Source organism: Polaribacter sp. (genome assembly GCF_036480315.1).
Lineage (GTDB): Bacteria > Bacteroidota > Bacteroidia > Flavobacteriales > Flavobacteriaceae > Polaribacter.
This window is the reverse complement of the sequence record NZ_JAZGGG010000050.1, coordinates 57,672-115,342: the sequence shown is the minus strand read 5'-3', so window position 1 is coordinate 115,342 and position 57,671 is coordinate 57,672. Positions and strand designations below refer to the sequence as shown.

General features: G+C 28.4%; 37 protein-coding genes, 1 tRNA gene and 1 pseudogene (2 of these 39 cut by a window edge). 20 read left to right on the top strand and 19 right to left on the bottom strand.

What is annotated here, in order from left to right; genetic code table 11:
• Both V3V28_RS10300 and cphA read right to left on the bottom strand, forming a co-directional pair.
• A protein-coding gene (locus V3V28_RS10300; protein ID WP_331364931.1) for a metallophosphoesterase crosses the window boundary here: on the bottom strand, positions 1-671 show its 5' portion. 553 nt of this gene lie to the left of the window's left edge; 671 of the gene's 1,224 nt are visible here — the first part of the coding sequence; its start codon is at positions 669-671; its stop codon lies beyond the left edge, outside the window.
• Positions 672-772: 101 nt separating this feature from the next.
• On the bottom strand, positions 773-3,433 hold the full coding sequence (cphA, locus tag V3V28_RS10295; protein ID WP_331364930.1) for a cyanophycin synthetase: 2,661 nt from the start codon (positions 3,431-3,433) through the stop codon (positions 773-775).
• Positions 3,434-3,534: 101 nt separating this feature from the next.
• Between cphA and V3V28_RS10290 the strand changes: the two genes are divergently transcribed.
• On the top strand, positions 3,535-4,398 hold the full coding sequence (locus V3V28_RS10290; RefSeq protein ID WP_331364929.1) for a cyanophycinase: 864 nt from the start codon (positions 3,535-3,537) through the stop codon (positions 4,396-4,398).
• Between the two features lie 60 nt (positions 4,399-4,458).
• Here V3V28_RS10290 and V3V28_RS10285 read toward each other — a convergent pair whose 3' ends face one another.
• Positions 4,459-5,388, bottom strand: coding sequence for an isoaspartyl peptidase/L-asparaginase family protein (locus V3V28_RS10285; RefSeq protein WP_331364957.1), 930 nt, complete (start codon positions 5,386-5,388; stop codon positions 4,459-4,461).
• Between the two features lie 98 nt (positions 5,389-5,486).
• On the opposite strand from V3V28_RS10285, the gene polA reads away from it, so the two are divergent.
• From polA to V3V28_RS10270, 3 genes are all read left to right on the top strand, one after another.
• Positions 5,487-8,336: a DNA polymerase I gene (gene polA, locus V3V28_RS10280; protein ID WP_331364928.1), complete on the top strand. Its 2,850-nt coding sequence runs from the start codon at positions 5,487-5,489 to the stop codon at positions 8,334-8,336.
• A 122-nt stretch (positions 8,337-8,458) separates the two neighbouring features.
• Positions 8,459-10,312, top strand: a complete 1,854-nt coding sequence (locus V3V28_RS10275; RefSeq protein WP_331364927.1) for an LTA synthase family protein — start codon at positions 8,459-8,461, stop codon at positions 10,310-10,312.
• A 2-nt stretch (positions 10,313-10,314) separates the two neighbouring features.
• The gene (locus tag V3V28_RS10270; RefSeq protein WP_331364926.1) at positions 10,315-10,704 is read left to right on the top strand and encodes a hypothetical protein; all 390 of its coding nucleotides are present in this window, start codon (positions 10,315-10,317) and stop codon (positions 10,702-10,704) included.
• 320 nt (positions 10,705-11,024) lie between these two features.
• Here V3V28_RS10270 and V3V28_RS10265 read toward each other — a convergent pair whose 3' ends face one another.
• Both V3V28_RS10265 and V3V28_RS10260 read right to left on the bottom strand, forming a co-directional pair.
• On the bottom strand, positions 11,025-11,564 hold the full coding sequence (locus V3V28_RS10265) for a hypothetical protein (protein ID WP_331364925.1): 540 nt from the start codon (positions 11,562-11,564) through the stop codon (positions 11,025-11,027).
• A 99-nt stretch (positions 11,565-11,663) separates the two neighbouring features.
• Positions 11,664-14,345, bottom strand: a complete 2,682-nt coding sequence (locus tag V3V28_RS10260; RefSeq protein ID WP_331364924.1) for a DUF5916 domain-containing protein — start codon at positions 14,343-14,345, stop codon at positions 11,664-11,666.
• Between the two features lie 238 nt (positions 14,346-14,583).
• On the opposite strand from V3V28_RS10260, the gene rplM reads away from it, so the two are divergent.
• From rplM to V3V28_RS10235, 5 genes and pseudogenes are all read left to right on the top strand, one after another.
• Positions 14,584-15,039, top strand: coding sequence for a 50S ribosomal protein L13 (gene rplM, locus V3V28_RS10255; protein WP_331364923.1), 456 nt, complete (start codon positions 14,584-14,586; stop codon positions 15,037-15,039).
• Positions 15,039-15,425: a 30S ribosomal protein S9 gene (gene rpsI / locus V3V28_RS10250; RefSeq protein WP_331364922.1), complete on the top strand. Its 387-nt coding sequence runs from the start codon at positions 15,039-15,041 to the stop codon at positions 15,423-15,425. The genes rplM and rpsI overlap by 1 nt, the downstream gene beginning before the upstream one ends.
• 148 nt (positions 15,426-15,573) lie before the next feature.
• A complete protein-coding gene (gene rpsB / locus V3V28_RS10245) occupies positions 15,574-16,410 on the top strand; it encodes a 30S ribosomal protein S2 (RefSeq protein WP_331364921.1) in 837 nt (278 codons plus the stop codon).
• Positions 16,411-16,458: 48 nt separating this feature from the next.
• Positions 16,459-17,424, top strand: coding sequence for a translation elongation factor Ts (gene tsf, locus V3V28_RS10240; protein ID WP_331364920.1), 966 nt, complete (start codon positions 16,459-16,461; stop codon positions 17,422-17,424).
• A 115-nt stretch (positions 17,425-17,539) separates the two neighbouring features.
• A pseudogene (locus V3V28_RS10235) lies at positions 17,540-18,469 on the top strand (ABC transporter ATP-binding protein).
• A gap of 21 nt (positions 18,470-18,490) precedes the next feature.
• Here V3V28_RS10235 and V3V28_RS10230 read toward each other — a convergent pair.
• The gene (locus V3V28_RS10230) at positions 18,491-19,531 is read right to left on the bottom strand and encodes an aldo/keto reductase (protein WP_331364919.1); all 1,041 of its coding nucleotides are present in this window, start codon (positions 19,529-19,531) and stop codon (positions 18,491-18,493) included.
• A gap of 153 nt (positions 19,532-19,684) precedes the next feature.
• Positions 19,685-20,872: a phosphoglycerate kinase gene (locus V3V28_RS10225; protein ID WP_331364918.1), complete on the bottom strand. Its 1,188-nt coding sequence runs from the start codon at positions 20,870-20,872 to the stop codon at positions 19,685-19,687.
• A gap of 144 nt (positions 20,873-21,016) precedes the next feature.
• Here V3V28_RS10225 and V3V28_RS10220 point away from each other — a divergent pair, with 144 nt between their 5' ends.
• Positions 21,017-22,168: a DNA polymerase III subunit gene (locus tag V3V28_RS10220; RefSeq protein ID WP_331364917.1), complete on the top strand. Its 1,152-nt coding sequence runs from the start codon at positions 21,017-21,019 to the stop codon at positions 22,166-22,168.
• Between the two features lie 114 nt (positions 22,169-22,282).
• On the opposite strand, the gene V3V28_RS10215 is transcribed toward V3V28_RS10220, so the two are convergent.
• Positions 22,283-22,753: a regulatory protein RecX gene (locus V3V28_RS10215; RefSeq protein ID WP_331364916.1), complete on the bottom strand. Its 471-nt coding sequence runs from the start codon at positions 22,751-22,753 to the stop codon at positions 22,283-22,285.
• 126 nt (positions 22,754-22,879) lie between these two features.
• Between V3V28_RS10215 and V3V28_RS10210 the strand changes: the two genes are divergently transcribed.
• From V3V28_RS10210 to V3V28_RS10200, 3 genes are read left to right on the top strand one after another with little or no spacing between them, the layout of a single operon-like run.
• The gene (locus V3V28_RS10210) at positions 22,880-24,292 is read left to right on the top strand and encodes a hypothetical protein (protein ID WP_331364915.1); all 1,413 of its coding nucleotides are present in this window, start codon (positions 22,880-22,882) and stop codon (positions 24,290-24,292) included.
• A gap of 20 nt (positions 24,293-24,312) precedes the next feature.
• Positions 24,313-26,292 (top strand): caspase family protein, encoded by a 1,980-nt coding sequence (locus tag V3V28_RS10205; RefSeq protein WP_331364914.1) that lies wholly within the window; start codon positions 24,313-24,315, stop codon positions 26,290-26,292.
• 26 nt (positions 26,293-26,318) lie between these two features.
• The gene (locus tag V3V28_RS10200) at positions 26,319-29,993 is read left to right on the top strand and encodes a caspase family protein (protein ID WP_331364913.1); all 3,675 of its coding nucleotides are present in this window, start codon (positions 26,319-26,321) and stop codon (positions 29,991-29,993) included.
• Positions 29,994-30,060: 67 nt separating this feature from the next.
• Here the strand turns inward: V3V28_RS10200 and V3V28_RS10195 are convergent, their stop codons facing one another.
• A complete protein-coding gene (locus V3V28_RS10195) occupies positions 30,061-30,990 on the bottom strand; it encodes a hypothetical protein (RefSeq protein WP_331364912.1) in 930 nt (309 codons plus the stop codon).
• Positions 30,991-31,130: 140 nt separating this feature from the next.
• Between V3V28_RS10195 and V3V28_RS10190 the strand changes: the two genes are divergently transcribed.
• The 3 genes from V3V28_RS10190 to V3V28_RS10180 are packed head-to-tail and all read left to right on the top strand — an operon-like array spanning position 31,131 to position 37,003.
• Positions 31,131-32,243, top strand: a complete 1,113-nt coding sequence (locus V3V28_RS10190) for a CHASE2 domain-containing protein (RefSeq protein ID WP_331364911.1) — start codon at positions 31,131-31,133, stop codon at positions 32,241-32,243.
• The gene (locus V3V28_RS10185; RefSeq protein WP_331364910.1) at positions 32,219-32,941 is read left to right on the top strand and encodes a hypothetical protein; all 723 of its coding nucleotides are present in this window, start codon (positions 32,219-32,221) and stop codon (positions 32,939-32,941) included. The genes V3V28_RS10190 and V3V28_RS10185 overlap by 25 nt, the downstream gene beginning before the upstream one ends.
• A gap of 12 nt (positions 32,942-32,953) precedes the next feature.
• Positions 32,954-37,003 (top strand): caspase family protein, encoded by a 4,050-nt coding sequence (locus V3V28_RS10180; RefSeq protein WP_331364909.1) that lies wholly within the window; start codon positions 32,954-32,956, stop codon positions 37,001-37,003.
• A 723-nt stretch (positions 37,004-37,726) separates the two neighbouring features.
• On the opposite strand, the gene V3V28_RS10175 is transcribed toward V3V28_RS10180, so the two are convergent.
• The 5 genes from V3V28_RS10175 to V3V28_RS10155 form a co-directional block, all read right to left on the bottom strand.
• Positions 37,727-39,436: a DUF6531 domain-containing protein gene (locus V3V28_RS10175; RefSeq protein ID WP_331364908.1), complete on the bottom strand. Its 1,710-nt coding sequence runs from the start codon at positions 39,434-39,436 to the stop codon at positions 37,727-37,729.
• Positions 39,437-39,438: 2 nt separating this feature from the next.
• Complete coding sequence (locus V3V28_RS10170; protein WP_331364907.1) at positions 39,439-41,148, bottom strand: DUF6531 domain-containing protein; 1,710 nt, start codon at positions 41,146-41,148, stop codon at positions 39,439-39,441.
• The gene (locus V3V28_RS10165) at positions 41,145-44,177 is read right to left on the bottom strand and encodes a tetratricopeptide repeat protein (RefSeq protein ID WP_331364906.1); all 3,033 of its coding nucleotides are present in this window, start codon (positions 44,175-44,177) and stop codon (positions 41,145-41,147) included. The genes V3V28_RS10170 and V3V28_RS10165 overlap by 4 nt, the downstream gene beginning before the upstream one ends.
• A gap of 18 nt (positions 44,178-44,195) precedes the next feature.
• Positions 44,196-45,053, bottom strand: a complete 858-nt coding sequence (locus V3V28_RS10160) for a caspase family protein (RefSeq protein WP_331364905.1) — start codon at positions 45,051-45,053, stop codon at positions 44,196-44,198.
• A 271-nt stretch (positions 45,054-45,324) separates the two neighbouring features.
• The gene (locus V3V28_RS10155; RefSeq protein WP_331364904.1) at positions 45,325-46,929 is read right to left on the bottom strand and encodes a hypothetical protein; all 1,605 of its coding nucleotides are present in this window, start codon (positions 46,927-46,929) and stop codon (positions 45,325-45,327) included.
• A gap of 126 nt (positions 46,930-47,055) precedes the next feature.
• On the opposite strand from V3V28_RS10155, the gene V3V28_RS10150 reads away from it, so the two are divergent.
• On the top strand, positions 47,056-47,547 hold the full coding sequence (locus V3V28_RS10150; protein WP_331364903.1) for a hypothetical protein: 492 nt from the start codon (positions 47,056-47,058) through the stop codon (positions 47,545-47,547).
• Positions 47,548-47,614: 67 nt separating this feature from the next.
• Here the strand turns inward: V3V28_RS10150 and V3V28_RS10145 are convergent, their stop codons facing one another.
• Genes V3V28_RS10145 through V3V28_RS10130 form a run of 4 tightly spaced genes read right to left on the bottom strand, consistent with a single transcriptional unit; the run spans position 47,615 to position 54,277 of the window.
• The gene (locus V3V28_RS10145; RefSeq protein WP_331364902.1) at positions 47,615-51,148 is read right to left on the bottom strand and encodes an efflux RND transporter permease subunit; all 3,534 of its coding nucleotides are present in this window, start codon (positions 51,146-51,148) and stop codon (positions 47,615-47,617) included.
• A gap of 7 nt (positions 51,149-51,155) precedes the next feature.
• Positions 51,156-52,328 (bottom strand): efflux RND transporter periplasmic adaptor subunit, encoded by a 1,173-nt coding sequence (locus tag V3V28_RS10140; protein WP_331364901.1) that lies wholly within the window; start codon positions 52,326-52,328, stop codon positions 51,156-51,158.
• 2 nt (positions 52,329-52,330) lie between these two features.
• Positions 52,331-53,680, bottom strand: a complete 1,350-nt coding sequence (locus tag V3V28_RS10135) for a TolC family protein (RefSeq protein ID WP_331364900.1) — start codon at positions 53,678-53,680, stop codon at positions 52,331-52,333.
• Entirely contained in the window at positions 53,681-54,277 is a 597-nt protein-coding gene (locus V3V28_RS10130; RefSeq protein WP_331364899.1) for a TetR/AcrR family transcriptional regulator, read from the bottom strand. It lies immediately after the preceding gene.
• Between the two features lie 126 nt (positions 54,278-54,403).
• Here V3V28_RS10130 and V3V28_RS10125 point away from each other — a divergent pair, with 126 nt between their 5' ends.
• Positions 54,404-55,375 (top strand): polyprenyl synthetase family protein, encoded by a 972-nt coding sequence (locus V3V28_RS10125; RefSeq protein WP_331364898.1) that lies wholly within the window; start codon positions 54,404-54,406, stop codon positions 55,373-55,375.
• On the opposite strand, the gene V3V28_RS10120 is transcribed toward V3V28_RS10125, so the two are convergent.
• A complete protein-coding gene (locus tag V3V28_RS10120) occupies positions 55,376-57,232 on the bottom strand; it encodes an FG-GAP-like repeat-containing protein (RefSeq protein ID WP_331364897.1) in 1,857 nt (618 codons plus the stop codon).
• A 99-nt stretch (positions 57,233-57,331) separates the two neighbouring features.
• On the opposite strand from V3V28_RS10120, the gene V3V28_RS10115 reads away from it, so the two are divergent.
• Positions 57,332-57,405 (top strand) — tRNA-Ile (locus V3V28_RS10115).
• An 87-nt stretch (positions 57,406-57,492) separates the two neighbouring features.
• Positions 57,493-57,671 carry the 5' portion of a PID-CTERM protein-sorting domain-containing protein gene (locus tag V3V28_RS10110; protein WP_331364896.1) on the top strand. Its footprint extends 1 nt past the window's final position, so the window shows 179 of its 180 coding nt (coding positions 1-179); it begins with the start codon at positions 57,493-57,495; the stop codon is cut by the window's right edge — 2 of its three bases fall inside, at positions 57,670-57,671.

Here is a 57,671-nt window from a genome sequence, read left to right as displayed (position 1 = left end):
GCTTCTAGTTTATCGAAAACATCAATCCAATTATCCATTTCATCTGCTTTGTTATTTACAATATCGCCTGTAAATAACATAATATCAGATTTTTGTTGATTTATTAAATCAACACCATATTTTATTTTTTCTTTGTTAGTGAAACTTCCTGAATGGATATCTGAAATTTGTGTAATCGTAAAACCATCGAAAGCTTCTGGTAGATCTTTAAAGGTTAGTTGGTATTTTAAAACCTTGTAATTGTATTTTCCTTGAATAATTCCGTAAATAAAAGCTGCAAAAGGAATTGATGCCAAGCCTAAAGCTATTTGAGAAATAAATTTTCTTCTACTTGGTAGTGGTTTTGTATCTCCTTGCGATATTGCGGAAATTAACTTCAAAATCCACCTATAAATATCTTCACCAAACAACACAAAAATTATAACTAATTTAGGTATTGAAACTGTTAGTAACAAACCCATTGCCATTTGAAATTCTGGCGTTTGACCGTTACTTCTATCATAACTAAAGATAGTAATAAAAGAGTACAAGTACACACTAATACTAATTGCTAAAAATAGAAAGCGAACTAATTTACTTTTAGAAATGGTTTTAAATGCTTGAAATGTATAAACTTCTACCGTAATTATTAAAACGGTTAAAATTATAAGAGGAATTACCCAACGTGGCATAAAAATATATTTTTTTGCGAATTTACCTTTTTAAAAACCTAATGATTTGGTTTTTAGAAGACTTTAACAAAAAAGCTCCCAAATTTGGAAGCTTTTTATTTTTAATGTTGATTAGGTATATTATCTGTTGTAAACTCATAGAGTTCATTTGCTTCTTTTTCTTTGAGTTCTTTAACCAAGTTTAAAGCATCTGGAATTACATCGCTACATAATACAATTAATGCATCTTTAGGAGCATGTTTTACTGCGTGTAAAATTGCATCTCTTTCAGAAGGAATTATAGTTGTCTTTTTATTTGGATCTCGTTTTTTAATTCCATCATCAAGCATTTTAATCAACTCTTCTTCTGTTTTGCCACGTAACCTTTTGTCTTGACGAATAATTACTTCATCAAACATATCTGCAGCAATACTTCCCATTTCGTTGTTATCTTCTAAACGACGATCTCCAATCCCAGCAATAATTCCTATTTTAACAGACGCTTCTAAATTATCTGTAAACGACTTTAAAGCTCTCATTCCTGCAGGATTATGTGCGTAATCTACCAAAATTTGAAAGTTTTTAAATTTAAATAAATTCATTCTTCCTGGAGTTTGTGTAGCAGACGGAATAAAGGTTTCTAAAGACATTTTCATGTCCTCAATAGAAAACCCTTTTAAGTACGCGGTTAAAACTGCGGGCAACACATTTTGTATCATAAATGTTGCTTTTCCACCAAAAGTTAATGGAACGTTTACTGCTTTAATAATTCTCATCTTCCATTCACCTCTACAAATTGTGATGTATCCGTTTTCGTAAATTGCAGATAAACCTCCTCGTTTTTGCATCGCTTTTATTCGAGGATTCTCTTCATCTAAAGAGAACAATGCAACGTTACATTCAATATTTTTACGCATTGCGTATACCAAATCATCATCTGCATTTAAAATTGCTGTTCCTTCAGGTGAAACTGTCTCCGGAATTACTCCTTTTACTTTTGCTAATTGCTCAACTGTATGGATTCCTTTTAAACCTAAATGATCTGCAGCAACATTAGTTACAATACCAATATCGCAATGTTTAAATCCTAAACCAGCTCTTAATAAACCACCTCGTGCAGATTCTAAAACTGCAAAATCTACTGTTGGATCTCGTAATACAAATTCTGCACTTGCAGGACCTGTACAATCTCCAGTCATTAATAATCTATTTTGAATATAAACACCATCACTTGTTGTATAACCAACATTGTAACCTTTCATTTTTGCCATATGCGCAATTAAACGCGTGGTGGTGGTTTTTCCGTTTGTACCAGAAATGGCAATAATTGGAATTCTTGATGTTGCTCCTGGTGGAAATAATTTATCAATTACTGGTGCTGCAACGTTTCTTGGTAAACCTTCTGTTGGTGCTAAATGCATTCTAAACCCTGGACCAGCATTTACTTCTAATACTGCTCCTCCAGTTTCTGATAATGGTTTAGAAATGTCAGTTGTCATTATGTCAATTCCGCAAATATCTAAATCGATAATTTTTGAAATTCGCTCCACCATAAATACATTTGCAGGGTGAACTATATCTGTAACATCTTTCGCAGTTCCACCAGTACTTAAATTAGCAGTGTCTTTTAAAATAAGTCTTTCTCCTTTTTTAATTACTGCATCTATGGTGTAACCTGCATCTTTTATAATGGTTTCTGTTAATTCGTTAACTGTAATTTGTGTTAATACTTTTTCATGACCATAACCTCTACGTGGGTCTTTATTTACTTCATCAATTAATTCTTGCACTGTAGATTTACCATCACCAATAACGTGTGCTGGAGTTCTAATTGCAGCAGCTACCAATTTATTGTTGATTACCAACAACCTATAATCTTCTCCTGTTATAAATTTCTCTACGATAATCGCTCCACTTTTAGAGCTATTCTTCGCGTGCTTAAAACCTTCTAATGCATCTTCATAGTTTTGAATATTTACTGTAATTCCACGCCCATGATTACCATCAATCGGTTTTATAACCAAAGGATAACCAACGTAATCGCAAGCGTCTTGTAAACTTCTTTCTCTTCGTATAATATCTCCTTTTGGTACTTCCACCTCTGCTTGTTCTAGCAAATATTTTGTATCTTCTTTATCACATGCAAGTTCAACACCAATACTACTTGTTTCACTAGTAACGGTTGCTTGAATACGCTTTTGATTGGCTCCATAACCAAGTTGAACCAATGAATATTGATTCAAACGAATCCAAGGAATTCCTCTTTCTTCTGCTTCTGCAACAATAGAACCTGTACTTGGCCCTAAACGAGAGCTTTCTCGTAGTTTTCGCATTTCTTGAATATCTTCATCTAAGTCATACGTTTCACCATTAATTAAAGCTTCACAAATTCTAACAGCTGCTTTTGCTGCATATCTACCAACATTTTCTTCAATATAAGAAAACACTACGCTATAAACACCTTCCTCACCATAACCTCTAGTTCGCCCAAAGCCTGTGTCCATATCTGCTAAAGTCTGTATTTCTAAAGCAATATGTTCTATAATATGGCCCATCCAAGTTCCTTCATCAACTCGCATAAAGAAACCTCCCTCACAACCTTCTGAACAACGGTGCGAGTACATGCTAGGAAACATTGCTTTTAATCGTTCTGAAAAACCATCTACTTTATTTGACGGATACTCCTCCATTTTCTCTAAATCGAGAACCATTACAATTAGTTTATGTCTTCTAACCGACCAGTAATTTGGTCCTCTCATTGCATTAATACTTACTATTTTCATATTCGATTAGTTTTTATTCATTAGAAAAGATTATAAATATATGTAATTTTTCCTTAAAAATTAACTTAATTTTGCAACCTATATTTTTAATCAAAAAAAAAATGCAATTAGTTAAAGGAACATTAATTCCTATTGGAGGAAACGAGGATAAAGGAATTGAAGAAAGCGAACAATATACTCAAGAGTTTATTAGCGAAGGTATTTTATTTCATGTTGTAAGAGAAGCTGGTGGTATTGATGCTAATATTGTGGTAATTCCTACTGCATCTAGTATTCCTGTTGAAGTTGGAGAAAACTATATGGAAGCGTTTACAACTTTGGGTTGTAAAAATGTAACAGTTTTAGACATTAGAAGTAAAGAAGATTCTGAAAAACAAGCATCTATTGATTTAATAAAAGCAGCAGATTGCATTATGTTTTCTGGTGGAGATCAATCTAAAATTACTGATAAAATTGGCGGAACAACAATTCATAAAATTTTAGCGGATAGATATAAAAACGAAGAAAGCTTTGTAATTGCAGGAACAAGTGCTGGTGCAATGGTAATGGCAAATGAAATGATTGCTGGAGGAAGTGCCTCTGAAGCTTTTATAAAAGGTGCAGTTACTATGTATCATGGATTAAATTTAATTCCTGAATTAATTATTGATACACATTTTATAAGACGTGGTCGTTTTGGAAGACAATCTGAAGCGGTAGCAAAACACCCTAATTTAATAGGAATTGGCTTAGCTGAAGATACTGGAATGATTATTAAAAACGGGAGCGATTGTACAGTAATTGGTTCTGGGATGGTAATCGTTTTTGACGGAAGCAAATTAACGCACAATAACGAAAAAATACTAGATGAAGGTACACCAATGACTATGGCAAACCTTACAGTTCATGTACTTTCTAATAGCGATATGTACTCAATTAAAAATAGAAAAGTTAGCGTTTTAGCTATTGACGCTCCTTTTATTTAAACTTAATTAGGCACAAATTATCACTAAAAAATAGTGTCAATTTGTGCCTAACATTTTTATTTATAAATAAATAGAAACCTCCTCTTCACCGTTTGAAGATTTACAAGCTCTATACATCCCTTCAGTATTAAAAGGCATTGCAATATTTCCTCTTACATCAACAGCAATTAAACCGCCGTCGCCACCAATTTCTAAAATTCTTTTATTAATTACTTCATTAGAAGCTGCGTCTAAAGACATTTCTTTATGTTCCATTAAACACGCAACATCATACGCTACGACTCCGCGGATAAAAAACTCACCACTTCCTGTACAAGAAATTGCGCACGTTTTATTGTTTGCATAATTTCCTGCGCCAATCATAGGAGAATCTCCTACTCTACCAAATTTTTTGTTTGTCATTCCTCCGGTTGAAGTTGCTGCTGCAATGTTTCCATCTTTGTCACAAGCAACCGCACCAACAGTTCCGAATTTTGAATCTTTTTTCTTTGCGTGATCTAATTGAAAACTATCAGTATCTTTTATTTCTAACCATTGGTTATGACGAAGTTTGTCATAAAAATAAGTTTCATCTTCAATAGTATAATTATTTATTTTTGCGAATTGCATTGCGCCTTCTCCTGCTAAAAAAACATGCTCGCTTTTTTCCATTACATCTTTAGACAACGAAACAGGGTTTTTAATTCCAGTAATTAATGAAACAGCTCCTGCATTTAATGTTTTTCCGTCCATAATAGACGCATCCATTTCATGTGTTTCGTCAGCAGTAAAAACAGCACCTTTACCTGCATTAAACAAATGAGAATCTTCTAAAACAATTACTGCTTTTTCTACCGCATTAACTGCTGTTCCTCCGTTTTCTAGAATAGCATAACCTGCATCTAAAGCTAGTTTTAAAGCCAATTTATATTTAGCTTCTAATTCAGAAGTCATCATTCCTTTTACTAAAGTTCCTGCTCCGCCATGAATGGCTATTGAAAAATTATTCATCATTTTAATTTTAGAGGCGAAAATTACAAATTGCATTTCAAATAATTAGAATTAAACGCATAAGTTTTTGTAGTTTTATGACTTCAATAAATTTTACAATGTCAGATCAAAAAAGAGTTTTTTTAGTGGATGCTTTTGCATTAATTTTTCGCGGATATTATGCGTTTATTAAAAATCCAAGAATTAATTCGAAAGGGCTAGATACATCTGCAATAATGGGTTTTATGAACTCACTTTTAGATGTAATAAAACGAGAAAGACCCGATCATTTAGCTGTCTGTTTTGACAAAGGCGGAAGTGTAGACAGAGTAGAAATGTTTGAAGCTTACAAAGCAAACAGAGATGAAACTCCTGAAGCCATAAAAATTGCGGTTCCTTATATACAAGAAATTTTAAAAGCCATGCACATACCAATTATGGTAAAAGCTGGTTTTGAAGCAGATGATGTTATTGGAACACTTTCTAAACAAGCAGAAAAGGAAGGTTACAAAACCTTTATGGTAACGCCAGACAAGGATTTTGCTCAATTAGTTTCTGAAAATATTTTTATGTATAAACCTCGTTTTGGCGGTGGTTATGATATTTGGGGAGTTCCAGAAATACAAGAAAAGTTTGGAGTTGAAAGACCAGAACAAGTCATTGATTTTTTAGGAATGATGGGCGATTCCGCTGATAATATTCCTGGTTTACCAGGAGTAGGAGAAAAAACTGCAAAGAAATTTTTAGCACAATATGGTTCAATGGAAAATCTGTTAGCAAATACAGCAGATTTAAAAGGGAAAATGAAAGAAAAAGTGGAAGGCGCAAAAGAATTAGGCTTGCTTTCTAAAAAACTGGCTACTATTATGCTAGATGTTCCTGTAACATTTAATGCGAAAGATTTTGAATTAGATCAACCAGATATACCAAAAGTAACGGAGCTTTTTAATGAGTTAGAATTTAGAAACTTATTAACTAATTTTACTAGAACTTTTGCAGTTGAAAATGCTCCAAAAGCAAATGCTGTAGAAAAGACAACTGAAGAGAAAACAAAAGTTACTCCCAAAAAAGCAACTCCAAATCCAGAAGGGCAGTTTGATTTATTTGCTACACCAGGAACCGGAACTACTTCTGAAGCAGTTATTGCATCAGGATTTAAAACAATAGCTAATACAAATCATTTTTATCAACATATAGATTCGTCTTTATCAAGAAAACTATTATTAAAAAAGTTAATGCAACAAACTTCTGTTTGTTTTGACACAGAAACTACAGGTTTAAAAGCCTTGGAAGTTGAATTAATTGGAATTGCTTTTTCTTTTGAAGTTGGAAAAGGATATTATGTTTCATTTCCAGAAGATCAAGAAGAGACTAAAACTATTTTAGAGGAGTTTCGCACGTTTTTCACTTCCGAAGGAATCGAAAAAATTGGACATAACTTAAAGTATGACATCAAAGTTTTATCGAATTACAAAATGCCTGTAAAAGGGAAATTGTTCGATACGATGATTGCGCATTATTTAATTAACCCAGATATGCGACATAATATGGATATGTTAGCGGAAACATATTTAAACTATCAGCCAGTTTCTATTACAGAATTGATTGGTAAAAAGGGTAAAAATCAACTTTCTATGCGCACTGTTGATTTAGAGAAACAAACAGAATACGCTGTGGAAGATGCAGACATTACCTTGCAATTAAAAGAACATTTTACCAAAGAATTATCTGAAGGAAACCTAACAAAATTATTTAACGAAGTAGAATTACCTTTGGTTTCGGTTTTAACAGCTATGGAAATTGAAGGGATTAACGTAAACACAGATTTCTTGAAAGAATTATCTGTTACCTTAACGGATGACATTAACAAACTAGAAAAAAGTATTTATGAACAAGCTGAGGAAGAATTTAATATTGCTTCACCTAAACAATTAGGTATTGTTTTGTTCGAAAAAATGGAATTGGTTAAAAAACCTAAAAAGACAAAAACTGGCCAATATAAAACAGGAGAAGACATTTTATCTTTCCTTGCAAAAGACCATCAAATTATTAGAGATATTCAAGAATATAGACAATACAAAAAATTATTGAGCACTTATGTAGATGCACTACCAAATGAAGTGAATCCTAAAACGGGAAGAATTCATACAGCATATGCACAAGCCGTTGCTGCTACAGGAAGGTTGAGTTCTAATAATCCTAATTTACAAAACATTCCTATTAGAACAGAACGTGGTAAAGAGGTTAGAAAATCATTTATCCCAAGAGATGAAAACTATGTTTTGTTGGCAGCAGATTATTCTCAAATTGAATTGCGAATTATTGCCGCTTTAAGTGATGAAAAAACCATGATAAATGCATTTAAAAACGGTGAAGACATTCATGCTTCAACCGCAGCAAAAGTATTTAATATTCCGCTGAAAGAAGTTACACGCGAACAACGTAGCAATGCAAAAACGGTAAACTTCGGTATTATTTATGGCGTTTCTGCTTTCGGTTTAAGCAATCAAACTGATTTATCTAGAAGTGAAGCCAAAGAATTAATTGATACGTATTACGAAACATATCCAAAATTAAAAGCCTACATGTCTGCACAAGTAGATTTTGCTAGAGAACATGGTTATGTAGAAACTGTTTTAAACAGACGCAGGTATTTAAAAGACATCAATTCTAGAAACGCAATGGTTAGGTCTGGTGCAGAAAGAAATGCTGTAAATGCACCAATACAAGGTTCGGCAGCAGATATTATAAAACTGGCAATGATTAATATTTATAATCGGTTTGAAAAAGAAAAATTTAAATCGAAAATGTTATTACAAGTACATGATGAATTGGTTTTTGATGCTCATAAAGACGAATTAGATACTATTAGACCAATAATTAAATATGAAATGGAGAATGCTTTTAAAATGAGTGTTCCTCTAGATGTTGAAATGGATTTAGGAAAAAATTGGTTAGAAGCACATTAAAAAATGAAATGATAAATTTAAAATTGCCTAAAAGATATAGTTTATTAAAAGCATTTGCACTCACTTTTTTAGTTTTTGCATTTGTTGTTAGATTGTGTTTGTGTTTTTTTTCAATAGAATTTATGGACTTTTCAATTATAAATTTAATTAAGATTTTTAGTATTGGTTTGTTTTATGATATTGGTTCGCTATGCTATTTTTTAGCACTTTATGTTGTTTATTTATTCTTTGTTCCTACAAAATTTCATGGAAGTAAATTAGATAAAATTATTACTAAATTTAGTTACGGATTATTTCTATTCATAATCATATTTTCTTTTTTATCTGAAATACCTTTTTGGCAAGAATACCAACGTAGATATAACTTTATTGCTGTTGATTACTTATTATATACTTACGAAGTTATAGAAAACATTCATCAGACTTTTCCACTCCCTTTTTTAATTGGTGTTATTGTTATTATTCTGTTTTTATCAATTCGTTTTGCTAAAAAAAGAAATGCTTATAAGCATACTTTTGAAAATTCAGATTCATATAAATTGAAATTAATTCCATCAACAATTATACTTTTAATTTTAGCTTTATTTCATTTTAATATAAAGAATATTCAAGCAGAAAACTTTACAAATGTCAATGAAAATGAATTGGCTAAATCTGGTTTGTATTCATTTTTTGCAGCCTATAAAAGTAACGAGTTAAACTTTAAAGAATTTTACCCTACTATTTCATCAGAAGAAAGTTATGCTATTTTAAGAGCTAATGTTACTGCCGAAAATGATAGTTTAATAATGTATAAAAAAGATATAAAAAGATTTATAAAAAACAACGGAGAAGAACAAAAACCAAATGTAATTTTTATTGGCTTAGAAAGTTTAAACGCTAGTTTTATGAAACGATTTGGAGAAAAAGAAAATTGGACTTCGGCTATAGATTCTTTGGCTAGAGAATCTGTTTTTTTTACAAATTTATATGCTACAGGAACTAGGACTATTAGAGGGATTGAAGCAATAAGTTTAGCAATACCGCCAACCCCAGGAAGAAGTATTGTAAAACGAGAAAATAATAGTAATTTATTTACAATTAGTGAGGTTTTTAAGCAAAAAGGATACACAAGAACTTTTATGTATGGTGGTGATGGTCATTTTGATAACATGAATAATTATTTTAGTTATAATGGATTTGATATTGTTGATAGAAAAAAAGCTCACCGATTAAAAGAAAATTTACCTACAAAAAGAACTCGAATTAAAGACAATGAAGTTACTTTCGAAAACGCTTGGTCTATTTGTGATGGTGATTTGTATAATCAACTATTAAAGACTGCAGATGACCAATACAAAAGTAAACAACCTTTTTTTAATTTTGTAATGACAAGCTCAAATCATAATCCATATACATTTCCGGAAGGCGTTATAGACTCTAATGAAAAGACTAGAGAAAACGCTGTAAAATATGCTGATAAAGCTTTTGAACTTTTTTTTAAAAAAGCAAGAAAAAAACCTTGGTTTAAAAATACTGTTTTTGTAGTAATGTCAGATCATTGCGCATATAGTGCTGGTAGAACCGAAATTAATGTTCAAAGCCATCACATTCCTGCGTATATTTTCAATTTAAAAAATAAAGCACCAAAAGAGGTTGCTAAATTATCTTCTCAAATAGATGTTTTCCCAACACTTTTTGGGTATTTAAATTGGAGTTATACTACTCGATTTTTTGGAAAAGATATTTCTAAAATGACCCCAAAAGATGAGCGTGCTTTTATTGGAAATCATAGAAAAGTAGGTCTTCTAAAACCAAATAAACTTTTAATTTTAGAAACACAAAAAACACACGCTACCTATTCTTGGAATAAAAAAGATAATAAACTTACTGAAACGAAATCTGATACTGTTTTCTTAAAAGAAGCCATTTCTTATTATCAGTCTGCTTATGAATTATTTAAAAATGATGGGTTAAAAATACTTCCAAAAAAGTAAAAATGGAATTAGATTATTTAGAAAATTATAATGGTCTTGACGAAAATATTGTGCGTCTTTACAACTTTAATAAAGAGGAAGCAATACTATTTAGAGACTTATTAAAAGAAGCTATTATTAATAAAAAACAAAAGTTAGATTTAGCGCATGTAGATTTTATAACACCGCGTAATTGTAATTTAATTTTCGGGTTATTTACATCAGATGAAGGAATAATTACAAAAGATAATCAAACTTTTTTCTGTATTTTAACTTTAGAAGGTTTTACCAATATGATAGCTCTTTTAGAGCCTTTTTGTAAAAAAGAAACTAGGTCTTATCAATATTTATATGATATAGATAACCCTACTGAATTGATGTTTTCTCCTTCGGCCAGTTATGTTGAGGAATAAAACAGAAAATTTTACAAAATTAATTGAGTTGCTTCTAAATTCAAAAACGCTAACTACGTTATCCACTGATATAAAATATTGAAATGATTTTATATCTTTCCATTGGCTATAATTACAGAATGAGAATGAAATAAATATTTATAATTTTAGAGATCAGTATTTAAATTCATATCTTTAAAGCCAACACGGTATAAAATTAATTGCTGGCTTCTCGCCAATTTATGAAAGTCCTCTCACAGAATTTCTATCTGTGATTTATTTGCTAAATTTAGTACTTAAAAACGCAACAAGCCCTACAGAATAACGATAACGAATCTCCTCTAAAAAAAAGAAAAACCCAAACCGAAAGAAACACTATCTAACCTGTTATTTTCAAAACCAGCAATTCCTTTTCTATGAAAATCGATTCTAAAAACAGTATTCCATCTTTTTTCACCAGCAACTTTAATCCCTAGACCAATACCATAATAATTGCCATTTGGGTAATTAGAAGATGGAGTCCACATTTTACCATATCTAACTTCAACAAAATGATTACTATCGTGTTTATTGGTTATATTATATCTTAAACTTCCAAAGGTTGGAAAAGCATTTACAGCATAATTCCAATGAATATCGTAACCAGAATTAAATGCAATTGCTACTCTTTTTTTAAATTCATAACCAAACCCAATTCTAAAGAATAAAGCAGAAGGAACAATTAAAGTACCATTATCATCATCATCATTTCCTATTTGATAATCTTCATTAATTCCTAAAGTAAAATTTACATCTCCAGTAAAAAATGCACGTCCTAGTTTTTCTTGAGAATTCGTTTTTAATACTAAAAGTAAAATTAAAGCAAGTAATAATTTTTTCATAGAAAATTTTTAGGTTTTCTCTTATTTATCAAAAATTATTCCACTTTATACTGCTACCTAATTAAATATTATTATTAAAATAAAACCTCTTCTAGAAAACTACCTCACAAACCTATAAGTAGCTTTTACTAAAAACGTGTTATTTGCAGGAGTATCAAAAGCTTGTGTTCTTACGCTTTCACTTAAAGAATCATTAAAGTCTTGAGAACCAGAAGAACCTCTAGCCCAAACAAAAAATAATTCTGAACCCGGAGTATATTCCCATCTTACCACCAAATTTGTTTGAAATTGTACATAAGAAAAATCTGGTTGCCCAAAAGCATAATCAGAATTTCCGTTTGCATTATCATCAACTAGATAGCCTCCATTTGGGTAATTGTATTCTAATATCCCATCATTATCTAAATCAATAGCAATTGGTTGATCTGTATATGAGATTTGATTTTGATTGTAAAAGTTAACTCTATCATTTATACTTGAAGCTGTAGAATTATTTACAAAATTAAAATTAGAATACCTTCCTCTAGAAATAAATGGTTGTCCGTAAAATTGTACAGAAAAATTAGGATTCAAACTGTAATTCAATCTTAAAGTAGTTGTCCAAGTATCATTTTCTATATTTCCTAAAATGTATCTTTTTAAGTTTCCAAAATCTCTTGCGGTAACATATTGTGTTTTATCTTCAGTTCTAGCAAATTGATTGTTAAGAGACATACTAAAAGAATCGAATGGCTGATAATCTATTCTAAAACTATATCTATTTCTTTTAAAAACTCCTTCATCGCTTTTTATATCTACATAACCCAATCTAAAACTAATTTTTTTACTTCTATCCGAAGCAATAGATCCATAATAAAAGCGATCATCTGCAGCACGCCAACGTGGCCCACCTCTTAAAAAGGCATTTCTATAAATTTGACTACTTGCACCATGTCCTATTTCTGAAGACCAGTTATTTTTCCAACTTACATTTCCTTCTATTTTGTATCTTAATTTGTTTAAATTTCCGCCAAAATCATAATTATTAGATTGCTCTAAACCAATACTTATATTTCTATAGATTCCTTTAGGAACTTGCCAAAGATATTTAGCTCCTGCAAACTGAATTATCTCATCTGTTTGTCTTAAAAAACCAACATCATTTAGTTCTAATTCTGGAGAACGCCATACAAAACCGCCATTGTAACGCCAATTTCCGCCACCTTGTTTTCCTACTTCAATTCTACCTCCAGTACCTGTTAAAGAAGTTCTATTTACATCTAAATCTACATAATCCGCATCAGTTCTTTGAAACAATCTTGCAATTGATAGTTGTGTGTTTTCTATAGCTTCTTTGCTTCCTGTAACATGGCTCATAATTCCGTTTCCTTCAACATAAAATTCTCTTTTACGCCAAGTGTGTCTAAAATCTAAACCTCCTGTATAAGCGGCTTTGTGTAATTTAGAAAAATTACCATCTAAATTTCTGTTTGTTGCTGTAAAAACCCCTCCTATAAAAGAGTTACGTTCATTAAAATCTTTTTGAGCTCTGGCAACAAAGTAGTTTGTTAAAGGTTCTACAATTTCTTTTCTTGTAGCACCACTTGTTTCTCTAATTTCAGCAAATTCATTTGCCGTAAGACTTTCTAAAACACCAATAGACCAACCATTCTGTGTTTTTCCAGAAAATTTTGCAGCTCCTAAAATTGTTGTATTTATTGGGTTATTAGCATATTCTCTAGTTGCGGTAGTAGCACTTCTATGAGGGCTTCTACCAATTCTTCTACTATAAAAAAGATTATCTCTTCCGTTTGCGAATTTAAAATCGAAAATATTTTTATTTTCTACAAAAAAGGGTCTTTGCTCTCTAAAAAATATCTGAAATCCATCTAAAGCAATTGCGCCAGGATCAGCTTCTACTTGTCCGAAATCTGGATTTATTGTTAAATCTAAAGTCAAATCATTGGTAATTCCAATTTTTGCATCTAAACCAGCATTCAATTTAAAATCACTTCCGTCTCTAAAAGGATTATTTCCTTCCTTCGGATAAGAATCGTATTGTAAAACAGTAAAGGGCTGAATTTCTAATTGTTTTTGAGATTTTAAATCTATTAAACCATGTAATTCACCAGCTTCACTAATAAAGCCTGCTTGGTCATTTGGTATTCTTTGCCAAAGAGACCTTTCTTGAAGTCTAAAAATGGTTCGATTTATGTTAAACCCCCAAATTTGTTCTTTTGCATTACCGAAACGTAATTGACTAAAAGGAATTTTCATTTCTGCGGTCCAACCTTTATCATCTAAATTTGCATCTGTATACCAAATAGGGTTCCAACTTGCGTCCCAATTGTTTCCGTTTTTAGTTACAATTTCTTCACCTTTAACACCAGCAGCAGTTGTTGTAAATACAAAAGCGGTTCTTTTATCATGATAACTGTCTATTATTACATTTACTCTATCTCCTGCAAAACCATCTCTTCTAGTTAATCTTTGTTGAATTAATTCTGGATTGTCATCTAAAGCTCTAATAGCAATGTATAAATATTTTGCATCATACATTACTTTAAACTTTGTTTGATGTGTTGGCGCAGAACCTTCATTGGGTTGTTTTTCTACAAAATCTGATGACCATTCTACCACATCCCAAGCATCTTCATTAATTTCGCCATCAATAATAGGTGTTTTAACCAGCTTTTTGGTGATGTAAATTCGCTTTGTAATTTTATTTAACGATACATCTTGTCCACTTATTTTCAATACAAAAAAGAGACTAATAATTATTATTGAAGTAGAAAGTTTCATAGCTTTTTGGGTTGATTTTATTATCTAAAAAAGACTTATTTATAGCCTTAAGATGATTATACAAAAGTACCTTTCTATTTTCTTAAGGTTTTCTTAAGATTCTGTTAATTTTTATTGAAGTAAAAAAGAAAAAAAATATTCTAAAACACTATTTGTCAATTAAATAAATAGCATTACATTTGCACTCCTTTTTTAAGGAAAATGAATTTATTAATATACAAAAACTAATAGTGTAATTATGAACACATTAAGTTACAAAACAGTATCAGCAAACAGCGCTACCGTAAACAAGGAGTGGGTTTTAGTTGATGCGGACGGGCAAACGTTGGGTCGTCTATCTTCTAAAGTAGCAAAGCTAATTAGAGGTAAGTATAAACCAAATTTTACTCCTCACGTAGATTGTGGAGACAACGTGGTTATTATCAACGCAGAAAAAATTGTTTTAACTGGTAAAAAATGGACTGAGAAGTCTTACATCCGTCACACAGGATATCCAGGAGGACAGAGATCATTAACTGCAACAGAAATGTTTGAGAAAGATCCTACGAGATTAATCGAAAAAGCAGTAAAAGGAATGTTACCTAAAAATATTTTAGGAGCGGCTCTTTTCAGAAACTTGTATGTATATGCAGGAACTGAGCACAAACAAGCAGGTCAAGAACCTAAAGCTATTAACCTTAACGATCTTTTATAATGGATATAGTACATAAAATAGGTAGAAGAAAAACAGCTGTTGCTCGTATTTATCTTTCAGAAGGAAAAGGAAATATTACTGTAAACAAAAAAGATTACAAAAATTATTTCACTACAGCAACTTTACAATATAAAGTGCAACAACCATTAATGTTAACAGAGAACTTAGAATCTTACGATATTAAGGTAAATGTTTACGGTGGTGGTGTAACTGGTCAAGCAGAAGCAATTCGTTTAGCAATCACTAGAGCATTAGTTCATATTGATGCTGATCATAGAATTATTTTGAAACCAGAAGGATTATTAACGCGTGACCCAAGAATGGTTGAACGTAAGAAATTTGGTCAGAAGAAAGCACGTAAAAAATTCCAATTCTCGAAACGTTAATATCTGCGCAGAATTTTTTCTGCACTATATTATATCGAGAACTGTTATTATTACAAATTAATATTAAACAGTTTAGCATCTAAATATATAAGACTCGAAAGACTACTTATATATTGATTTCAAAACAGAAAGTAAACACATTTATAAAATGGCAAAAGTAAATATTCAAGAATTATTAGATAATGGTGTACATTTCGGACACCTTACTAGAAAATGGAATCCTAACATGGCTCCATATATTTATACAGAAAGAAATGGTGTACACATCATTGATTTGTATAAAACGGCAGCTAAAATAGAAGAAACTTCAGAAGCTTTAAATAAAATTGCTAACTCTGGACGTAAGATTTTATTTGTAGCTACAAAAAAACAAGCAAAAGATATTGTTGCTGAAAAAGCAAAAGCAGTGAACATGCCTTACATCACAGAAAGATGGCCAGGTGGTATGTTAACTAACTTTGTAACTATTAGAAAAGCGGTTAAGAAAATGGCTTTAATTGATAGAATGAAGTTAGATGGTTCTTTTGATGCATTGTCTAAAAGAGAGAAATTACAAATCAATCGTCAGAGAGAAAAATTAGAAAAGAATTTAGGGTCTATTTCTGATATGACTCGTTTACCTGGTGCATTATTTATAGTTGACATCAAAAAAGAGCACATTGCAGTAGCAGAAGCTATGAAATTAAACATTCCTATTTTTGCAATGGTAGATACAAACTCTGATCCTAGATTAGTAGATTATGTAATACCAGCAAATGATGATGCTTCTAAGTCTATAGACAAAGTATTATCTTTTGTAACAGATGCAATTGCAGAAGGTTTATCAGAAAGAAAAGCAGACAAAGAAAAAGTAAAAGAAACTAAAGAGGTTGCAGCTGCACCAAAAGCAGAAAAAACAACTCCTAAAGTTAAGGAAGTAAAAGAAGAAGCAAAGGTTGAAGCAGCTCCAGAAGTTACAGAAACACCTGCTGAAGAAAAAAAATAATTTAAGAACAATTTAGAAACTTCGGTTTCATTATAAAAAATAAGTGACATGGTAAAAGTAAGTGCTGCTGACGTTAAAAAATTAAGAGAAGCAACTGGAGCTGGAATGATGGACTGTAAAAAGGCATTAGTAGAAGCAGAAGGAAACTTTGACGAAGCAATAAATGTTTTACGTAAAAAAGGTCAAAAAATTGCTGCAAAAAGAGCTGATAGAGAATCTACAGAAGGAGTTGCAGTAACAAGAATTAATGACTCTAAAACTGCTGGTGTAGCTATCGTTTTAGCTTGTGAAACTGATTTTGTTGGTAAAAACGAATCTTTTGTAGCTTTAGGTGGTCAATTTGCAGACATCGCTTTAAATTCAGCAGATAAGGAATCTTTTTTAGCTGCAGATTTTGGAGGAATGACAGTTGCCGAAAAACTAGTTGAACAAACTGGTGTTATTGGAGAAAAGTTAGAGATAACAGCTTTTGATAAAATAGAAGCTGCTTATGTTGGTGCTTATACTCACATTGGTAAAATTGCTGCTATTGTTGGTTTATCTGCTGTTGTAGATAATGCTGAAACTTTAGCAAAAGATGTTGCAATGCAAGTTGCTTCTATGGGTGCATCTACATTATCTTATAAAGATTTTGATTCTGCATTTGTAGCTGCAGAAACTGAAGCTAGAATTGCGGTTATCGAAAAAGATAATATTGAATTAGGAAGGTTAGGGAAAACATTGAAAAATGTACCTCAATTTATTTCTATGTCTCAATTATCTGAAGGTGTTTTAGTAAAAGCTGAAGAAGCTGCAAAAGCCGAATTAGCTGCTGAAGGAAAACCAGAAAAAATCTGGGATAGAATTTTACCAGGAAAAATGGAAAGATTCATTTCTGACAATACAACTTTAGATATGGAGCAATGTCTTTTAGATCAAGCTTTTATTAAAGATGAAAAGAAAAACGTTGCTGGGTATGTAAGTACTTATGGTGATGTTTCTGTAAGTGGATTTAAAAGAGTTACTTTAGGATAATAATATTCTAAGTATCTTTTCTGATAATCATTTTCAGTAAAATATAAAGGTAGTAACTTCTGTTACTACCTTTTTTTTATAAAAATTTTTACTGATAAAAAGCTATTTTTACAACATGCTAATAGTTAATACAATCTCCTTTGGTTATTCTAAAAACAAAACTGTTCTAGATAACTTCAACTTTACTTTAAAAGAAGGTGAACATTTATGTGTTATGGGAGAAAGTGGTTGCGGAAAATCAACACTTTTAAAAGCAATTTACGGATTATTAGATTTAAAAAAAGGTACTATTTTCTGGAAAGAAAATCAGATTTTAGGACCAAACCATTATTTGGTTCCAGGAATGGGTTTTTTAAAATATGTTGCGCAAGATTTTGATTTGATGCCTTATATTTCAGTATCAGAAAATATTAAAAAATTCCTTTCTCGTTTCTATCCTGAAGAAAGCGAAAAAAGAACACAAGAGTTGTTAGGTGTAATAGAAATGAAGACTTTTGAGTACGTAAAAGTAAAAAACTTAAGTGGAGGGCAAAAACAACGAGTTGCTATTGCTAGAGCACTTGCAAAAGAAACTGAATTGCTTTTATTAGATGAACCTTTTGGACAAATAGATAACTTTAAAAAAAACTCTTTAAGAAGAAATTTATTTAGCTATTTAAAAGAAAAGAATATTGCTTGTATTGTTGCAACGCATGATAAGAATGATGCACTTTCATTTTGCTGATAAATTAATTGTAATTCGTGATAATATAATAGATGCAAACGGTTCTCCAAAGGAAATTTACAATAACCCAAAAGAGAAATATGTTGCTGCTTTGTTTGATGATGTAAATGAAATAACAACTAACAATAAAACAGTTTTGTTTTATCCGCATCAAATAGCAATTGTAGAAAAACCAGCATAAAAGCAACTGTTTTAAGTGCTTATTTTAAAGGTTCTTATTGGTTAATTGAAGCTGAATTTAATCAACAGAAAATATACTTAAATCATACTTCTTATTTACAAAAAAACGCTAAAATCAATTTAGAAATTAGCGCTTTTTAGATTACTTTATAATTTAACTTTTTATGGTGCAGGGTTAGGAATTTCCGCATGAACTGCATTAATTTCTTTAATTATATCATCACTCAAATCAATATTTATAGAATTGATATTCTCTTTTAACTGACTTGTTTTAGTGGCTCCAATAATATTACTTGTTACAAATGGTAATTGATTTATAAAAGCCAAAGACATTTCTGACAATGTTAATCCGTGTTTCTTGGCAATTGCTTCATATCTTTTTACAGCTTCTAAAGAACCATTGCCCATATAACGTGCAATAAATCTTGGAAATAAAGTTCCTCTTGCTCCTTCGGGTAAATTTCCATTTAAATATTTTCCTGATAAAACTCCTTGTGCCAAAGGAGAGTATACTAATAAACCAATATTTTCTCTCATAGAAACTTCACTCATACCATATTCATAAGCTCTATGAATTAAAGAATATGAATTCTGAATTGTAACAGGTCTAACTAAATTATTAGCTTCAGCAGTTTGCAAATACTTCATAGCTCCCCATGGAGTTTCGTTAGATAAACCAATCGATTTTATAGTTCCCGATTTTACAAAACCATTTAATGTTTCTAAAATTTCTAAATGATTTTCTGCTCCTTTTGTAGAATTTTTAAAAGGATAATCTCGCAAACCAAAACAGTTTACACCTCTATCTGGCCAATGCAATTGATACAAATCTAAATAATCTGTTTTTAAACGTTTTAAACTACCTTCTATCGCTTCTATAATGTTTTGTTTGGTAAAACCACCTTTTCTAATATGTGCGGTATAATCTCCGCCGCCAGCAATTTTACTTCCTAAAACTACATTTTCTCTGTTTCCTGTTTTTTTGAACCAGTTTCCAATAATTCTTTCCGTTTCTGCGTAGGTTTCTGCAGTTGCTGGAACAGGGTATAATTCTGCTGTATCAAAGAAATTAACTCCTTGTTCTAAAGCATAATCCATTTGTTTATGACCTTCTGTTTCAGTATTTTGATTTCCCCAAGTCATGGTTCCTAAACAAATTTTAGAAACTTTTATATCTGTATTTGGTAATCTTGTGTATTTCATATTTCTGTATAAACGTGTAATTGTTTATTTGTTATATTTTATAAAAACTGAAAGCTAAATTAGAAACTAATAATTTAAACAAAAAATTAAGCGTGTAATTTTTTACAATTACACGCTTAAACTTTTAAAAAAATAAACAGTTACACGAATAAACTATTTCAAAATAGCATCTATTCCTGGCAACGTTTTTCCCTCTAACATTTCTAACATTGCGCCACCACCAGTAGAAACATAACTTACTTTTTTAGCAAAACCAAATTGCTTAACTGCTGCAACAGAATCTCCGCCACCAACTAAAGAAAAAGCTCCTTTTTTTGTTGATGAATCAATAGAATTACCAAGAGCAATTGTTCCTCCTGCAAAAGATTCCATTTCAAAAACACCCAAAGGCCCGTTCCATAAAATCGTTTTACACTTATTTACTACAACATCAAAAATTTCTCTAGATTTTGGACCAGCATCTAAACCTTGCCATCCATCAGGAATTTTATTAATGTCTAAAATTTGTGTGTTTGCATCATTAGAGAAATCATCTGCAGCAATAACATCTACCGGAATGTGAACTTCTACTCCTTTTACTTTCGCTTGTTTTAAAATTTCTAATGCTAACTCCATTTTATCGTCTTCACAAATAGAATTCCCAACAGATCCTCCTTGTGCTTTAATAAAAGTAAAACTCATACCACCACCAATAATTAAGTGATCTACTTTATCTAAAATATTTTCAATAACCGTGATTTTTGAAGATACTTTTGCACCACCTAAAATAGCTAAAACTGGTTTTTCAGAATTGTTTAATACTTTATCTATACTTTCAATTTCTCTTGCTAATAAGTTTCCGAAACATTTATTTTCTTCAAAAAATTGTGCAATAATTGTTGTTGAAGCGTGCGCTCTATGTGCAGTTCCAAAAGCATCATTTACATAGATATCACCTAATTTCGATAACTTTTCTGCAAATGCAGCATCACCTTTTTTCTCTTCTTCATAAAAACGAAGATTTTCTAATAATAAAATTTCTCCAGATTCTAAATTAGCAACTGCTTCGTCTACTTTATCACCAATACAATCTTCTACAAATTTTACATTAACGCCTAAAATTTGAGTTGCTGTAGCTGCAATATGACGTAATGAAAACTCTTCTTGTACACCTTTTGGTCTACCTAAATGAGACATTAATATACAGCTTCCGCCTTGTTCTAAAATATCTATAATTGTAGATTTAGCAGCTTGAATTCTAGTAGCATCTGTTACTTCAAATTTATCATTTAAAGGCACATTAAAATCTACACGAATAATTGCTTTTTTATTTTCAAAATTAAAATCTTTTAAAGTTTTCATTTTATTATATTAATTTTCAACAAAAATACCTAATTATTTAGGTTTATAGAAATTGAAAACACAAAAGTTAAAATATCGATTTCGTTAACTACTTTTTTAGGTTTTTCAATTATTATACTGATAAATTAACACTTATATTTGTGCATGCTTTTCAACCAAATAATAGGTCAAGAACATATTAAAAACTACTTAAAAGTTTCTGCTGAAAACGGAAGAATTCCGCACGCACAGTTATTTGTAGGTAAAGAAGGGAGCGGTACTTTGCCAATGGCAATTGCTTATGCACAGTATTTATTGTGTAATTTTTCTGATAATGTAGATGCTTGCAACATAAAATGTAACAAACTACAACACCCAGATTTGCATTTTGCTTTTCCGGTAAACTCTAATGCAGGAGGTATAACAAAACCAGTTAGTGATAACTACTTAAATGAATGGAGAAGCTTTATTACTGAACAACCATATAGTAGTCTTTACAATTGGATGGAATATATTGGGGTTGAAAAAAAACAAGGAAATATAAGTAAAAATGAATCTGATATAATTTTCAAAAAACTTAATTTAAAAAGTTACGAAGGTGGTTTTAAAGTGATGATTATTTGGTGTGCAGAAAATTTAACATCTCAAAGCGATGCAGCAGCAAATAAACTTTTAAAACTAATTGAAGAGCCGCCTAATAAAACTGTATTAATTTTAGTTACAGAAAACGAAGAACAAATTATAAGCACAATTAGATCAAGATGTCAAGCTTTACATTTTCCAGCTTTAAGCGAACAAGATATTACGAATACTTTAATTGTAAATCATCAAGTTTCTGATAATGAAGCTGCAAAAATTGCACATCAAGCAGAAGGAAATTACAACAAAGCAATTCATTTACTACAAAATGATGGCAATGATTTAGTTTTTGAAGAATGGTTTATTGCTTGGATACGAACTGCGTTTAAGGCAAAAGGAAATGCAGCTGTAATTCAGCAGTTAATAGAATGGTCTGACACCATTGCAAAAACCGGAAGAGAAACACAAAAACAATTTTTAGAATATTGTTTACAGTTCTTTAGACAAGCACTTTTATTAAATTACAAGTCTGACCAGTTGGTTTTTATGGAAACAAAAACAGAATTTAATCTTTCTAAATTTGCTCCTTTTGTACATTCAGGAAATATTCTAGAAATAGAAAAAGAGCTAAATACTGCCATGTATCATATTGAAAGAAACGGTAATGCAAAAATTGTTTTATTAGATCTTTCTATGAAATTAACTCGGTTTTTGCATAAAAAAGAGGAAACTGTTTAATTTTTTTTGAAGCTATTTCCAGCTTTTCATTATATCTTTTTGTGAAAAACAAAAAGGATGTCATTACAATCTGGGCTAAACCTTTTTGCTAACTGTTATATAATCTAATTTTAATTAAGAAACAACTTCATTTACTGCTTTATAAATAAGGTCGTTTTCAAAACCTTTACGCATTAAAAAGTCAATCAATTTTTTCTTTCTTTTATAAATATTTGGTTCAGAAATTACAGCATTTCTATTTTCTGTAATTCTGTAAATAGTGGCTATGTATTCATCTTCATCAATTTCTTTAAGAGCCGTTTTAATATTATAAGCAGAAATATTTCTGAACTTTAATTCTCTTACAATACGGTGTTTTCCCCAGCTTTTAATTCTAAATTTTCCCCGAGCATAACTTTTAGAAAAGCGTTCTTCATTTAAAAAGTTATCTTTCATTAAACTTAAAAGAATAATTTCTCTTGCTTCTGGTATTAAATTATAATCGCGTATTTTTTGTTCTACTTCTTTATGACAACGATCTTGATAAACGCAATAGTTTTCTATTTTGCGTTTAATTTCATTTATGGTATAAGATTTGTTTGTCATAATAGCAAACATACAAAAAGAACTAAAACAATTTCTTCTTAAATACCTATATCTAGGTAGTGGTTATAGAAGAATTTTTATTATTTTACAGTCTTTAAAACCATTAATGCCTTCAAAAACTCAAAAATGAAAAATATAATAACCTGTTTTCTGTTATTTTTTGTTAGCTCTATGATCTCTCAAGAAAAATATAGAATTACATATAATTATCTAACAGAAGAAATAAACTATTATAAATTAGACAAGTTAAATAATGTGGAAGACACACTATCTTCTCCTAAATTTAAAAGAAATAGCTTAATAGAATTAAAGTTAGTTAATGTAAATCCGTTTGCAATTAGTATAAAAACAGATGTTAAAGAAGAAACAATTCATCCTACAATGAACGGTTTTAACTTTAGTTCTCTTTTGGGTAGTATGAATTCTTTTTCTAATGAAAACTTAAATTTAAACGTTAAAGATAATGCTGTTTTATCTAGAGGGATTACGTCTAAAGAAGAAAAATCTAGAGGAGATAAAGTAAACAATAAATTTACTGAATTAAATAAACTAACAACAAACATAGATGCCATTAAAACCTCTTTTTTATCAAATTTAATGAACCCTAATTTTGATAAAGAAAAGATAATAAAAAACTTAAAAGAAATTTCTTCTAAATATGTAGATAATAGATTGCCAGACCCAAATGATAATTTCTACCTATATCTTTTCAATTTAAATAATGTTTTAAAAGAAGATTCTAAAGATTTAGAAAATGAAATTTCTAATATTTCTTTAGATATAGACCAAACAATGAATAGTGACACAACAATGTCTAGAGGAGAGTTGGTTCAAACAAACAATGCCTATAAAAACTTAAAAGAGCTTACAAGTAATATTAGTAGCAATCAATTAAAAACTTCTCAAAACTTAACCAAGATTATGGATTTGTATACCAGTTTAGAAGCTTCTAAATTTGAACAAACCTATGATTACATTATTGAGGCAGATAAAGTAGCTATAGAACTTAAGTTTTTACAAAGCAAGTTTTCAGAAAGAACAAATACCAACAATACAGAATCTAGCCTTATTAAAACTAGAAGTTTAAAACTATTTGCTAAAGGTGGTTTTAAAATTAATACAAGTGTTGCTTTAACGTTGAATAACTTTGGCGGAAAATCAAAAGACTTTTATGTAGATAATAATGGTGTTATTGGCGAAGATATTAACAGTCATTCTACACCAAACTTAAGTACCATGATTAATTTTTATCCGGTAATAGGAGAAAATTTTAATTTAGGTGGTTCTTTCGGATTGTCTATTCCTATTTCTGGAGAAACAAAAGGAATTAATTTTTTATTAGGACCTACCATTTTTTTAGGAAGTAAAAGTAGACTTTCTCTTTCTGGTGGTGTTGCCTACGGAACTGTAAATAAATTAACAAAAGGATTAGAAGTTGGAGATACTACAACAATTATAGATATCGATAATTTTACAAAATCAGTTTATGATTTTGGATATTATTTTGGAATCTCTTTTAGCCTTTTTGAAATTAAATAAAAACAATTTAAATAAACATTATGAAACAGATTTACATTTTATTGTTAATGTGTACTGTTGTCAGTTTTTCTTTTGCACAAGAAAAGAAAACTACAAAACATGCTTTAATTATTGCAATTGGAGATTATCAACCGAAGACTGGTTGGGGTGTAATTAGCTCTGCAAAAGATGTTCCTTTGATAAAAGAAACTTTATTAAATCAGGAATTTGAAGAAAAGAATATAGTAACCTTAATTGATAGCGAAGCTACAAAAGAAGGAATATTAAAAGCAATTAAAGATTTAAAAGATAATAAGCTAAAAAATGGTGATGTATTAGTTATACATTATTCTGGTCATGGACAACCAATTTTTGATAGTGCAACGGATGGCAAACTAGATGAAGCAGATGACAAAGATGAAGCATTGGTGCCCTATGATGCAATGGCTAGTTATAGTCATAATTACAAAGGAGAAAACCATTTAAGGGATGATGAGTTAGCAAATCTTACAGCAGGTTTAAGAAATAAATTAGGTAAAAGCGGACAATTATTATTACTTCTAGATAGTTGTCATTCTGGTTCTTCAGCAAGAGGAGGAAAAGCCAGAGGAACTCAAACTGTATTTGCTCCAGAAGATTGGGAGCCAAGCAAAGATGGAAAAGCAAAAGGAAGTGATATGTTTGATGAGGTTAAAGTAAGTAAAGATGCAGCATCTTATGTTTTAATTTCAGGAGCTTCTGCAGATGAATTAAATTATGAGCATCCAGATGGTTATGGAGCCCTAAGTTATGCGTTTTATGAAGCAATGAGTGATCTAGGAACCGATTTTACCTATAGACAATTATTTGACGTAATTTCGGCCAAAATGAATACTTTTTCCCCTAACCAGCATCCAGGAATAGAAGGAGATCAAGACATGATGTTATTTAAAAATGAATATGTAAAACAAGAACCATATTTTAAAATAAAAAACATATTAGCTAAAAATGCTGTAAAAATTCAAGCAGGAAACTTACATGGAATATTTAAAGGAACTACTGTTTTTTTAATGCCAGTGGGTTTAAGGGAAATGGATTCTTCAAAAATTTTAGGTAGAGGAGAAGTTAAATTGGCAAAATTTAATGAAAGTAATATTTTATTTGATAAAGATTTAAAAAGTGAAAACAAAAATGACTATAATATTTTTATAGATAAAAAAAGTTATGGAGATATTTCTTTAAATGTATCTTTTGATAAGGATTTAAAAAACAAAAAAGCTAAGAAAGAACTTAAAAAATTTTTAGACAAAACAAAACTTGGTAAAATTGTAGATTCTATAAAGTCAGACGTTGTCATATCAGAAAAAGATAACAAATTTAATTTATACGCAACTAACGGATATAGTGTAATTGAAGAAAACATAGAAATTGAAGGTTTAAAAAAATCTTTATCTACCTATGCTCATGGTTCTTATATGAAAAAATTAAATTTTAATAATAAAAAATATGAATTTACTTTTCGTGCATTACCTGTAGGTCTTAATGTTGTTACCGAAGAAAATGAAATTGGTAAGCCAGAAGATTTAATGAGAAATAACGTTTTATCGATAAGACCAGGAAAAGATCAGTTAGTTTTTGAAGTAACAAATCATTCAGAAAAAGACTTGTATTTTACTATAATTGAGGTTAATTCTAAAGGAGAAATAAATAGTATTTTTCCTAGTGAGAGATTTGAAATGAATGACCAAGAAAGGCTTATTGGAAAAGGAAAAACAGTGCTTTTTGATAAAAAAATAATGAAATATGGGCCACCTTATGAGAAATTAGTGATGAAATGTATAGCATCTCCATTTCCAATAAATATTGCATCAACAATAAAGAATAGAGGTGTTTCAGCAGGAAAAAGAGGTGCACTTAATCCTTTAGCAAATTTTGTAAACAATACTTTTTTAAATTCAAGAGGACAAGGTGATGTAATAGTAGTTACAGATAAAGTTGATGGTTATACATCAGAAATTGTTTATGAGATTGTAAAAGAGTAAAGAACATGTCTAAATAAATTTTTAGAATGAGAAAGTTTCTAGTAATTATATGTTTTTTTTTCAGCGTTTATATTTTTGCGCAATTACCTGAAATTTCAATTCCTTTCGGACATTCAGAATCTATAAACTCAATAAATATTAGTTCTAAAGGTAAATATTTATTGTCTGGTAGTGAAAATTTAGCATTGTTACACGATATTAATTCGGGTGCAATTATTCGTCGTCATGAATTAAAAAGTAAAAGTCAGTTTTCAGAGAATATTGAGAATGTTTTATTTTCTAAAAATGATGAATTCTATGCAGTAAGTATGTTACATTCTTCTACTTCAAACTCAACTACTAATCTCTATGAAATGAAGTCAGGAGAAGTTTTAATCAGTCTAAATGGATATACACCGATTAACAACTTTGGTTTTACTAATTTATTACCAACCATTTCTGGGGATACATTAACAATTACCCTTATTAAGAAAAAAAAAGATATTTTTAAAGAAAGCCAAAGGTTAGATCCTATTTCTAACAAAAGTTTGTATTTAACTGATAAAAACTTATATCTAGGACATAGTTCTGGCTATGTAACTTCTGTTAATCTAGAAAGTTTGTCTCAAGAGCCAATTTATTCTCATAAGGATGCAGTTGAAGAAATAATAGTTAGTCCAAATGAAAACTATATAGTTTCCTCTTCTTTAGATCAATCATTAATTATTTACGATCTCGTTAATTCAAAAAAAACAATTATAGCCTCTCAATCTAATAACCGCTATTTTAAATATGAATCTATTTTTATTACGCCAGATAGCAAGAATATAATCTGCTCAAGTTTTAGTAAGCTATATATATATGATATAGAAACTGGTCTTGAAATTAATTCAATTGAAATGCCCGATTCTATTGTTAGTTTTAATTATAAAACGCTTAATAAAGAGATTATCGTTGCCACTCTAAAGGATATTTTTATTGTTGTTAACTTTAAAGACATCGTTCTATTAATGCCAGATGAAGATACTTTAGAGAAGAAGTTTATGCTTTATAACTCTAAAAATAATACACTAATATTCCCTAATAATAAAGTAAATTTTAATATTTATAGTTTAGAATCAGGTGATTTGTTGAATACTATAACTTCTATGGGGTCTAAAATGACTTCTGCATTCTATAATTCTAAAAACAAAGTATTAACTATTGGCTCAACAAATGGTTTGTTTAGCTTTAATACAGAAACAGGGAAAACAAAAAAATTATCAACAACTCATATAACACATTTAAGTAAAGGGTTTAATGAAGACGAAATTGTTGCTAGTAGTATTTATGGAGGTGCAGAAATATTCGATTTAACAAAACAAAGTTCAAAAGAAATTGAAACTTCCAATTTTGAAAGGTATAATGAGTCAGATTATTTTCAAGGAGAAACCATAGAAACTAAAGTTACCAAAGGAGGCAAGTATCTTGTAAGTAAGTCTTTTGGAGATAGGTTGTCTAGAAATGAAATATATTCAATCTTTAACATTAAAGGACAGAAGTTGTCGTTCCAAATAGAAGGCAAAGAGACTTATATTTTTGATTATATAACTATTTCTACAATTAAAAATACAATTGCAGTTATTAAAAATAATAATATCTATCAATTTAAACTTACGGGTTTTGAATTAATTAACGCTTCTAAATCAGTAGGTTTAATAGTAGATAATCGTATAGAATATAATTCTGATGGGAGTTATATTATTGTAAAAGGATATAATGAGGTAAGAGTTATTGAATCAGAGAATCTTAAAACCATAATTGTAAAAACAAAAACAGATAAGATTGGATATGATTTTAGTTTTTTATTGAATACTGATAAAGATTTAATGACAATTTTGTCTGAAGGAATTATCTATATATATAATTTAAAATCATTAAAAGTTGTAGGTGAAATTAAAGAAAATAAGAAGCCTAATAATATATTATTTCTGGATAAATTAAACATAGTACAGGTGTATTTTGATAATGAAATAAAATATTATAGTAAAAAAGGAGAATTAATTAAACGTTTTAAGAATATAAAAACTAATTCGATTGCTATAAATTTAAAGGATTTAGATTATACTGTTTTTGCTGGTAATCAAGGAGAAATAAAAATAATAGACAATAAAAATAATAATATTAAATCTCAATATTTAGTTCATAATTCTCAATTAGAATCAATTTCATTTGTTAAAGATTCACTTTTAATAAGTGTTTTTAATGATGGATTAGCAATCATCTCAAACTTTATTACTACTAAAGAAGTTTGCAGGTTCATTATTTTAGATAAAGAAAATTTATTTTGTTCAACTCCAGATTTATATTATTCTTTCTCTAAAAAAATATCAAATAATATTTTTTATAAAATGGGCCTAAGAGTGTATCCTTTTTCACAGTTCGACCTTAAATATAATCGCCCAGACATTGTTCTTAAACGAATTGGAGATGCACCTCAAAAATTAATCGATTTATATTATAAAGTATACCAAAAACGACTAAAAAGGATGAAATTTACAGATGATATGATTACTGGAGAACATCATCTTCCAAAAATTTCAATTCAAAACAAAACTCATTTACCTTATAATACAAAAACAGATTTATTAAAAATTAAAGTAAATAGTACAGACTCAAAACACCCACTAGATCGCATAAATGTATGGATAAATAATGTACCTATTTATGGTGTAAACGGAATTCCTTTACGCTCTAAAATGATAAAAGAGTTTAATACTACTTTGAAACTTAAACTTAACAATGGTAAGAATAAAATAGAGCTTTCTGTAGTTAATCAAGCTGGTTCAGAAAGTTATAGAGAAGCTTTCTATGTAAACTCAACAAAAGCGCTACCTAAACCTAATTTATATTTAATTGTTTTAAGCGTTTCAGAATATTTAAATAAAAATTTTAATTTACGTTACGCTCAAAAAGATGGTAAAGACATTGTTAATTTATTTCAATCGAATAAGGGAAAATTGTATAATAAAGTAATTGTTAAAAAGCTTTTTAATAAAGAAGTAACTCTAGAAAATATAACTAAACTTAAGAGAAAATTAAAAAAAGCAAAAACCCATGATGAAGTTATAGTTTACATTTCTGGACATGGTGTTTTAGATAAAAATTTTGATTTCTATTTTGCTGCTTATGATATGAATTTTAAAAATGCTTCTGAACGAGGTATTTCATATGATTTTTTAGAAGACTTATTAGATGATATTCCTCCACGTAAAAAATTATTACTTATGGATGCTTGTCATGGTGGCGAAGTAGATAAAGATGATTTAATTGTTCAAAATCAGTCGAAGAAGTTGCCAAGTAATGGTGAAAAAGGAAACGTAATTAAATACTCATACAGAGGCACTTTAACTGAAAATAAAAATACAGATTCAGAAAACTCTCCATTTCAAATTATGCAAGAAACATTTGTTAATTTAGATAGAAGAAATGGTGCCAGTGTAATTTCTGCATCAGCAGGAGACAGTTACGCATATGAATCTAAAAAATGGAATAATGGGGTTTTTACTTATTCCATTCTCAACGGACTTAAAAATAATGCAGCAGACTTAAATAATGATAAGGAAATAACATTAAATGAGTTAAAAAAATACGTTTCTAATGAAGTAATAAAACAAACTGAAGGTCGTCAAAAACCAAATAATAGATATGGTTTTAAAGAGTATGATTACCGTATCTGGTAAGGTTTTTTAGTTTGCAATATTCACTATTTTATTTTAAAAATAAATTTGAGAAATTTATTAACACAAGTTAATCTACAATCTTATTAATAGTAGAACTACCATTTTTAATAATAGCGTCTTTATTATCGCTTAAAATAGAAGGTAATTTATTTAAATATTTACTTTTGTTTCCTTCATATTCTTCTAATTGTACATTTACCTTTATAACACCATAGGTTTTGTCTGCTTTTAATTCAGGTAAAATAGGAATGTCAATATACCATTTTGTTAAAATTGGTGTATCAATTTGGTTTTTATAACCATACTTAATGTTTTTAAAATCGTACTCTTGCTCAATTAAAACAGCCGTTTTAGGTTCTCCATTTGTACTTCTCCATTGCCCTTCAATAGAAATTAAAACCCTTGCATTTAGATTTTCATCACTAAAAACCTTTGTTTTAGAGAAAAACACTCTTAATTCATTAAAGCTTAAACGAGTTACACCAGGGTTTTTATCATCACTTTCAAAACCAATAACTGCATGAAAGTTTAGCATGTCTTCATTTTCTTTTTCAGGAATTACATCTAAAAGTGCTAACGTAGTTCCTTTTACTCCTCTAGATTTTGGTGCAGCATTAATTTCTCTTGTAATTATAGATTTTAGTTCAGTTTTCTGTACGTTTTCTATTGGGTTTGCGTACTTTTTAAGCTGAATTCCTGTATATGTTTTTTGAATTCTACCACTATAATTATTGTAATAATCATTAATAGAAATTGAGTTTGTATAGGTATTTATTAATTTTTTTGATGATCTATCAACTAAATATTTTGCGCCCATAAACAAGCCTTCTAAAGCAGTATCTACAAGACCTCCTCTAGATTTTTGTTTGGTTAACTCTACAACAAAGTTTTCGTTAGATTGTATGTTAGATCTTTTATGACTTGCACAAGAAGTTATTAAAGTTGATAAAACTATTAGATAAGAAAAATAGCAAGTGAAAGACTTTTTTAAAAACATAAATATTTTTTTGTAAATATAAGGGAATCTTTAAAATTTAATTTACCTATTTGTAGGTGTTTTTATTAAACAAGGTGAAATTTGTTCTATTAACAATTAAAATTATTCGTAATTTTAGCAAAAAACCAAATTTAAAACAAATGAAATCAGCTTTTAAACATACTATATTTACATATTGTGTTTTTGGGTTGTTATCATTAATTTTCTTTAATATTTCCGTTTTCGATTTTATAGAAGATGCTTTCGATGATTTTAGTTATTTAGATTTAGTACAGTCTAAAAACATTTTTAAATACGATAAAGTAATTTCTGATGTTGTACTTGTAAATATTGAAAATAGAGATAGAGAAGAATTGGCTTTATTAATAGATCACTTGGCAAATCAAACTCCAAAAGTTATAGGTTTAGATGCTATTTTTAGAGAGCAAAAAGACGCTTTTAAAGATTCTATTTTATCTGTAACTATAAAAAAACATACTAATTTATTGGTAGGTTCTTATGTGTATCCAAATATTTTTAATCATCAAGAATTCAACATCAAAAATAAAGGGTTTATAAATTTTAATCTAAAAAAAGAACGAAAGAACGTAATTAGAGAGTTTTTAACGAACAAAGACACGTTAAATTCTTTTGCTTATACAATAACCCAAAAAGCTAGCAATAATAAAATTGAAAAAAGTAAGAACTTAAGAACAATTAAGTATTTTGGGAATTATGAGCAGTTTTTACATTTAAGTTTTGATGATGTACTTCTTCAAGAGAAAATTCCTTTCATTAAAGATAAAATAGTTTTATTAGGTTATTTAGGATCACCATTCGGAAATGTAAACGATATTCAAGATAAAAAGTTTACGCCTATAAATAAAAATTTTACAGGAAAAACAATACCAGATATGTACGGAGTTACTATACATGCAAATATTATAAATTCTTTAATTAAGAATGATTTTATTAGAGAAATTCCTAGATTTATAGTTATCATTTTGGGTATTCTTTTTACGTTTCTAACATCGCTATTATTTATAAAAGTACACGCAAAAGACTATACCAATGAAACATTAATAGAAAAATTATTCCAATTATTTTATTCTTTTATAATACTTTGGATATCTGTTTTGTTCTTTACAGTTGGTATAAAACTGTCAGTAGCTTTAATGATTTTATGCCCTATTTTAGCCATAGAACTATTACCATATTCTGAATTTTTTAATGAATTTTTACTCAAAAAATGGAAATCTATAAGCAAAAAATAATAATTTTTTTTATTATTCTATATTCATTCGCAATATACTCTCAAAAAAAATTAGTTGTCTATCAAGTAGAAGGTAACGTTTATTATTCTAAATCCAAAAAGCAATTATATACAGGTAGCTTACTTGAAGTTAATAATTCAATTTTAATAGAAAAAGGAAGCGCTATTTTTATTGATGAAAACGCTAATATGTATAACATTTCAAAAGAAGGAAAAACATCTTTTGCGGACGTAAAAAAGAGTAAAATAAAAAATGAATCGAAATCTGTAAGTAAAAGATACCTTTCTTATGTTTATAAAAAATTCTTAAAAAAGGAAGAGAAAAAGAGTATTTATGGTGGTGTCTTTAGAGGCAATGATAAATTACAACTCCCTAATAATCTTTCTTACTTTACAGTTGATTCGTTTGTCGATTTTAAATGGAATTCTATCGGAGAAAAAACATTTTATCTCTGGATTTTGAATGCTAAAAATGAAAAAATAATAGGCAAATACAAAATGAATTTCTCAAATAGTTTAGGAATTTTATTACCTTTAAAGAAAGGAGTTTACAAATGGACAGTTACTACCGATAACACTTTAGAAAGTAATAAAGAATTTAATATTTTTGAAATTGTCTCTAAAAAAGAATTTGATAAAAGAGAAAAAGACAAGATTTACGAAGTTAAAAAGAGAGTGGAATTACTTCTAAAAGATTAAAATAAAACAACTATGAAAAAGTATATAATTTTATTTTTTTTAATTGCTTTTGGTTTTAAAAATGCTGCACAAGACAGTATTAAATTACATTTAAAAGATTACCATGATACACAAATATCTGATATTCTTGTAACTAAAGATGAAAAAAGAATAATTACTATAGATAATTATGGTAAAATTTTAAAATATAATACAGAAGATTTTAGTTATCATAGTAAGCTTAAAAAAAGCGATGGTTTTTTTATAGAAAGTCCGCGTTTAATTTATAACGAAAGAGGCTTATTTTATAAAAGTAAAGACTCACTTTGGATTATCGACTCCAACGCAAAAGTACTTGGTAAAAATCCATTTAAAGGGCGTTTGTTTAACAACAATAAAATTGGACCGTTGATTTTTACTGAAGAAAAAGACATCCTCTCTTCAGTAATATTAATTTATAATGATAATTTTCAACAAATAAAAGCCTTTAAAACAAAGGATAAAATTACATCTGCTAATATTAATAAAGACACCACACATATTGCCTATGTAGAAGAACATTATACTGGCAAACAAAAATTAATATATAGAGATTTAAAGAGTGACGCCGTACTTTGGGAAAGTGTTTTAGAAGATTCTCATAAAATTATACACTCTTTTTTAAATAATACAGATAATACTGTTTATGCAATTACTATTTCTAAGGAAGAAAATGTTGTGTCAGTATATGCTTATAAAAATGGAGTACGAGCAAAAAATCCAGAAGTAAAAACGAAATGGAAATCATTACCTTTTTCAACTTCAGTTTCAGATTATTTTATTGAAAGTAACACAATTATTATTACAGAGAAAGGTTTCTCACCAGCAAACCCAATAGTTATAAATTTTAAAAATAATAGTTTTAAAATTAGTAACTTAAATTCTAAAAAGGGTGCTTATACAGCAGCTTATATTAAAAAAAACAATAAAATTATAACTGGTAATACCTTTAATAAAAACTTTAGTGACATTGCCAGTTTTTCTGTTTTTAATGCAAAAAAGAAAGATGAAATAAGTACGCATCCTAATTTTACCAAAGAATTTTATAAAAGTCTTTATTTGCCAGATGATAGTTTTATCATTTATGGTTCAGAAATAAAAAAATCTAATATTTCTAATAATATAAAATATTATGCAAAAGGTACTTTTTATGATCGATTTCAAACACTAGGTTTCGAAAACTATATAGAAGTAAATCATAAAGTTAGCTTTACTTCTAATTTTATTTTAGATAAAGAAACAGGACTCGTTATTTTTTATGGTTATGACCTTTCTAATAATGATAGATATATTTTTAAATATAGTTTTATAGAAGATAAAGTTATTAAGTTGCATAAAGTTAAAGACAAATATTTTAGCATTATTGATTATGATGAAACGTCTAAAAAATTATTATTAAGTCCAAAAAAATATTATAATAATGGGTACACAGAACCACAACCATTAGCTGTAATTACTAATGATAAAATTACAGAACTTAAAGGGCTTTATAAATTTGCACAATTCTCTAAAAAAGCTGTACACATTTTAACAATTTCAGATAAGAACCTTGTACAAATTAGAGATAAAAATTTAAATATAATTTTTGAAGAACAATTAAAAGATGGTAGTTACCTTTTAAGTAAAGCTGATGAAAGTTTTATAGTAAGTAATTCATTTCAACAAATTGAGTTTGGTAAGTGCTTTAAAGAAAGTGTTTTTTTTATTCCTCAAAAAAATAAAACCTTTAAATCTGAAAAAAAAGACTGTTTTTATATCAATGATTTAAGTAGTAAGAATGGCAGAATAGCATTGTTAATAGAAGGTTTGGGGATTATTGTTGATGAAAAATTAATCTCTATTGCTTCTTCTAACTTTCCCAAAAACATATCATTTAACAAAGATGCTTCAAAATTAATGGTTAGTTATGCTAATGGAAAAACAGGAGTTATTGATACAGAAACGCGCAAAGAAATAGGGGGCATGTTTCATCCTTCAGAAAAAACACACATTTTTTATGATACAGAAAATCATTATTTCAGTAATATGGAAGCAGATGACTTTTTATATGCTACAAAAAATAAAAAAAGAGTTTCTTTAAAAAGTGTAGATCCAATAATTTTTAAACCAACAAAAGTTTTGTCCGTTTTTGGCGAACCAAATAAAGAATACCTTACTTTATTAAATAAAGCTGTTAACTTAAGAAAAAATAAAAAAGAGTATGCTAGTATTAAAACTTCAAAAAATGAAAGAGTAAATAAAAAAATAGACAAAAAAGGAGATTTATATGTCTTAAGTATTGGTGTTTCAGAATATAAACAAACTGCCTATAATTTAACTTTTGCCGATAAAGATGCTTTTGATATTGCTAATGTTTATGGTAAATTAGATTCAATAACAATTAAAGATTTTAAAGATGAATTTTTGGGAGATAGATTCACTCTACAAACTATACAAAATAAACAAGTAGCTAGTTTGAATAGGTATAAAGAATACAATTCAATAGGAGATATGTATTCAATTTCATCTGATGATAAAATATGGTTAGAAATTAATTATGGGAAGGCTTTAATATGGAATTTTAATACTGAAAAAATTAAAAAAATAAAGCTACCTAACGATTTTGAAAAGGATATTTTCTCTAAACAAATCTATAAATCGCAAAATAAAAATGAATTTTATGTAAGATCAGTTGATAGTAATTTTTATAAAATAAATTACATTTTAAATACTATTGAAAAAATAACACTCCCTTTTGAATTTAAATATAATGATTATAAAAACTACAAACCAATAAAAAATAACAAATGGCTTTATGCAACACAGCTAAATAATAAACAGGAATTTCAGATTTTATTTGCATCAGAAAATAAAAGTAAAATAGATACAACTGTGCTTAATCTTAAAAAACATCTATTTAAAAAAGACACCATACAAATGGAAAGTTATGAAAGTTTAATGCCAAACTTTAAAAGTATTTCTAGTTCTGGCGATTATATTTTATATACAGATGTTAGTGATAACGTCTATAAAATTAAATTATCAAAAGAGAATATTCCTATAAAGCTCCCTTTTTCTATCACCTATGGAGATGAAGCCTCAATTTCTGAAGATGGAACAAAAATTACTGTTTTAAGTAGTAAATTAAATGAATTTAGGCATAAAATAATTACCTATAATTTAAAAGGCGAAGTTTTAAATAGCAATACTTTTGTAGATGAAGATTATACTATAAAAGGAATGTCTATTGCTAATTTAAAACCTAAGTGGATTCAATCTAATGCAGCTAAAGTAGTTGATTTTAATTATAGTAATTTTAGTTCCTTTAAATTATTATCAAATTCAACTCCTTTTTCTTTCAACAAATCTTATGTAAAAAAAATTACAAATACAGATGCTACTAAAGAAAATATAGAAGCAGAAATAACCAATTTTTTAAAGAATACAAAAGAAGAAGATCAAGTAATTGTTTTTATAGCGGGTCATGGAGTTTTAGATAAAAAAAACAATTATTATTATGCGCCTTATAATATGGATTTTAGCGATGTTACCAAAAATGGAGTCGCATTTAATACAATTATTAAAGGTTTATCAAATATAAAAGCATCGCGAAAATTATTATTAATGGATACTTGCCATGCAGGAAACACATTAGATATAGAATCTGAAAATAACGGAACTAAAGTTTTAGGAAAAGAAGGAGAAAGAGGTACAATTACTAAATCTAATAAAAAAAAGCCTTCTTTTAAAGTCTCTGAAATTATTGGAAACTTATTTGAGGATTTTATGTCTACATCTGGTATTACTATTCTGTCTGCATCTTCAGGTTCAGATGTAGCTTATGAAAACAAGGAATTAAGTAATGGTGCATTTACATCTGCATATTTAAAAGTATTAAAAAATAAATTTGGTTTTTTACCGAAATTAAAAGATTTAGAAAAATCGGTTATTATAGATGCAGATTTTATACAAGAAGTTTTAAAGCAAGTAATGATTTTAACAAACGGAAAACAAGTACCAGATATTAGAGAAATAAATAAAAATACAATTATTAAAGCTTGGTAAACTTTCAACTTTAAAACTGACTTATAGTTATTGTCTTTTTCTTTTATGAAAAAACTTAAAAATAGTTACGTTACTTTTTACAGTTAGTCTTTTATTAAGCAGCTGATTTTTATTAAAAGCTAAAGACACCGCTTGCGATATTTTAGAAGGCGTAGATTATGTAAAAGGTATTTGGGAAGATTTATCAAAGAAAAAGAGTAGAGGTATTGCTGTAATTAACAAACCAAATGCAAAATTTGCAGATGTTGTAGAAGATGAAATTGCATTTTATAACAGTATAGATAATGTTAGTTTACCAGACGTAGATGATTCTCTATTTAAAAGAATTATAGATAAATTTAGAGGAACAATTTATAACGAAAAAGAGTTTCAAAAATTAATTTGTAACGAATTAAGATGTGTTATAAACCAAGATGGAAAATCGGTTACAATATTTGAAATTAAAGATGGCAAACTAGAAACTACAAATATTACTGGCGATTTTACTAATGATGCATTACTGCAAAGGGTTGCATTAACAGGTTCGCTTTTTGATATTAAAGATAAAGTAACTTAATAACTATTCAAAATACACAAAAACGACCCATTTTTGAAGTTCGCTTTTGTATTTTTTCATCACTTTTTTTGTGTTTCTTTAAAGGTTTTGTAGAGTTGTTGTCCGTTTTCCATTTGGTGTAGAATAAATTTATAAATTCTAGTGTTTCGTCATTATTATTTACTTTACTACATACCTAAATTAACCCCAGAAGGTTTTACTAAAGCTAATAAGTTTTGAAAAGCTTGTGTAACCTGTAAAGCCATTTTATGACCATCTTCACTAGCAACTCTTTCTATTTCTCCAGATTTATCATAAGTAACAGTAATAGCCCCAACATCTTTCATTTTTATTTTTATAGGTTTACCAAGTTTGTTGTACTCAAAAGTTAGTAAGCTCTTTTTACCAGTTTTAGTATTACCATTTGCCATAGATATTATTTGCTTTTTATCATTATAATTTAGTTTTATCCATTGTTTATTGTCTTTAATAGCATAGGTTAAGTTTAAGCTTTCATTATAAGTAAATTCGTAAGTACCATCTTCATTTTTAACAAAGATTAGTTTTTCTGATGTTGGATGATATTTCATAGAAATAAATTTACCTCTTGTAGATTCTTTTTCTACTAATAAACATCTGTTATTATATTTAAATTTGGTAGTATGTTTACCTCTAGAAATTTCTATAGGATTACTACAAATCTCATCGTAAGTGGTAGCTGTTTTTATGCCATTTATTGTGGTTACTATTTTTTGTGAATAAGTACCTCCATTTGCTTTTTCTCCAATAAAATATTCATAGATATTGGTACTTAAATTACCATTAAATCCTTTTTTAGTTACTTTGGTTGCATAATGATTGTCATCTTTTGTACCATCTTCTTTATAAAAGACTGGGTATTCATAAGAAATAGTTTCACCGTTTCTATCTGTAATACTTTTTACATAAGATGTTTTTGGGTGATAGGTCATTATTAGAGCATCTTCTTTTACTCCTTTTACTCTTATTGCATTGTAGATAATTTTTGTGAGATTTTTATTATTATCATATACCTGCTTAAATATATTATCTTTCATATCTTTATTATAAGCTAAAGTCTTATTTTCATAAATATATTTTGATTTATTTACGACACTTTTATTTTTAAAATAAATTTCAGTAACAAAACTATTTTCATTAGTTTTAAAGATTAAAGTAGTTCCATCACCAGTAATCATTTTAGAGAGCATATTGTTTGTGTATTCTAAAATGGTAAAATTACCATTTCCTAAATCATAACGAATTAATTTACCATTGCTATTAAAAACTTCTGTTTCATTGTTGTTTTTTTGATTTCTAACAAATCCTTCTTCTGTTAATGTTATTTTTTGATTTCCTCTTGTAAAACTTTCCCATTCAGAGCCAATAGGGAAATCTGTTGCATACGCAAGTAATCCTTTTTTAACATAGGTATCCCATTTTTTTAAACGATATTCTATATTGTTTTTTAGCTTTTTAATTTGATTTGCAATTGCACTTGGGTTTAATTCTAAATCTCCTTCTTCTTGCATAATTTCAATTAAATCATCAATCATTAATTGGGTTAAATCTTCAGAAATTTGTGGGGATAAATAAATAGTTTTTTCTCCTGCTCCATATTCTTTAACACGCAAAGTTCCATCAGGATAAATATTTAGAGAAGTTTCAAATTTTGTACCCCAACCATAACCAAATAAACCTGTTTCAGTAGACCTTGAATTATAAGTTCTAGTAATATCTTTAAAAGCAGATTTATAATTTTTTAAGAGAAGATCAGTAAATGAAATGTAAAAATTACCATTTTTAAGGTTTACACCTGCATTTAAATGAAAGCTAAATAGGCTTAAAATTAGTAGACTAAAGATTAGTTTATTTTTCATTTTTACATATTAAAATTAACTCCAGAAGGTTTTACCAAAGCTAATAAGTTTTGAAAAGCTTGTGTTACTTGCAATGCCATTTTATGACCATCTTCACTAGCAACTCTTTCTATTTCTCCATATTCATCATAGGTAACATTAATAGCTCCAACATCTTTCATTTTTATTTTTATAGGTTTTCCTATTTTATTATATTCAAAAGTGAGTGTGCTTGTTTTACCAGTTTCTTTATTACCATCTGTCATAGATGTAATCTGTCTTTTATCATTATAATTTAGCTTTACCCATTTGTTTTTGTTTTTTAAAGCATCAGTTAAATTTAAATTTTCATCATATTTAAATTCATAAGTACCTTCATCGTTTTTAACAAAAGTTATTTTTTCTGATGTTGGATGATATTTCATAGAAATAAATTCACCTCTTGTAGATTCTTTTTCTACTAATAAACATCTGTTATTATATTTAAATTTGGTAGTATGTTTACCTCTAGAAATTTCTATAGGATTACTACAAATCTCATCATAAATGGTAGCTGTTTTTATACCGTTTATTGTAGTCACTATTTTTTGTGAATAAGTACCTCCATTAGCTTTTTCACCAATAAAATACTCATAAGTATTTGTCATTAAATTTCCATTATAGCTTTTTTTAGTGACTTTGGTGGCGTAATGATTATCATCTTTTGTACCGTCATCTTTATAAAAAACAGGATAATTATAAGAAATAATATCTCCTTCTCTATCAGTAATACTTTTTATAAAATATGTTTTTGCATGGTAAGACATTAACATATTATCTTCTTCTATTCCTTTAAGTCTTACAGGATTATAGACAATTTTTGTTAGGTTTTTATTTTCATCATATTTATAACCAAATTGATTACCTGCATCATCTTGATTAAAAATTAAAGTGTTTTTAATATACTTTGAAAACGTCTTTCTTGACTTTTCTTCTCCTTTAAAATAGATTTTTGTAGCAAAACCATCTTCATTGGTTTCAAAAATAATTTGAGTTCCATCACCTGTTATCATTTTAGAAATTATATTATTTGTATATTCTAAAATAGTAAAATTGCCATCACCTATATCATAACGAATTAATTTGCCATTGCTATTAAAAACTTCTTTTTCATTGTTGTTTTTTTGATTTCTAACAAATCCTTCTTCTGTTAATGTTATTTTTTGATTTCCTCTAGTAAAACTTTCCCATTCAGAGCCAATAGGAAAATCTGTACCATATGCTAGCAATCCTTTTTTAACATAATTATCCCATTGCTTTAAACGATACTCAATATTATTTTTTAACTTTTTAATTTTATTAGTAATACTTGTTGGGTTTAAATCTAAATTACCTTCTTCCTGCATTACTTCAATTAAATCATCAATCATTAATTGAGTTAAATCTTCAGATATAAAATTAGAAGAATAAATTGTTTTTCCTCCAGATCCATATTCTTTAACTCGTAAAGTACCATCAGGATAAACGGTAATAGCAGTTTCAAATTTAGAACCCCAACCAAAACCAAATAAACCAATTTCAGTAGATTTTGAGTTGTAAGTTCTCGTAATATCTTTAAAAGCAGATTTGTATTTTTTTAATAACATATCTGTATAAGAAATGTAAAAATTACCGTTTTTAAGGTTTACACCTGCATTTAAATGAAATGTAAATAAACTTAAAATAAGTAGACTAAGAATTAATTTGTTTTTCATTTTTGTAATTTTTTAATGGCGCTAATTGCAGTATTATTATACTTTCTTTTTAAGAATTTATCATTCAACAATAAAGGGTTTACTGTTTTTAAGACTTCTTTTGCTTTTTTATTTTTCTTATTTAAAGAAAGTACTAAAACCTGTAAGAGTGTATTTGGTATTGGGTTTATTTTTTGAGACTCTACTAGATAAAATTGTGCTTTATCTTTTAATTTTAGGTCGAAATAAATTTTGGTAAGCAACTCATATTTTTTTATTTTCCAACTTTTACTTGCCTTAAAATTTTCGAGTTCTCGTATTAGAGAATTTGTTTTTTGAGATTCATTATTTAAATAAAATAACTCTGTTAGTGCAAAATTTGTTTCCAAACTATTGTTTAAAGAATGGGCTTCTTTCAAAATTATTTTTGCTTCATCAAAATTGTTTTTTCTTTTAGATTTTCTAGCTTGCAACAAAAATAATTTTGTGAAATCGGAAACATTATTTTTATAAGGGTTATAAATTGATGCCAATTTAAAGTACTTTGAAGCTTTTGTATAATCTTTAGTAATTAGACTACTATAGGCTAAATTTGTGTGTCCTTTTGCATACGTACTATCTACCTCAATTGCTTTTTGATAATATTTTATTGCTTCTGCATATTCTTTTTTATTATAATATGTGTTTCCTAAAAGGTTATATAAATCAGGTGCTTGGTTATTTCTTTTAATTACTTTTTTCAGCATTTCAATAGAAGTGTCGTGTTTTTTTTCTGAGTTTAATAAATTAATTAACCCCTTATAAGAGGGCATATAAAAAGAATCTATTTGCAATGATTTTTCAAAATATTCTTTAGCAAGTAATTTTTTTTCTAAACCATTATTGTAAAAATTTGCTAAATAATAGTAGGAACTAGCTTTTGTTGGATTTTTTTTAATTCCTTCTTTAAAAGAAGCTAAGGCCTTTTCACTTTCTTTTTGTTTATTTAGTAGCCAACCTTTACTCGCATAAGACCATGTATAAAAAGGATTGTTTTTTATGGCAATATTAAAAAGGCTGTCAGACTTTATTAAGTCATTATCATTTTTTGGGTACCTTCTTAGAAAGCTAGCATACTCTGCATAACCCTTAGAAATAAAAGGTTCTAACTTTATAGCTTTTTGCAATAATTTTTCTGCTTTCTGTGGGTTTATATTTTCATTAATTAAAAGATCTGAATAATCAAATAAAGCATTTACATCTGTAGAATCTTTATTTATAGCTTGTAAAAAATATTTTTCTGCTTGTTTAATATTCCCTTTACTTTTATACAATTTCCCTAAATTTCTTAATGTGATTGATAAATAATCTCCACCAAGTTTTTTTACTTGATGATAATAATTTTCTGCTTCTTGATATCTACCTAAATTATCTGCAACAGCTCCTAAATTATTATAAGCAGTACTATTGTTTTTGTCAATAGTTAAAATCTTTTTATAAAATTTGTTTGCATTTGTATAATCCGCTTTCTCTAAAAAGTTAGTTCCTAAATTATTTATAGGAAAAGTCCAAGTTGGTATTAATTTATTTGCTTTGATGTAATTTCTACCAGATTCTTCATAATTTTCTTCATAATTTAAAACAATACCTAAAGCATTATAAACATAAGCTGCTTTTTTTTCTTTTTTAAGTGCCTCTTCTAGCTTACTTTTGGCTAATGGGTATTTGCTAAATTGTTTGTTTCTTATAATTGTATAAGCTTCTAAAAACAATTTACTTGTTAAAATTCGGTCATAACTAAAATTATCTTTATCAAGAAGGGCTAAACAAATTTCTAGATGTTTGGCATTATTTTTAAAAACACTTCCATTTGGTAAATTTTCTACATTTCCAATATAATCGTTAATTAAAAGTTGTGCTTTGGTTGAAAGCGTAACTATTAACTTATTTTTCATTAAATTTATTATTTCTGTATTCCTTTTTTCCTTTTTGCTAGCATTTTTAATTATTTGATAAGCACTTGTAGCATTTCCATAATAATTTTTATGTTTTAATGCTTTGTTAAATTGTTTTATGAGATCAGAATTTAATTTTAAAACTTTTCCTTTTGTTTTAGAATTACTTCTTGAAGCTAATATATTTTTAATCCCGGTAGGATTTTGGACTTGTTCTAATGCTTCTTTTTTGTCTAAAGAAGTAACGCTTTTAAAAACACCAGTTGAGGTTTTTGATTTAACAATTGGAGTTTGCTTATTGTTGGTTGCTAAATTAACATTGGTATCTAAAAAACCTTGTAATTCAAAGTATTGTAGTTTATTGTCTTGTACTAAATTATCAGCAGCACCCATTAAACCCAATACTAAATAATAGGTAAAATATCCATGACCTGTTTTTCCTTCACTTATCGTTAAATTATCACCTTCATAAGATAATTCATTAGGGTTACAGCTTAGTAGTTTTGTGGAGTTTTGTAAGTATTTATTAAACGTTTTTAAATTATTTTGTGCACCATCTGCAGATAAATAACCAGATCTACAAGCATCTAAAACTAATGTTATTTTTGCATCTTTACTAGCAATTGTATTAACTGTTAAGCTAATATCTTTAAAAGGCACAACGCCTTGTGTACCATAAAATTCGCGATTATCGTTTACGTCGTAAGCAAGTAAAAAACCTAATTGCTCTTTTAAATTATCTTTGTCTACTACATCTCCATGGCCTGCAAAAAATAAATATACAATATCATTTTTTTTCGTAGAATCTTTTAATTTTTGAAGTCCATTCAGTATGTTAAAGGATGTTGCGTTTTTATTAACCAGATATGTAATATTATCTTCTTTAACTTTTTCTATTTTAGTTAAATAGGTTTTGAATAATTCTGCATCATCATCAGCATATTTAAGTGTTAAGTTAGAAGAACTATAATCTGAAATACCAATAATTAAAGCTCTTTTAGTACCTTTAATAGTGTCTTTTTTATTGCTTTTTGTAATAGTTCCTCTTGCTCCATTTTCTTGCGAAAAAGAAGATATAACAAATAACAAGCAAATTAAAAAAGTAATTTTTTTCATAGTATTTTTTTTGAAATATTACTCAACCACTTTCAATAAAAAATCGCCTCTTGGTTTATGCTTACCAAATTTTTTAAGTAAGGGTTCAGTTGCATTACCATCCATAAATGAGAAAATTTTTCCTGGAGAAATAAACTCTTTTTCTTCTGATAAAGCCTTAATTAACTTACTTGCAAAAGGGGAATGGTCTTCAGAATCTTTCCAATAATCTGGTACTTCATATCTACCAGAAGCCATAAAAATTCTTGAAGTTTCACTGTTTTTTCTTTTAATAAAATCTTCGAGTTTTATGTCTAATTGTAACTTATTATAATTGTTAATGGCAATATCTTTTGCAAATAAATCAAAAGTTGCGCCAAAACAAACATCAAAGACCGCAAATACATTTTTAGCAGGCATTGTATTTAAAAGACGATGTAAATCTGCCATTTTTAAATAGGAACTTTTATCATAGTCTTGTTCTATTTCTCTACTTTCTTTGCAAACAACCATTCCATCAGACATTTCTTCACTATAATATCCATGACCTGCTATAAAAAACAAAAACTGGTCATTATCATCCATTTTTGATTTCATATTATTAATGGATTTTAAAATTTCATTTTTGCCTTTGTTGTGCAGTATAAGCGTTTCTGTATTGTATTTTTCTTTTAAAATTTTAGCAACAACATTTACATCATTAATTGGGTTTTTTAATGAAGACCAATTTTTTGTTGCATCAAAAGTGTCGTTAGCTACAAGTAATGCAAAGCTTTTAATAATATTATCTTTCTTTTTTTCTTCTTTTTTATTAGAAGCAGTAACTGTTCCTCTTGAAGCACTAGTATTATTGTATTTAGAGATTAAGAAATTAGTATAATCTTTTTCTTGAAACAATTTTATATAATTCGAAGACCATTTTCTTCTATCTTTATCGCTTGTTTTTATTAAATCATAATTATAAAATTCAGGGTTATCAAAAATATCTAGAAAATTTCCTTTAGTATTTATTAGGAGACTTAACTCACCTAACTCTTGCTCACTATTTTCATAACCTATACCTTTTGTAGTTAAAACAATTCTATTTCTATTATTATTTGCAAGGACTGGATTAGTTTCAAATAAATGGTAAAGTAAGTTATTTGCAAATGATGTACCATTGCCAGCTTCACTTATTACTAGGTATTTGGTTCATCAAACTGGCCAGTTCTTTAACAGTTAACCATTTTTTCATTCCAATTTCTGCTAGTGATTTATATCTTTCTTTATGATTAAAGTCTTTTATATCAGTGTTTTTTAAATGGGTCATTAGAAAAGATCCATTTCGATTGTTTATTGAAAACTGTTCACTTTGTCCATTAAAAATAAAAACAAAATAATCATTAGGTTCTGCTTCTTGGATTACTTTTTTAAAAGTTTCTCGAATATTATTAAGGGTAGCATTTTCACCAATCAAAAGATGAGTTTTTATACCTTTTACTTTGATATTTATTCCAAAAGGTTTTTCTCTAGTAATATAATTCTTTGGTAATGATAAAGAATCTAAAAAGGCTTCATAACTTAAATTCTTATAATCAGTCGCTATTCTTTTTTCATAAATAAGAGCATCTTTTTCACAAGAGGAACAATTACTAAAACCTAAAGATTTAATATAGTCACCAACTCCAACAGAAATAACATGAGCAATAGGCATTGAATAGTAGGCTGCATATTTAGACAAAACTTCAATTTTGTCAACTAAAAGGAAATTAATTTTGTTGCAATTAACCAAAACCCCATCCTTAAATTTAGAATTATAATAATATGAAAACTCTTCTATTGCATTTCCATTAGTTAAATTTAAAATTAAAACCGTTCTAGTAATTTTTCCTTTATCACTATTGTTTTTCGATTTTTCTCTTGTCAATTGTTCAATAGCAAAATATGAACTTTTGTAAGCTTTAATTTTTATAGTTCTAGCAGTTTCAACATTTGTTAATTTATAATTTAAAAGTATATTATATTCATTTTTATTATTTGATAAATTAAAAAGTGTTAAACGATTTGTTTTATCATTAACATATATCATTTTTCCATTTTCTAAAATATTTAGATAATTTACATTATTTACTTCTTTTACTTTCTTAAAACTAGGTAAACTTAAAATTTCATATTTCTGATTATTGTATTTAATAGATAAATAGTTTGGGTTTTTATCTATATTTATTTTTGAGATTTCTGTGTTTTTAGAAATTTTACGAATTAATTTTTTTGCTTTTAAATTATATAGTTCTAACCCTTTTTGAGTTGCAATAATTAAATTATTATTATGTATTTCAAAATCGAGAATTAAATGCTCTTCTGTAGTATCACGAGTAATGTTTTTTTCACTTCTTTTAAAATACAACTTCATTTTTTTGGTTTCCAAATCAAAAATGTAAATTCCATTAAATTTAGTGGAAAAGTAAAGGTGGTTGTTTTTTAAAATCCCTTTTATTGGTTTTAATATTGTTCCTTTAAAACCCTTAGTCTTAATACCTAAGACTTTAACTTGTTCTATAAATTCAACATTATTTTCATCTGGATTTTCTTCTATGTTATATTTATAAATTTTAAAAGATAATCTCTTATAGACATTATTGTCTTCCCAGTAAGAGGAAATTGAAATGTTATTTATTTTATCAAATACTGTAAAAGCTACCTCAGAACTTCCATGACCAACATCATTAGAAAAACCATAAAAATAATTTAGAAAAAAGAATAGAGTAAACAGGCTTTTTTTAAGATTTATCATAAAGAAGTTTAAAAAATAATTTAAATTTAGTGAATTTCTTTCCAAAAATCAAAAACGAAGATAAAAACACCTATTTGTAGGTATAAAGGTTTTTTAAGTAACTTGAGAAACCAAAGAATAGTATTTATGACAAAATCAAATAAAGTAAATTCTAGAGAGTTTTATTATAACAACTCAAATAAAATCTTTTTTGCAAAGATATTAAGCTTTGTTTTTATACTAATTTTAGCAGTTACAGTTGTCTATTTCTATAACTCGGTTTCTGAAACAGAAGAAGTTTTTAATGAAATGCAACCAGATTATGGTAATGAAATAGAAAAAGATGCAGAATATTTATTAGAAATTTTCTTTTATTTAATACTTATAATGATATATTTTTTATGTTTCTTAAACTTTTTAATTAAGGACAATTCTTTAACAAAAAGAGTAGCAATTAATATTACTGTTATTATTGCGGTTTTCTTTTTATTTATTTTTTCTGCAATTATAGCTAACAGCCTTATTGGTATTCCTTTGCTATTATATATAGGTTTCTTAATTTTTTCTATTGGATCATTTTTTGGTACCGATATAGAAAGTTTAAAAAGGGTTTTTACAAAAAATAAATTACTATTATAATACATAAAAAAGAGGTTTAAAATCACTGTGATTTTAAACCTCTTTTATTAAACTATATGTTTAGAATTTAGATTTGATTCTTTTCATCTATTCTTTGGTCCATATTAAAAATAGGTTCTGGTATTACTTTTTGAACGTTTAATTGACCTTTTATTCTCATCTTAAACTTGGTAATTAAGAAGAATAAAATAGGAACTACAATTAAAGTTAAGAACGTAGCAATTAACAATCCATAAATAACAGTTTTTGCTAATGGTCCCCAAAAAACAACATTATCTCCACCCATATAAATATTTGCATTAAACTCGCTAAATAAGGTAAAGAAGTTAATATTTAAACCAATTGCTAACGGAATTAAACCTAAAATGGTAGTAATTGCTGTTAATAAAACAGGTCTTAAACGTGCTTTACCAGCTTTTACAACAGTTTCATATAAACTATCTAATGGCAAATAATCTTCTTTAGCAATGCCGTCTTGTATTTTTCTTCTACTAATTAATAATTCAGCATAATCGAGTAAAACAACTCCGTTATTAACCACAATTCCGGCTAGAGAAATAATACCAACCATTGTCATCATAATTACAAAAGATGCTCCAGAGATTACCAATCCGCCAAAGACACCAATAAAACTTAAAAAGATGGCCAACATAATTATTCCTGGTTTAGAAACTGAATTAAATTGGAAAATAAGTATAAAGAAAATTAGCATTAATCCTGTAAGAAAAGCGCCATTTAAAAAATCTTGTTGCTTTTTCATTTCTTCAATTTGTCCTGTAAAATCAATTTTAATTCCTTTAGGTAAATTTTTAAAACTTTTCATCGAATTTTGAATTCTTGAAACAACGACACCTGCATCTATTTCTCCTGGTGAAAGTGCAGAATATACCGTTACAACTCTTTTTACATCTTTGTGCTTTATAGCACTAAAACCAGAACTGTTGGTTTGTGTTGCTACAGCAGAAACAGGTATTTCTTTAATTTTACCAGAAGCTTGATCTCTAAAGGTTATTTTCTGATTAAAAACAGCACTTTTATTATATCTATCGTCTTTATTAAAACGAACATAAATATCATAATCTTCACCATTTTCTTTAAAAATTCCTGCTTTGTTACCAAAGATAGCTGCTCTTAATTGTTGCCCAACTTGCCCTGTTGAAACACCTAATTCTCCAGCTTTTTTTCTATCTACCAAAACTTGCATTCCTGGTTTCGATTTGTTTACATCAATCTTTAATTCATCAACACCAGAAATACTTTGCGTGTTTAAATAATCGCGCATTCTTTCTGCTGTAAAAATTAATTCTTCGTAATCTTCACCATTTAATTCAATATTAATAGGAGCACCTGCTGGTGGTCCATTAGCGTCTTTTTCTACAGAAATTAAAACTCCAGGATAAATACCAACCAAAGCAGCTTGTACTTTCTGACGTAAGATTTCACTGTCTTCTCCTCTTCTATATTTATACTCACGCATAGAAGCAGTAATTTTTCCTTTGTGTGGCATTTCTGCAGAAGAACCTCCATCTGTTTGCGGATTTCCAGCACCTTCACCAACTTGAGAAACCGTGCTTTCTACCATAAAATTGTAGTCGCCATCTGTATACATCTCTTGATTTAAAACTCCAGAAACTTTCTGCTCAATCTCTTTTGTAATCTGATTGGTTTTTTCAATATCTGTTCCTTCAGGATATTCTATATAAACAATAATTTGATTTGGCTTGTTGTCTGGGAAAAATTCAATTTTTGTTCTTTGTTCACCTACAGACCATCCGAAACCTGCAAAAGCAACAAACAATAAAATAAAAGTCCCTGTTACTAAAACATAAGGCGTCCAACCAGATAATGCTTTTTTTAATTGTCTTCCGTACCAATTTTCTAAAGAAACCAATGTGTTCTTTTGAAAGTAATTTGCTGCTTTCCTTATGAACAATCTATAAACCCACAACATAATTGCAGTAAATAAAATTAAGGTTCCTAACGCATTATATTCACCACCAAAGAAGAAAATTGCCAAACCAACAATTGCCATTATACTTGTTAATTTTATAATGCTTTTTAATGGCATGTCTTTGTCTTCTATACTCATAAATTGAGAAACCAAAACCGAGTTAAAGAAAATTGCAACAAATAAAGAAGAACCTAAAACAATAGAAAGTGTAATTGGTAAAATTACCATAAACTGTCCCATAATTCCTGGCCAAAGACCTAGAGGAATAAATGCAGCAACAGTTGTTGCTGTTGATATAATAATAGGAAATGCAATTTCTCCAATTCCTTTTTTGGCAGCTTCAATTCTGCTCATGCCTTCTTCATCCATTAAACGATACACATTTTCGACAACTACAATTCCGTTGTCTACCAGCATTCCAAGTCCCATGATTAGACCAAAAAGTACCATTGTATTTAACGTATAGCCTAATGCGCCAAGAATCATTAAAGACATAAACATAGACATTGGTATTGCAAAACCAACGAAAATTGCGTTTTTAAATCCAAGGAAAAACATTAAAACAATTACAACCAAAATAACCCCAAAAATGATATTGTTTACCAAATCATCTACTTGACCAATTGTTTTTGGAGATTGGTCATTTGCAATGGTTACTTTTAAATCTTGTGGAAAATTATCTTTAATAGCATTTTTTACAATTATGCCAACTTTATCTGCAGCAGCAACCATGTTTTCGCCAGATCTTTTCTTAACATCTAACATTACAACTGCTGCACCATTTTCTCTTGCATACGTTGTTTTGTCTTTGTCTTTAAAGTTGATTTCTGCTACATCTTTTAAATAAATAGGATTGTTATTCTCTGATTTAATTACAAAATCTCCTAAATCAGATGGTTTATCAATTTCCCCAATAATTCTAATGGTTCTTCTTTGCTGGCTTGTAATAAAGTTACCAGCAGACATAGTAACATTTCCACGATTTATAGCGTTTGTAATATCATCAAAACTAACTTTTGCAGCCATCATTTTGTAGATGTCTACCGCAACTTCTACTTCTTTGTCTTGCGCACCACGAATATCTACTTTCTTGATTTCTGTTAAATCTTCAATTTCATCTTGTAAATATTCTCCATATTCTTTTAGTTTTGCAACAGGGTAGTTTCCAGAAATGTTGATATTTAGAATCGGTATTTCTTCAGACATACTCAATTCAAAAACATTGGGTGTTACTTTTGCGCCGTTAAAAGTTGGCCAATCTTCACCTGCAGTTTCTTGATCTATTTCGTCTTTTACTTTCTGTTTTGCTTCGTTTACATCAATATTTTCATCGAATTCTACGGTAACAATAGAATAATCTTCTTGAGATGTTGAGGTAATTTTAACAACATTACTTACCGATTTTAGTTTGTCTTCTAAAGGGTTTGTAATTAGTTTCTCTATATCTTCTGCGGTGTTTCCAGGATATACAGAACTGATGTAAATTTTTGTTTCATTTATCTCTGGAAAATTCTCTCTAGGCATTGTAAAATATGCCGAAACCCCTAAATAAAGAATTAAAAACATCAGAACATAAATTGTGGTTTTATTATTTATTGCCCAAGAAGAAAGCTTAAATTCTTTATCTACTTGTTTGTTTTTTTTAGCCATTTTCGTTCTATTTATTAATCACTTTTACAGCCTGTCCGTTATTTACACTTCTAGCACCTTCCATAATTATTTCTGAATTAGCAGAAAGATTTTTAGTAACTTCAATCATATCTCCTTGCGTTTTTCCTGTTTCAATAACTAATCTCTCTGCTACAGCTTCATTATTTTCTTTTCTATCTTTAATAATGTAAATAAACTGTTCCCCATTTGCGTTTTCAGAAATAATACTTTGTGGAATTAAAATTGCATTCGTATTTGTATAGTCGTTCAATTTTAATCTTGCAGTTAAGTTTGGTTTTACTTTTCCTTTTAAATTTGGTACACCAATTTCTATTTTAAAAGACCTGTTATTTGGGTTTATAAAATTACCAACCTGTCTAATTTTAGAATTTACTGTTTCACCTAAAACAGGAAAATTGACTTCAACAACTTTATTTTTTGTAATACTACCAATATATGTTTCTGGCACTTCAGTTTCTATATACATGTTAGAAAGGTTTACAATTCTAAAAATTTCTGAACCTTGTCCTGGAGCAACTACAGTTCCTCTTTCTTTAAAAACATCATCTATAATTCCAGAAAAAGGCGCTCTTATTGTAGATTTCCCTAACTGACTTTTTAATTGATTTACTGCACTTTTTTGAGATTCATATGCTGTTTTGGTTTGTAAAAACTGAATTTCTGATCCAATTTTTTGATCCCATAATCTTTTTTGACGTTCATAAGTTGTTTTTGCTAATGCTGCATTTGCGTTTAACTGCGCTAATTGTTGAGACATTCCTCCATCATCAATTCTTGCTAAAACTTGTCCTTTAGAAACTTGCTGACCTTTTTTTACAAAAACAGTTTTTAAAATCCCTGGCATTTCTGGATACACCAAAACATTTTGTTTCGTTTGTACATTACCTTGTAATTCTATAAAGTGTGTAAAAACTTGTTCTTTTACCTTAAGTACTGTAATTAAAGGAATGTTTTTGTTTTCGTTAAAAGTATCTAACTTGTCTTTTAGTTTTTTTATTTCAACAGATAATTCTTGTTGTTTAGTATCAAGTTCTACTTTTTTAGATTTTATTTTAACAATATCATTTGTTGCTAAAACATCATCTACAGAAACTGTTTTTTTTTCTCCACAAGAAGTTAAAAAGATTGTCGCTATTAATAGTGTATATATTGTTCTCATAATTAGTTTATTGGTAAGTTTAATGCGTTTTCTAATGCAGCTTTTTTAGAAATTACTTCTAACATAGACTGTATATATTTTTGTTGTTGGGTGTAAAGTTGATTTTGAGCTTGTGCTAAATCGAAACTTGTTGTAATTCCTTCAAAAAACTTTATCTGTTGTTTTTTTTCTATTCTCTGTGCTAAAGCTAAATTCTTTTTCGCCGTTTGATAGTTTTCTATACTTAACTGATAATCACTTTTTGAAGAAGTAACTTGTAAACTTAATTGTTCTTTAATTTGATCAATTTTAATATCTGCATTGTCTAAAGCAATTTGGGCTTGTGCAGTTTTAGAGTTTCTTTTAAAACTACTAAAAATAGGTACATTTAAACTAACACCTAATAAAGAAGAGTTAAACCATTTTTGATCACTTTTAAGAAATGTAAATGAATCTGAATTACCAGTATAACCATAATTTACAAATGCAGATAAACTTGGTAAAGCTTTACTTTGCTCTAATTTCATTAATAAACGTTTGCCTTCTCTGTCGTTTTGTGCAATTTTAAAATCGATATGATTGTTTAAATTAAAATCTTGAGAAGCCAAATTAAGATTAATGTTTTGGTCAATTAAAGTATCTAAAGAATCGGACAATTTAAGTTCTGTGTTAATAGAATTACCTAACGTTAAGTTTAGCATTTTATATGCGATAACTTTCATTCTAGAAACGTTATTTAACTGATTATTTAGGTTTCCTAATGTTATTTCTAATTGCTCAACATCTTCTTCTTCATTTAAACCATTTTCGAAAATCTTCTTTACATCATTTAAGTTCTTTTCTAAAACTATTTTATTTTGTTTTAAAATTTCGATACTTTTTTCTGCAACTAAAACATTACCATACGCATTAATAACCGCTTCTTTAGTACCTAATTCCGTTTTCTCTTTTGCTTGTTCGGAAATCTTTAAATAAGTTTTTGCAGATTGTAGTCCTACTAGATAAGAACCATCAAAAATTAATTGTTTTAAAGTAATTGTAGCATTTAGATTTTGTTTTGTACCAAAAGTAACCGGAGCTAAAGCATCCGCAGGAGCTGTTGGGTCTAACAATCTTGCAGGCAATAAAGATACTTGTTGTTTTAACCAGTTCTGGTAATCTACTTTAGCATCAATTTGAGGCAAACCTATTGTGGTTGTTTCCCATTTTTTTTTGTGAGCCGCTTTTATATCATTATCAGCCATTTTAGTGCTGTAGCTATTCTTTAGAGCATAACCTATAGCTTCATCTAAAGTTAAACTCATTGCGCTCTGCTGCGCTTTTACAGAGATTGTAAAAACAAAGAAACAGAATATATATATATACTTATTCATTTATAATTTGTTGTTTTCTAATTGATTTTCTAATTCTAATAACCCTTTTTTTGTAGCAATTGCTCTCGTATGATAAACCAAAACTTCTTGTTCTAATTTGGGTATTTTGTGATTTTCTATCGTGTTTTCATGAATGCTAAATACTAAAGAAAAATAAAATTTGGTAGCAAGATCTATGTTCACTTCATCTCTATAAAACCCTTCTTCAATACCTTTTTCTATATTTTTTTTCAAACATTCAGAAAAAAGCACCATTTCTTTTTGCATTGCTTTTTCGTGAATTTTTGGGTAATATTTTTTCAATTGATAAATAGGAGATGAAGAAGCATTTTGAAACATTTCTTTAAACATTTTCTTTATTTCAAAATTTTCTCTAATTGCATTAAAATCTTGATTGGTTATTTTCTCTATAACTAAAAAACAAGACTCATGCATGGTAATTGTAGTTTCTTCAACTAAAGCATGTTTGTTGCTAAAATACTTATACAGCGTTTTTTTTGAAATACCTAATTCACTGGCAATTTCATCCATAGTAACACTCTTAAAACCTAGGTTTAAGAATAATTCACTTGCTTTTTCTATAATTTTTTCTTTCATAATTTGAGTGCAAATGTACAACGGGAAACTTAAAAAACAAAAAAAGTTTCCAAAGTTTTAGTAATTTTTAACATTTCATTTAGAAAGAGAAAAATCTTTACATTATTTTTACAAAAAATTACAATTTTGGATATTTTACATTATCAGAAAGACTTTATAAACTATTTAGAGTCAAAACAATGGGTAAGTGAACCTAAAAATCTTTACGAACCTATAGATTATATTATTAAATTAGGAGGAAAAAGAATTAGACCTGTCTTAACATTGATGGCGGCCGATATTTTTTCTAACGATTATAAGAAAGCGTTACCAGCTGCATTAGCCGTTGAGGTTTTTCATAATTTTACTCTTATTCATGATGATATTATGGATGCCGCGCCCTTAAGAAGAGGTAAAGCAACTGTTCATGAAAAATGGGATACTAATACAGGTATTCTTTCTGGAGATGCAATGTTAATTTTGGCATATCAATATTTTGAAAATTATGAGCCAGTTGTTTTCCAGAAATTAGCACAACTATTTAGTAAAACAGCATTAGAGGTTTGTGATGGACAACAATTAGATGTAGATTTTGAAACTAGAAACGATGTTACTATTAGTGAATACATAAATATGATTCGTTTAAAAACATCTGTTTTGGTTGCAGCAGCATTAAAAATGGGTGCAATTGTAGCAGAAACAAATGATGAGAATGCAAATTTAATTTATGATTTTGGTTTAAATCTTGGTTTAGCATTTCAATTACAAGATGATTATTTAGATGCTTTTGGAAATCCAGAAACTTTTGGAAAACAAATTGGAGGAGACATCATAGAAAACAAAAAAACATTTTTATATCTAAAAGCTTTAGAGGTTTCAAACAAAAATGATAACGCTAAATTAAAATCCTTTTACAGTCAAAAATTAGTAGAAAATACTACCAAAATAATTGAAGTTAAAGAAATTTTTGTTGAAAACAATATACCAAGTTTAATTAAAGAGAAAATTGAAAGTTACACAGAAAAAGCTTTTACCACTTTAATAAAAATGGATATTTCTAATGAGAGTAAACAAAATTTAAAAAGCTTTGGTTTATGGCTTATGAATAGATCTGTTTAATTATTTTTTAATAATTAATTGATTGTAGTTCTGGTTTTTATTGTAAATATTTATTAAATAAATTCCAGAACTAAAGTTAGACGTATTTATATTCTCATCAATACTTATCGATTTTTTTATCAATATTTTACCATCAAGAGTCCTTATTACTAAAGTGCTTTTTTCTATAATATTTTTGATAAATAAATCTTTGTTTACTGGATTTGGATAAGCTCTAATATCTCTATGAACAGATTTAGTATTGGTATCTAAATTTAAGGTTCCGCCTTCTTTTAATTGATATCTCTTGTTTCCATTAACATTTGTAAAAGTTTGTTTAGAAGTAGCTGACCATTGTATTTCAACCTCTGTAATAACTACGTTATTTGCCAAACCAAAATGAAGTACTAAAGAATGTTGACTAGCATGACTTCCTTGTCCGTGAACTTCTTGAATTAACTTTTCTCCATTAACTGTTAAAATTACTTTTGCGCCAATAGCGTCTTTATTTATGGTTTGCCCTTCTAGTTCAAATTGAACCCAATTTTTACCATCAGTTCCATCTGGGTTTAATTGATTTTGAAAAAATGTTGTCTTTGGGTTGTCACTAGTAGATCCTTTTAAAACAACAACAATAACATCTAAATCTCCATCTTTATCGTAATCTGAATATGCCATTCCTCTACCTTTATTCTTATCATCTACACTAACTTTAGACTGCGTAAAAGTAGAATTACCATTATTAGTAAAAAGATAATTAGGGTCTTTTTCTCCAGTTCCAATAAAAGGGGCAGCAGGTATTCTTCCATTTGCAACAAATAAGTCTGGCCAAGTATCATTATTAATATCTAAAAAAGCAGTACCCCAACTAGTACTAAATAGACCGCCACCATCTAAAGAATAGGTGTTTTCTACTCCAGCTGAAGAAGAAATATTTGTAAAAACATTGTTTCCATCGTTCTTTAGTAATACATTTCTTCCTACATTACTTATATAGTAATCAAAATCTTCATCTTTATCAATATCTGCAGAAGAAATTCCCATAGCGTAAACTCCTACATCGGTATTTGTAGATTGAGAGACATTAGTAAAACTTGCTCCAGAAGAATTGTTTTTATATAATGTGTTTGGTGTAATAAATTCACCAAAATCATTGGCAACATAAATATCTTGATTATGGTCTTTGTTATAATCAGTTGGCATAACCGCTAAGCCGCATCCGTTATTATTTATGCCAAGAGCAGTAGCTTTTTCTGTAAAAGTATTATCACCATTATTTTCATAAAAAAAATCCTCAAAGCAATCGTGGTCAAAACCAATTACTTCATCATTTTCGTCTCTTATTACACTAGCATTTTTTTGATAATTGATAACATAGATATCCAAGAAACCATCATTATTATAGTCTAACATACTAGCTCCTGTAGAAAAACTTTCTTCTGTTAATCCCCAAGATGTGCCAGACTCTGTAAAGGTTTCATCTCCATTGTTGATAAAAAGTAGATTTCTGGTATAGTTCCCAATATTTTGTGTTCCTCTCCATGTGGTAACAAATAAATCTCTAAAACCATCATTATTTACATCGCCACTTACTACAGCAAGAGTATTGTAATTACCGGTTATAGATAGTCCTGTGTTATTAGTTTTCTCAAAAGTACCATCACCTTTATTCTTATATAAAGAATCTTCAACTAAACCGCCATTTATATATAAGTCCTCCCATCCATCATTGTTAAAATCAAAAAACAAGGCACCACCACCCATATTTGCTAAATCGTTAAAAAGATGATCTACACCAACTTCATTTGCTTTTTCAACTAATTGAGCAGAAATATTAAATGAAAAAAGAAGAGATAAAATGCTTATATATAGTTTCATATATTTTTAAAAAAAACAAATTAAAGATTATTTTTTTAAAAAAACCAGAAAATAATATTAATATTTAAAATAAACAGTACATTTGCATCCAATATTTTCGGTCCCATAGCTCAGTTGGTTAGAGCATCTGACTCATAATCAGAGGGTCCTTGGTTCGAGCCCAAGTGGGACCACATTTTTTCTATGTTGTTTATAAATAATAAATTTATATATTTGTAGAAATTTAATCAAAATTTCAAATTTTAATCTGGGGGGATAAAATGAAGAAAAAAACTTATTTGGCATTATTTTTAGTGCTTATATTTACATATACTATTAGCGGGCAAGTTATGCCACCGCCAGCAGGACCACCAGATCCACCTGGTTTACCAGTTGATGGAGGTATTCTTTTTCTGTTAATATCTGGTTTAGTTTATGGTGTCAAAAAGATTAGAGAATA

Coding starts and splice junctions, on each gene's coding strand:
- cphA (WP_331364930.1), bottom strand. CDS start 3,433: ATGAAAATAGTAAGTATTAATGCAATGAGAGGACCAAATTACTGGTCG.
- V3V28_RS10290 (WP_331364929.1), top strand. CDS start 3,535: ATGCAATTAGTTAAAGGAACATTAATTCCTATTGGAGGAAACGAGGAT.
- V3V28_RS10285 (WP_331364957.1), bottom strand. CDS start 5,388: ATGAATAATTTTTCAATAGCCATTCATGGCGGAGCAGGAACTTTAGTA.
- polA (WP_331364928.1), top strand. CDS start 5,487: ATGTCAGATCAAAAAAGAGTTTTTTTAGTGGATGCTTTTGCATTAATT.
- V3V28_RS10275 (WP_331364927.1), top strand. CDS start 8,459: ATGGACTTTTCAATTATAAATTTAATTAAGATTTTTAGTATTGGTTTG.
- V3V28_RS10270 (WP_331364926.1), top strand. CDS start 10,315: ATGGAATTAGATTATTTAGAAAATTATAATGGTCTTGACGAAAATATT.
- V3V28_RS10265 (WP_331364925.1), bottom strand. CDS start 11,564: ATGAAAAAATTATTACTTGCTTTAATTTTACTTTTAGTATTAAAAACG.
- V3V28_RS10260 (WP_331364924.1), bottom strand. CDS start 14,345: ATGAAACTTTCTACTTCAATAATAATTATTAGTCTCTTTTTTGTATTG.
- rplM (WP_331364923.1), top strand. CDS start 14,584: ATGAACACATTAAGTTACAAAACAGTATCAGCAAACAGCGCTACCGTA.
- rpsI (WP_331364922.1), top strand. CDS start 15,039: ATGGATATAGTACATAAAATAGGTAGAAGAAAAACAGCTGTTGCTCGT.
- rpsB (WP_331364921.1), top strand. CDS start 15,574: ATGGCAAAAGTAAATATTCAAGAATTATTAGATAATGGTGTACATTTC.
- tsf (WP_331364920.1), top strand. CDS start 16,459: ATGGTAAAAGTAAGTGCTGCTGACGTTAAAAAATTAAGAGAAGCAACT.
- V3V28_RS10230 (WP_331364919.1), bottom strand. CDS start 19,531: ATGAAATACACAAGATTACCAAATACAGATATAAAAGTTTCTAAAATT.
- V3V28_RS10225 (WP_331364918.1), bottom strand. CDS start 20,872: ATGAAAACTTTAAAAGATTTTAATTTTGAAAATAAAAAAGCAATTATT.
- V3V28_RS10220 (WP_331364917.1), top strand. CDS start 21,017: ATGCTTTTCAACCAAATAATAGGTCAAGAACATATTAAAAACTACTTA.
- V3V28_RS10215 (WP_331364916.1), bottom strand. CDS start 22,753: ATGACAAACAAATCTTATACCATAAATGAAATTAAACGCAAAATAGAA.
- V3V28_RS10210 (WP_331364915.1), top strand. CDS start 22,880: ATGAAAAATATAATAACCTGTTTTCTGTTATTTTTTGTTAGCTCTATG.
- V3V28_RS10205 (WP_331364914.1), top strand. CDS start 24,313: ATGAAACAGATTTACATTTTATTGTTAATGTGTACTGTTGTCAGTTTT.
- V3V28_RS10200 (WP_331364913.1), top strand. CDS start 26,319: ATGAGAAAGTTTCTAGTAATTATATGTTTTTTTTTCAGCGTTTATATT.
- V3V28_RS10195 (WP_331364912.1), bottom strand. CDS start 30,990: ATGTTTTTAAAAAAGTCTTTCACTTGCTATTTTTCTTATCTAATAGTT.
- V3V28_RS10190 (WP_331364911.1), top strand. CDS start 31,131: ATGAAATCAGCTTTTAAACATACTATATTTACATATTGTGTTTTTGGG.
- V3V28_RS10185 (WP_331364910.1), top strand. CDS start 32,219: ATGGAAATCTATAAGCAAAAAATAATAATTTTTTTTATTATTCTATAT.
- V3V28_RS10180 (WP_331364909.1), top strand. CDS start 32,954: ATGAAAAAGTATATAATTTTATTTTTTTTAATTGCTTTTGGTTTTAAA.
- V3V28_RS10175 (WP_331364908.1), bottom strand. CDS start 39,436: ATGAAAAATAAACTAATCTTTAGTCTACTAATTTTAAGCCTATTTAGC.
- V3V28_RS10170 (WP_331364907.1), bottom strand. CDS start 41,148: ATGAAAAACAAATTAATTCTTAGTCTACTTATTTTAAGTTTATTTACA.
- V3V28_RS10165 (WP_331364906.1), bottom strand. CDS start 44,177: ATGAAAAAAATTACTTTTTTAATTTGCTTGTTATTTGTTATATCTTCT.
- V3V28_RS10155 (WP_331364904.1), bottom strand. CDS start 46,929: ATGATAAATCTTAAAAAAAGCCTGTTTACTCTATTCTTTTTTCTAAAT.
- V3V28_RS10150 (WP_331364903.1), top strand. CDS start 47,056: ATGACAAAATCAAATAAAGTAAATTCTAGAGAGTTTTATTATAACAAC.
- V3V28_RS10145 (WP_331364902.1), bottom strand. CDS start 51,148: ATGGCTAAAAAAAACAAACAAGTAGATAAAGAATTTAAGCTTTCTTCT.
- V3V28_RS10140 (WP_331364901.1), bottom strand. CDS start 52,328: ATGAGAACAATATATACACTATTAATAGCGACAATCTTTTTAACTTCT.
- V3V28_RS10135 (WP_331364900.1), bottom strand. CDS start 53,680: ATGAATAAGTATATATATATATTCTGTTTCTTTGTTTTTACAATCTCT.
- V3V28_RS10130 (WP_331364899.1), bottom strand. CDS start 54,277: ATGAAAGAAAAAATTATAGAAAAAGCAAGTGAATTATTCTTAAACCTA.
- V3V28_RS10120 (WP_331364897.1), bottom strand. CDS start 57,232: ATGAAACTATATATAAGCATTTTATCTCTTCTTTTTTCATTTAATATT.